The organism is Blastococcus sp. TBT05-19 (genome assembly GCF_003319095.1).
GTDB lineage: Bacteria > Actinomycetota > Actinomycetes > Mycobacteriales > Geodermatophilaceae > Blastococcus.
This window is the reverse complement of the sequence record NZ_QOHI01000007.1, coordinates 56,572-111,847: the sequence shown is the minus strand read 5'-3', so window position 1 is coordinate 111,847 and position 55,276 is coordinate 56,572. Positions and strand designations below refer to the sequence as shown.

At 74.1% G+C, this 55,276-nt stretch carries 65 protein-coding genes (2 of these 65 running past the window's edge); 49 read left to right on the top strand and 16 right to left on the bottom strand.

Annotated elements, in window-relative coordinates; all coding sequences use genetic code 11:
• Positions 1–96: the beginning of an RNA degradosome polyphosphate kinase gene (locus tag DQ244_RS17565; RefSeq protein WP_113812802.1), read on the bottom strand. The gene continues 1,977 nt to the left of window position 1, outside the view; 96 of the gene's 2,073 nt are visible here — the first part of the coding sequence; the start codon lies at positions 94–96; the stop codon falls past the left edge of the window.
• 4 nt (positions 97–100) lie between these two features.
• Positions 101–748 carry a 2-phospho-L-lactate guanylyltransferase gene (gene cofC, locus DQ244_RS17560; protein ID WP_113812941.1) on the bottom strand — a complete coding sequence of 216 codons (648 nt, stop codon included), beginning with the start codon at positions 746–748 and terminating at the stop codon, positions 101–103.
• A gap of 114 nt (positions 749–862) precedes the next feature.
• Between cofC and DQ244_RS17555 the strand changes: the two genes are divergently transcribed.
• From DQ244_RS17555 to DQ244_RS17545, 3 genes are read left to right on the top strand one after another with little or no spacing between them, the layout of a single operon-like run.
• Complete coding sequence (locus tag DQ244_RS17555) at positions 863–1,630, top strand: 1-acyl-sn-glycerol-3-phosphate acyltransferase (protein WP_233491697.1); 768 nt, start codon at positions 863–865, stop codon at positions 1,628–1,630.
• The gene (locus tag DQ244_RS17550; RefSeq protein WP_113812801.1) at positions 1,627–2,622 is read left to right on the top strand and encodes an NAD(P)H-dependent glycerol-3-phosphate dehydrogenase; all 996 of its coding nucleotides are present in this window, start codon (positions 1,627–1,629) and stop codon (positions 2,620–2,622) included. Before DQ244_RS17555 ends, DQ244_RS17550 begins: the two co-directional genes overlap by 4 nt.
• On the top strand, positions 2,619–3,761 hold the full coding sequence (locus tag DQ244_RS17545) for a cystathionine gamma-lyase (RefSeq protein WP_113812800.1): 1,143 nt from the start codon (positions 2,619–2,621) through the stop codon (positions 3,759–3,761). Before DQ244_RS17550 ends, DQ244_RS17545 begins: the two co-directional genes overlap by 4 nt.
• On the opposite strand, the gene DQ244_RS17540 is transcribed toward DQ244_RS17545, so the two are convergent.
• The gene (locus DQ244_RS17540) at positions 3,732–4,493 is read right to left on the bottom strand and encodes a phosphatidylcholine/phosphatidylserine synthase (RefSeq protein WP_113812799.1); all 762 of its coding nucleotides are present in this window, start codon (positions 4,491–4,493) and stop codon (positions 3,732–3,734) included. The genes DQ244_RS17545 and DQ244_RS17540 overlap by 30 nt on opposite strands.
• A 96-nt stretch (positions 4,494–4,589) precedes the next feature.
• Between DQ244_RS17540 and DQ244_RS17535 the strand changes: the two genes are divergently transcribed.
• Positions 4,590–5,726 carry a D-alanine--D-alanine ligase family protein gene (locus DQ244_RS17535; RefSeq protein ID WP_113812798.1) on the top strand — a complete coding sequence of 379 codons (1,137 nt, stop codon included), beginning with the start codon at positions 4,590–4,592 and terminating at the stop codon, positions 5,724–5,726.
• The gene (locus DQ244_RS17530; protein ID WP_233491696.1) at positions 5,723–6,373 is read left to right on the top strand and encodes a hypothetical protein; all 651 of its coding nucleotides are present in this window, start codon (positions 5,723–5,725) and stop codon (positions 6,371–6,373) included. The genes DQ244_RS17535 and DQ244_RS17530 overlap by 4 nt, the downstream gene beginning before the upstream one ends.
• Before the next feature lie 8 nt (positions 6,374–6,381).
• Here the strand turns inward: DQ244_RS17530 and DQ244_RS17525 are convergent, their stop codons facing one another.
• Together DQ244_RS17525 and DQ244_RS17520 are read right to left on the bottom strand one after the other, a co-directional pair.
• Positions 6,382–6,903 (bottom strand): DUF3515 domain-containing protein, encoded by a 522-nt coding sequence (locus DQ244_RS17525; RefSeq protein WP_233491695.1) that lies wholly within the window; start codon positions 6,901–6,903, stop codon positions 6,382–6,384.
• Between the two features lie 65 nt (positions 6,904–6,968).
• Positions 6,969–7,202 carry an Lrp/AsnC ligand binding domain-containing protein gene (locus tag DQ244_RS17520; protein ID WP_104523119.1) on the bottom strand — a complete coding sequence of 78 codons (234 nt, stop codon included), beginning with the start codon at positions 7,200–7,202 and terminating at the stop codon, positions 6,969–6,971.
• A 92-nt stretch (positions 7,203–7,294) separates the two neighbouring features.
• Between DQ244_RS17520 and DQ244_RS17515 the strand changes: the two genes are divergently transcribed.
• From DQ244_RS17515 to DQ244_RS17505, 3 genes are read left to right on the top strand one after another with little or no spacing between them, the layout of a single operon-like run.
• The gene (locus tag DQ244_RS17515; RefSeq protein ID WP_113812796.1) at positions 7,295–8,335 is read left to right on the top strand and encodes a thiamine-phosphate kinase; all 1,041 of its coding nucleotides are present in this window, start codon (positions 7,295–7,297) and stop codon (positions 8,333–8,335) included.
• A complete protein-coding gene (locus DQ244_RS17510) occupies positions 8,319–8,846 on the top strand; it encodes a GNAT family N-acetyltransferase (RefSeq protein ID WP_113812795.1) in 528 nt (175 codons plus the stop codon). Before DQ244_RS17515 ends, DQ244_RS17510 begins: the two co-directional genes overlap by 17 nt.
• Positions 8,834–9,460: an AAA family ATPase gene (locus tag DQ244_RS17505; RefSeq protein ID WP_113812794.1), complete on the top strand. Its 627-nt coding sequence runs from the start codon at positions 8,834–8,836 to the stop codon at positions 9,458–9,460. Before DQ244_RS17510 ends, DQ244_RS17505 begins: the two co-directional genes overlap by 13 nt.
• Before the next feature lie 112 nt (positions 9,461–9,572).
• Here the strand turns inward: DQ244_RS17505 and rpmB are convergent, their stop codons facing one another.
• Entirely contained in the window at positions 9,573–9,764 is a 192-nt protein-coding gene (gene rpmB, locus DQ244_RS17500) for a 50S ribosomal protein L28 (protein WP_104523111.1), read from the bottom strand.
• 184 nt (positions 9,765–9,948) lie between these two features.
• Between rpmB and DQ244_RS17495 the strand changes: the two genes are divergently transcribed.
• The 11 genes from DQ244_RS17495 (at position 9,949) to smc (ending at position 22,077) form a co-directional block, all read left to right on the top strand.
• Complete coding sequence (locus DQ244_RS17495; RefSeq protein ID WP_113812793.1) at positions 9,949–11,544, top strand: DAK2 domain-containing protein; 1,596 nt, start codon at positions 9,949–9,951, stop codon at positions 11,542–11,544.
• A 3-nt stretch (positions 11,545–11,547) separates the two neighbouring features.
• Positions 11,548–13,734 (top strand): ATP-dependent DNA helicase RecG, encoded by a 2,187-nt coding sequence (gene recG / locus DQ244_RS17490; protein WP_113812792.1) that lies wholly within the window; start codon positions 11,548–11,550, stop codon positions 13,732–13,734.
• Positions 13,731–14,285: a 16S rRNA (guanine(966)-N(2))-methyltransferase RsmD gene (gene rsmD, locus DQ244_RS17485; RefSeq protein ID WP_113812791.1), complete on the top strand. Its 555-nt coding sequence runs from the start codon at positions 13,731–13,733 to the stop codon at positions 14,283–14,285. The genes recG and rsmD overlap by 4 nt, the downstream gene beginning before the upstream one ends.
• Positions 14,282–14,767, top strand: a complete 486-nt coding sequence (gene coaD / locus DQ244_RS17480; protein ID WP_113812790.1) for a pantetheine-phosphate adenylyltransferase — start codon at positions 14,282–14,284, stop codon at positions 14,765–14,767. Before rsmD ends, coaD begins: the two co-directional genes overlap by 4 nt.
• Positions 14,764–15,447: a hypothetical protein gene (locus tag DQ244_RS17475; protein WP_113812789.1), complete on the top strand. Its 684-nt coding sequence runs from the start codon at positions 14,764–14,766 to the stop codon at positions 15,445–15,447. Before coaD ends, DQ244_RS17475 begins: the two co-directional genes overlap by 4 nt.
• A gap of 117 nt (positions 15,448–15,564) precedes the next feature.
• Positions 15,565–16,200: a DUF177 domain-containing protein gene (locus DQ244_RS17470; protein WP_113812788.1), complete on the top strand. Its 636-nt coding sequence runs from the start codon at positions 15,565–15,567 to the stop codon at positions 16,198–16,200.
• 1 nt (position 16,201) lies between these two features.
• On the top strand, positions 16,202–16,381 hold the full coding sequence (gene rpmF, locus DQ244_RS17465) for a 50S ribosomal protein L32 (RefSeq protein WP_113812787.1): 180 nt from the start codon (positions 16,202–16,204) through the stop codon (positions 16,379–16,381).
• Positions 16,382–16,400: 19 nt separating this feature from the next.
• Positions 16,401–17,165, top strand: coding sequence for a ribonuclease III (gene rnc / locus DQ244_RS17460; protein WP_113812786.1), 765 nt, complete (start codon positions 16,401–16,403; stop codon positions 17,163–17,165).
• A 34-nt stretch (positions 17,166–17,199) separates the two neighbouring features.
• Positions 17,200–18,078 (top strand): bifunctional DNA-formamidopyrimidine glycosylase/DNA-(apurinic or apyrimidinic site) lyase, encoded by an 879-nt coding sequence (gene mutM / locus DQ244_RS17455; RefSeq protein ID WP_113812785.1) that lies wholly within the window; start codon positions 17,200–17,202, stop codon positions 18,076–18,078.
• A gap of 166 nt (positions 18,079–18,244) precedes the next feature.
• A complete protein-coding gene (locus tag DQ244_RS17450) occupies positions 18,245–18,439 on the top strand; it encodes a hypothetical protein (RefSeq protein ID WP_113812784.1) in 195 nt (64 codons plus the stop codon).
• Positions 18,440–18,510: 71 nt separating this feature from the next.
• On the top strand, positions 18,511–22,077 hold the full coding sequence (gene smc, locus DQ244_RS17445; protein ID WP_113812783.1) for a chromosome segregation protein SMC: 3,567 nt from the start codon (positions 18,511–18,513) through the stop codon (positions 22,075–22,077).
• On the opposite strand, the gene DQ244_RS17440 is transcribed toward smc, so the two are convergent.
• From DQ244_RS17440 to DQ244_RS17430, 3 genes are read right to left on the bottom strand one after another with little or no spacing between them, the layout of a single operon-like run.
• A complete protein-coding gene (locus tag DQ244_RS17440; RefSeq protein ID WP_113812782.1) occupies positions 22,043–22,540 on the bottom strand; it encodes a hypothetical protein in 498 nt (165 codons plus the stop codon). The genes smc and DQ244_RS17440 overlap by 35 nt on opposite strands.
• Before the next feature lie 16 nt (positions 22,541–22,556).
• The gene (locus DQ244_RS17435; protein ID WP_113812781.1) at positions 22,557–23,372 is read right to left on the bottom strand and encodes an endonuclease/exonuclease/phosphatase family protein; all 816 of its coding nucleotides are present in this window, start codon (positions 23,370–23,372) and stop codon (positions 22,557–22,559) included.
• A 12-nt stretch (positions 23,373–23,384) separates the two neighbouring features.
• Entirely contained in the window at positions 23,385–25,058 is a 1,674-nt protein-coding gene (locus DQ244_RS17430; RefSeq protein ID WP_113812780.1) for an alkaline phosphatase D family protein, read from the bottom strand.
• A 75-nt stretch (positions 25,059–25,133) separates the two neighbouring features.
• Here DQ244_RS17430 and ftsY point away from each other — a divergent pair, with 75 nt between their 5' ends.
• Positions 25,134–26,324: a signal recognition particle-docking protein FtsY gene (ftsY, locus tag DQ244_RS17425; RefSeq protein ID WP_113812779.1), complete on the top strand. Its 1,191-nt coding sequence runs from the start codon at positions 25,134–25,136 to the stop codon at positions 26,322–26,324.
• 4 nt (positions 26,325–26,328) lie between these two features.
• On the opposite strand, the gene DQ244_RS17420 is transcribed toward ftsY, so the two are convergent.
• From DQ244_RS17420 to DQ244_RS17410, 4 genes are read right to left on the bottom strand one after another with little or no spacing between them, the layout of a single operon-like run.
• Positions 26,329–27,090 (bottom strand): energy-coupling factor ABC transporter ATP-binding protein, encoded by a 762-nt coding sequence (locus tag DQ244_RS17420; protein ID WP_113812778.1) that lies wholly within the window; start codon positions 27,088–27,090, stop codon positions 26,329–26,331.
• Positions 27,087–27,869 (bottom strand): cobalt ECF transporter T component CbiQ, encoded by a 783-nt coding sequence (cbiQ, locus tag DQ244_RS17415; protein WP_113812777.1) that lies wholly within the window; start codon positions 27,867–27,869, stop codon positions 27,087–27,089. Before cbiQ ends, DQ244_RS17420 begins: the two co-directional genes overlap by 4 nt.
• Position 27,870: 1 nt before the next feature.
• Positions 27,871–28,182: a PDGLE domain-containing protein gene (locus DQ244_RS19735; RefSeq protein ID WP_199580458.1), complete on the bottom strand. Its 312-nt coding sequence runs from the start codon at positions 28,180–28,182 to the stop codon at positions 27,871–27,873.
• The gene (locus tag DQ244_RS17410) at positions 28,179–28,880 is read right to left on the bottom strand and encodes an energy-coupling factor ABC transporter permease (protein ID WP_199580457.1); all 702 of its coding nucleotides are present in this window, start codon (positions 28,878–28,880) and stop codon (positions 28,179–28,181) included. Before DQ244_RS17410 ends, DQ244_RS19735 begins: the two co-directional genes overlap by 4 nt.
• 214 nt (positions 28,881–29,094) lie before the next feature.
• Between DQ244_RS17410 and DQ244_RS17405 the strand changes: the two genes are divergently transcribed.
• The 29 genes from DQ244_RS17405 (at position 29,095) to DQ244_RS17270 (ending at position 52,215) form a co-directional block, all read left to right on the top strand.
• A complete protein-coding gene (locus DQ244_RS17405) occupies positions 29,095–30,426 on the top strand; it encodes an ammonium transporter (protein WP_113812776.1) in 1,332 nt (443 codons plus the stop codon).
• Positions 30,423–30,761: a P-II family nitrogen regulator gene (locus tag DQ244_RS17400; RefSeq protein WP_104530520.1), complete on the top strand. Its 339-nt coding sequence runs from the start codon at positions 30,423–30,425 to the stop codon at positions 30,759–30,761. The genes DQ244_RS17405 and DQ244_RS17400 overlap by 4 nt, the downstream gene beginning before the upstream one ends.
• Before the next feature lie 85 nt (positions 30,762–30,846).
• A complete protein-coding gene (locus DQ244_RS17395; RefSeq protein WP_113812775.1) occupies positions 30,847–33,210 on the top strand; it encodes a [protein-PII] uridylyltransferase in 2,364 nt (787 codons plus the stop codon).
• Between the two features lie 90 nt (positions 33,211–33,300).
• Positions 33,301–33,492, top strand: coding sequence for a hypothetical protein (locus DQ244_RS17390; RefSeq protein WP_113812774.1), 192 nt, complete (start codon positions 33,301–33,303; stop codon positions 33,490–33,492).
• A gap of 77 nt (positions 33,493–33,569) precedes the next feature.
• Positions 33,570–35,150, top strand: coding sequence for a signal recognition particle protein (gene ffh, locus DQ244_RS17385; RefSeq protein ID WP_113812773.1), 1,581 nt, complete (start codon positions 33,570–33,572; stop codon positions 35,148–35,150).
• Complete coding sequence (locus tag DQ244_RS17380; RefSeq protein WP_113812772.1) at positions 35,147–36,232, top strand: amidohydrolase family protein; 1,086 nt, start codon at positions 35,147–35,149, stop codon at positions 36,230–36,232. Before ffh ends, DQ244_RS17380 begins: the two co-directional genes overlap by 4 nt.
• A gap of 73 nt (positions 36,233–36,305) precedes the next feature.
• Positions 36,306–36,464: a hypothetical protein gene (locus DQ244_RS19730; RefSeq protein ID WP_199580477.1), complete on the top strand. Its 159-nt coding sequence runs from the start codon at positions 36,306–36,308 to the stop codon at positions 36,462–36,464.
• Between the two features lie 85 nt (positions 36,465–36,549).
• Complete coding sequence (locus tag DQ244_RS17375) at positions 36,550–36,939, top strand: hypothetical protein (RefSeq protein ID WP_147251558.1); 390 nt, start codon at positions 36,550–36,552, stop codon at positions 36,937–36,939.
• 42 nt (positions 36,940–36,981) lie between these two features.
• Positions 36,982–38,718, top strand: a complete 1,737-nt coding sequence (locus DQ244_RS17370) for a proline--tRNA ligase (protein ID WP_233491694.1) — start codon at positions 36,982–36,984, stop codon at positions 38,716–38,718.
• A gap of 116 nt (positions 38,719–38,834) precedes the next feature.
• Positions 38,835–39,194: a ribonuclease E inhibitor RraB gene (locus DQ244_RS17365; RefSeq protein ID WP_113812769.1), complete on the top strand. Its 360-nt coding sequence runs from the start codon at positions 38,835–38,837 to the stop codon at positions 39,192–39,194.
• 164 nt (positions 39,195–39,358) lie between these two features.
• Positions 39,359–39,838 carry a 30S ribosomal protein S16 gene (rpsP, locus tag DQ244_RS17360; RefSeq protein ID WP_113812768.1) on the top strand — a complete coding sequence of 160 codons (480 nt, stop codon included), beginning with the start codon at positions 39,359–39,361 and terminating at the stop codon, positions 39,836–39,838.
• 3 nt (positions 39,839–39,841) lie between these two features.
• On the top strand, positions 39,842–40,078 hold the full coding sequence (locus DQ244_RS17355) for an RNA-binding protein (RefSeq protein WP_104524997.1): 237 nt from the start codon (positions 39,842–39,844) through the stop codon (positions 40,076–40,078).
• 11 nt (positions 40,079–40,089) lie between these two features.
• On the top strand, positions 40,090–40,635 hold the full coding sequence (gene rimM, locus DQ244_RS17350; RefSeq protein WP_113812767.1) for a ribosome maturation factor RimM: 546 nt from the start codon (positions 40,090–40,092) through the stop codon (positions 40,633–40,635).
• Complete coding sequence (gene trmD / locus DQ244_RS17345) at positions 40,632–41,369, top strand: tRNA (guanosine(37)-N1)-methyltransferase TrmD (RefSeq protein ID WP_113812766.1); 738 nt, start codon at positions 40,632–40,634, stop codon at positions 41,367–41,369. Before rimM ends, trmD begins: the two co-directional genes overlap by 4 nt.
• Entirely contained in the window at positions 41,362–41,862 is a 501-nt protein-coding gene (locus DQ244_RS17340; RefSeq protein ID WP_113812765.1) for an NUDIX hydrolase, read from the top strand. Before trmD ends, DQ244_RS17340 begins: the two co-directional genes overlap by 8 nt.
• A gap of 145 nt (positions 41,863–42,007) precedes the next feature.
• Positions 42,008–42,364, top strand: a complete 357-nt coding sequence (rplS, locus tag DQ244_RS17335) for a 50S ribosomal protein L19 (protein WP_113812764.1) — start codon at positions 42,008–42,010, stop codon at positions 42,362–42,364.
• Between the two features lie 76 nt (positions 42,365–42,440).
• Complete coding sequence (gene lepB, locus DQ244_RS17330) at positions 42,441–43,349, top strand: signal peptidase I (RefSeq protein WP_113812763.1); 909 nt, start codon at positions 42,441–42,443, stop codon at positions 43,347–43,349.
• 180 nt (positions 43,350–43,529) lie between these two features.
• Entirely contained in the window at positions 43,530–44,240 is a 711-nt protein-coding gene (locus tag DQ244_RS17325; protein ID WP_113812762.1) for a response regulator transcription factor, read from the top strand.
• Between the two features lie 172 nt (positions 44,241–44,412).
• Entirely contained in the window at positions 44,413–45,102 is a 690-nt protein-coding gene (locus tag DQ244_RS17320; RefSeq protein ID WP_233491693.1) for a ribonuclease HII, read from the top strand.
• Positions 45,099–45,419, top strand: coding sequence for a DUF2469 domain-containing protein (locus DQ244_RS17315; protein WP_089336022.1), 321 nt, complete (start codon positions 45,099–45,101; stop codon positions 45,417–45,419). The genes DQ244_RS17320 and DQ244_RS17315 overlap by 4 nt, the downstream gene beginning before the upstream one ends.
• Before the next feature lie 4 nt (positions 45,420–45,423).
• Positions 45,424–46,572 carry a hypothetical protein gene (locus tag DQ244_RS17310; protein ID WP_113812760.1) on the top strand — a complete coding sequence of 383 codons (1,149 nt, stop codon included), beginning with the start codon at positions 45,424–45,426 and terminating at the stop codon, positions 46,570–46,572.
• Between the two features lie 104 nt (positions 46,573–46,676).
• On the top strand, positions 46,677–46,979 hold the full coding sequence (locus DQ244_RS17305; protein WP_113812759.1) for a hypothetical protein: 303 nt from the start codon (positions 46,677–46,679) through the stop codon (positions 46,977–46,979).
• Entirely contained in the window at positions 46,976–48,220 is a 1,245-nt protein-coding gene (locus tag DQ244_RS17300; RefSeq protein WP_147251557.1) for a hypothetical protein, read from the top strand. Before DQ244_RS17305 ends, DQ244_RS17300 begins: the two co-directional genes overlap by 4 nt.
• Positions 48,217–48,828, top strand: coding sequence for a hypothetical protein (locus tag DQ244_RS17295; protein WP_113812757.1), 612 nt, complete (start codon positions 48,217–48,219; stop codon positions 48,826–48,828). Before DQ244_RS17300 ends, DQ244_RS17295 begins: the two co-directional genes overlap by 4 nt.
• Complete coding sequence (locus DQ244_RS17290; RefSeq protein WP_113812756.1) at positions 48,813–49,400, top strand: hypothetical protein; 588 nt, start codon at positions 48,813–48,815, stop codon at positions 49,398–49,400. Before DQ244_RS17295 ends, DQ244_RS17290 begins: the two co-directional genes overlap by 16 nt.
• 94 nt (positions 49,401–49,494) lie before the next feature.
• Positions 49,495–49,854 carry a YraN family protein gene (locus tag DQ244_RS17285; protein WP_113812755.1) on the top strand — a complete coding sequence of 120 codons (360 nt, stop codon included), beginning with the start codon at positions 49,495–49,497 and terminating at the stop codon, positions 49,852–49,854.
• Positions 49,851–51,293, top strand: coding sequence for a YifB family Mg chelatase-like AAA ATPase (locus DQ244_RS17280; protein ID WP_113812754.1), 1,443 nt, complete (start codon positions 49,851–49,853; stop codon positions 51,291–51,293). The genes DQ244_RS17285 and DQ244_RS17280 overlap by 4 nt, the downstream gene beginning before the upstream one ends.
• 231 nt (positions 51,294–51,524) lie before the next feature.
• Positions 51,525–51,710, top strand: coding sequence for a hypothetical protein (locus tag DQ244_RS17275; RefSeq protein WP_113812753.1), 186 nt, complete (start codon positions 51,525–51,527; stop codon positions 51,708–51,710).
• Between the two features lie 271 nt (positions 51,711–51,981).
• The gene (locus DQ244_RS17270) at positions 51,982–52,215 is read left to right on the top strand and encodes a hypothetical protein (protein ID WP_113812752.1); all 234 of its coding nucleotides are present in this window, start codon (positions 51,982–51,984) and stop codon (positions 52,213–52,215) included.
• A gap of 408 nt (positions 52,216–52,623) precedes the next feature.
• Here DQ244_RS17270 and DQ244_RS17260 read toward each other — a convergent pair whose 3' ends face one another.
• The 3 genes from DQ244_RS17260 to DQ244_RS17250 all read right to left on the bottom strand — a co-directional run.
• A complete protein-coding gene (locus DQ244_RS17260; RefSeq protein ID WP_113812750.1) occupies positions 52,624–53,598 on the bottom strand; it encodes a hypothetical protein in 975 nt (324 codons plus the stop codon).
• Complete coding sequence (locus tag DQ244_RS17255) at positions 53,595–54,140, bottom strand: DUF6932 family protein (RefSeq protein ID WP_407060697.1); 546 nt, start codon at positions 54,138–54,140, stop codon at positions 53,595–53,597. The genes DQ244_RS17260 and DQ244_RS17255 overlap by 4 nt, the downstream gene beginning before the upstream one ends.
• Before the next feature lie 67 nt (positions 54,141–54,207).
• On the bottom strand, positions 54,208–55,276 hold the 3' portion of the coding sequence (locus DQ244_RS17250; protein ID WP_158544606.1) for a tape measure protein. The gene runs 2,096 nt beyond the window's last position; only the last 1,069 of its 3,165 coding nucleotides appear in the window; its start codon lies off the right edge, out of view — the gene reads right to left on this strand; it ends in the stop codon at positions 54,208–54,210.

The window sequence follows — 55,276 nt, the reverse complement described above, 5'->3', positions numbered from 1 at the left end:
CACCCGGGCGTTGAAGTCCAGCCAGGACAGCTCGCGGTTCAGGTAGTGGTCGGTGGTCGACTGGGGGCCCGTGCGGTTCGCGGTCTCGGAGGGCACGGGGTCATCGTGCCGCACCGAGGTGAACGGCGAGAGTCGGCGACCCGCGCAGCAGCCCGGTCGTGCGCGGACCGGCCCCGAGCGCGACCGCGGCCCGGAGGTCGTCGGGGGTGTCGACGTCGCGCAGCAGGCCGGGCCAGTCGCCGGTGAGCGGCACCGCGCCGTCGTCCCGGTGCGCGACGGCCGAGTTCCGCCCGAACCGGGGGCGCAGCGGCGCCCCGACCGCGGTGAGCAGCGTCGTCCCGGTGCCCTGGGCGTCGGCGACGAAGCCGCGCACCGCCCCGGCTGCGGCCGCGAGGGCGGCGTCCAGCTCGGCGGGGCGGAGGGCGGGCAGGTCCGAGGAGAGCGCGGCGACGGCGTCGCCGCCTGCCTGCGCCGCCCCGTGCTCCAGGGCCGGGTTCAGGCCCCGGTCCGGCACGTCGGGCACGGTGCGCGCGCCGAGACCCCGCACCAGGTCCGCGGCCCGTGGCTCGTCGGTGACGACGACGACCGAGCCCACGCGGGCGCAGGCCAGCGCCGCGGACACGGTGTCGGCCAGGAGGGCCAGCACGAGGGCGGCGTGGTCCCCGCCGGGCAGGCCGGTGAGCGGCTGCAGCCGGGTCTTGGCCACGGCGAGCCGCTTCGCCGGGACCACGACCGACCAGCTGGGCACGGCCACAATGTGAGCACACCGCGGTGCCCGCCCGTGCCCGGCGGGACCCCGGTGGACCGGGGACCGCGGCACGGGTCGATCATGAGCAGGCTCACAGGGAAGGGAGGCGGGTCGGTGTCGGAATCCAGGTGGCGCTCCCACGGGCGCATCCCGGTCGCCCTGTGGCTGTGCATCGTCGTGATCTACCCGGTGGCGTCGCTGCTGTTCCGCCTGCGCTACCGGGGCGCCGAGCGCATCCCGCCCACCGGGCCGGTGCTGGTGGTGGCCAACCACGTGTCGGTCCTGGACCCGCTGGCCTGCGCCCGCCTGGTGTTCGACGCCGGGCGGATCCCGCACTTCCTCGCCAAGGAGGCGGTCTTCCGCGGGCTGGCCGGCACGATCCTGCGGGCCGCCGGGCAGATCCCCGTCGCCCGGTACTCCACCGCCGCCCGCGGTGCGCTGGCCGCCGCCGAGGCGGACCTGCACGCGGGCAACGTGGTCGTCGTCTACCCGGAGGGCTCGGTCACCCGGGACCCCGCCTGGTGGCCGATGCAGGCCCGCACGGGTGCGGCGCACCTGGCGCTCACCACCGACGCCCTCGTCCTGCCGGTCGCCCAGTGGGGGCCCCAGCGGGTGCACGACTACCACGCCAAGAAGTTCCACCCGCGGTTCCGCACGCCCGCCGACTACCTCGTCGGCGAGCCGATCGACCTCTCCGCGCTGCGGGCCGAGGTCCGTGCGGGCCGCGCCATCGATGCCGAGCTGCTGCGGGAGACGACCGAGTTGATGATGCACCGCGTCCGCCACCAGCTGGCCGAGCTGCGCGGGGAACCCGCGCCCGCGGCGGTCCACCCCGGCCCCCGGCGCGAGCGCCGCGGCGACCTCCCCGGGACCGCGGCGTGACGCGCGCGGCGGTGCTCGGCGCCGGCTCCTGGGGGACGACGTTCGGCAAGGTGCTCGCCGACGCCGGCTGCGACGTGACCCTGCACGCGCGGCGCCCCGAGCTGGCCAAGGCGATCACCGACGACAGCGAGAACGCCGACTACCTGCCCGGCGTGCGGCTGCCCGACCGGTTGCGGGCCACGTCCGACCCGGCGGAGGCGCTGCTGGACGCGGAGATCGTGGTGCTGGCCGTCCCCTCGCAGTCGCTGCGGGACAACCTCACCGAGTGGCGGGACCTGCTGCCGCAGGACGCGACCCTGCTGTCGCTGATGAAGGGCATCGAGCTCGGCACCACCAAGCGCATGAGCGAGGTGATCCGCGAGATCACCGGCGCCGGGCCCGAGCGGGTCGCCGCCCTGTCGGGCCCCAACCTCGCCCGGGAGATCGCCGAGGAGCAGCCGGCGGCGACGGTGATCGCCTGCTCCGACGCCGACCGCGCCGCCCAGCTGCAGGCCGCGTGCCACACCAGGTACTTCCGGCCGTACACCAACCCCGACCTGGTCGGCTGCGAGCTCGGCGGGGCGCTGAAGAACGTCATCGCGCTGGCGTGCGGCATCGCCGAGGGGCTGGGGTTCGGTGACAACACCCGCGCCTCGCTGATCACCCGAGGGCTGGCCGAGACCGCGCGCCTCGGGCTCGTGCTGGGCGCGGAGCTCACCACCTTCGCCGGGCTCGCGGGCCTGGGTGACCTCGTGGCCACCTGCAGCTCGCCGCTGTCCCGCAACCGCACGTTCGGGGAGAAGCTCGGCCGCGGCATGACCGTCGAGGAGGTGCAGCAGAGCACCCGGCAGACCGCCGAGGGCGTGAAGAGCTGCCGCTCGGTGCTGGATCTCGCGCGGGCGCACGACGTGGACGTGCCGATCGCCGAGGCCGTCGTGCGGGTGTGCCACGAGGGCGAGGCGCCGGCGCAGATGGTGCGGGAGATCATGTCGCGGGAGGCGAAGAGCGAGTGAGTGGGGACCTGAGCGGCTACGGGGACGGCACCCGGTCGGTGCGGGCGGGGGAGGACCCCGCCGTCCCCGGGGCCCCGCTGCGTCCCTCACCGGTGTTCGCCGCGCCCTTCCACCTCGGGGACGCACCGCCGCGGGCGAACGGCGCCGACGCCTACGCGCGCACCGAGCACCCGACCCTGCGGGTGTTCGAGGACGCCGTGGGCGAGCTCGACGGCGGCCGCTGCCTGTCCTTCGCGACCGGGATGGCGGCGCTCACCGCGGCCGTCCTGGCCTGCACCCGCAGCGGCGACCGGGTCGTGCTGCCCTCGGACGGCTACTACACGACCCGGCTGCTGGCGGCCGAGGAGCTGACCCGGTTCGGCGTCGAGGTGCAGTACGTGCCCACCCCCGAGATCGGGCGGGTCGCCGAAGAGGGCGGGCTGGCCGGCGCCTCGATGGTGCTGCTCGAGACGCCGAGCAACCCGCTGCTGGACGTCTGCGACATCGCCGCCGTGGCGGAGGCCGCCCATGCGGCCGGCGCGCTGGTCGCCGTCGACAACACCACGGCGACGCCGCTGGGCCAGCGGCCGCTCGCCCTCGGCGCGGACATGACCGTGGGCAGCGACACCAAGGCGCTGACCGGGCACAGCGACGTCCTGCTGGGGCACGTCACCGTGACCGACGCCGACCTGTTCGCCCGGGTCAAGGGCTTCCGCGACCGCACCGGCGGCACGCCGGGGCCCTTCGAGGCCTGGCTGGGGCACCGGTCGATGAGCACCCTGGACCTGCGGCTGGCCCGGCAGGCGGCCAACGCGGCCGCCGTCGTCGAGCTGCTGGCCGGGCACCCGGCGGTCACGAACCTGCGGTGGCCGTGGCGGCCGGAGGACCCGTCCTTCGCGCTGGCCTCCCGCCAGATGCTGCGCCCCAACGGCGTGGTGTCGCTGGAGCTGGCCGACGAGGCCGCCGTCTCCCGGCTGCTCGGCGCGAGCCGGCTGTGGGCCGCCGCGACCAGCTTCGGCGGGGTGCACAGCACGATCGACCGCCGGGCCCAGTGGGGCGGCGACGACGTCCCCGCCGGGTTCGTCCGGCTGTCCTGCGGCATCGAGGACACCGCGGACCTGGTCGCCGACCTAGGCCGCGCGCTCGACGGCCTGGGCTGACCGGCGGTTGCCGGCGACGGTCAGCCAGATGCTCACGCCGAAGTAGTAGACGAGGTAGGCCAGGCTCAGCACCACGACCACCGGGTGCGGGTCGGGGTACTGGAGCAGCAGCACCGCGGAGCTGATCAGCCAGACGGCGGACAGCCCCAGGTTCAGGCTGCGCAGCAGCTTGGTGCGCGAGGGGTAGACGTACTTGACCGGCACGAACACCAGCACGGTCAGGATCGCGAGGGTGATCCCGACGCCGGTGGGGCCGACGTCCAGCACGATCGCGTAGAAGGCCACCACGTTCCAGTAGCTGGGGAACCCGAGGAAGTAGTGGTCGTCGGTCTTCGCGTCGACCCGGCAGAACTGGTAGCAGGAGGCGAGCAGCGGGAGGGCCGCCAGCACCCAGCCCCAGGCGCCCCCGGGCAACCGGTCGGCCGTCCACAGCAGGACGACGGCGGCGAAGACGTAGGTCAGGTAGTCGACGATGTCGTCCATGCGGGCGCCGTCGAACCAGGGGATCGTCTCCTTGACCCGGAACCGGCGGGCGAGCATGCCGTCGGTGCCGTCGACGAAGAGCGTCGCCAGCACCAGCCACAGGGCGGTGACGACCTCACCTTCGATCGCCGCGAGCACGATCAGGAGCCCCAGCACCGACCCGCTCGCGGTGTAGAGGTGCACCGCGGCACCGGCGAGCCGGAAGCCGCGGGAGAACGTCCCCGCCGGGGGAGCTGCCTGATCCTGCACGCGACGAGGCTGCCACACCGCGGCGCGGGGGGCGGGACGACGGGGGCCCGACGTCGCGCCGAGGTGGCCGGAGGGCTCTCGGTTAGGGTCGCCGGGATGAGCGGACAGGCTGGCAAGGTGCGGGTGGCGGTCGTGTTCGGCGGGCGCAGCGAGGAGCACGCGATCTCCTGCGTCTCCGGCGGCGCCGTGATGGCCGCGCTGGACCCCGAGCGCTACGAGGTGGTGCCGGTCGGCATCGCCCGCGACGGGCGCTGGGTGCTGCCCGAGCCGGGCCAGCGGCTGACGATCACCGACGGCGCGCTGCCCGAGATCACCGGCGGCACCGCGGTCTCCCTCGTCGGCGACCCGGAGGGCCGCGGCCTGGCGGTGCTCGAGCCCGGCGCGGCCGTGGGCCAGGTGCTCACCGAGGTCGACGTCGTCTTCCCGGTGCTGCACGGCACCTACGGCGAGGACGGCACGGTCCAGGGCCTGCTGGAGATGACCGGGCTGCCCTACGTGGGCTCCGGGGTGTTCGCCAGCGCCGCCTCCATGGACAAGGAGTTCACCAAGAAGCTGCTGGCCGCGGCCGGCCTGCCGCAGGGCGACCACGTCGTGCTGCGCGACGCGTCCGGCGCCGTCTGCGCCGACCCCGCGGTGCTGGACGAGGCGGCCCGCGAGCGGCTCGGCCTGCCGGTCTTCGTCAAGCCCGCGCGGGCCGGTTCCAGCATCGGCATCACGCGGGTCACCGACTGGGCGCAGTTCCCGGCCGCGGTGGCCGAGGCCGCCGCGGTCGACCCGAAGGTCATCGTCGAGGCCGCCATCCCCGGGCGGGAGATCGAGTGCGGCGTCCTCGCCGCGCGCGGGTCGGGGCTGCCCGAGGCCAGTCTCCCCGCGGAGATCCGGCTGCGTCCCGGCGTCGACTGGTACGACTTCGCCGCCAAGTACCTGGACGACGCGGCGGACTTCGACATCCCCGCCGACCTGACCCCCGAGCAGACGGCGGCCGTCCAGGAGGCGGCCCGCCGCGCGTACCTGGCCATGGACTGCCGGGGCCTCGCGCGGGTGGACTTCTTCCTCGCCCCGGGCCCCGACGGCGCGGACGAGCTGGTGATCAACGAGGTGAACACGATGCCGGGCTTCACCCCGATCTCGATGTTCGCCCGCATGTGGGCCGCCAGCGGCGTCGAGTTCGCCGAGATCGTCGACCGGCTGGTCACCGGCGCCCTCGCCGGCGCCCCCCGGCCGGCGCGGTGACCAGGGGGCGGTCCGCCGCCCTCCTGCCCGTCGCGCTGGTCGTCGGGCTGGCCCTCCCCGGCTGCGGCCGGGTGGTCGAGGGCTCACCGACGGCGGTCCCGCCGTCGGCCCGGCCGGCCTCGCCCCAGGAGCTCGAGGCGCTGCTGGTCACCGAGGTCCCCTCGGGCCTGCCCCGGCTGCCCGACGACGAGGTGCAGCCGCCGGCCGGCGCCAAGCGGCTGGAGGACGTCGCCGGGTACTCGACGGATCCCGCCCGGGAGCGCGCCGTCCTCGAGGAGTACGGCTACCTGCACGGCTGGGAGCGGTTCTGGGGGCGCGACTCCGGGCCGATGACCGGGATCTTCGTCGACCAGTTCGAGCGCCGGGCCGGCGCCGACGCGTACGCCGAGGACCTCGCGGTGAACAAGGCCGAGCTCTACGGGGTCGACCTCGGCGAGGACCCGCCCGACCTGCCCGCCAGCTGCCGGGACCTGACCGTGGTCGAGCCCGTGCCCGAGGCCGGGCTGACCTCGCCCGCGGCCTTCGCCTGGTGCTGGCACGGCGTCTTCAGCGTGGCGGTCACCGCCGTCGGGCCGACGGTGGACGAGGCCCTCGCCGAGGTGGTCGCCGTGATGGGCCGGCAGCTCGCGCTGCTGCCACCGGCATGACCGCGGGCTCAGGGCCCGGGGGTGGGCTCCTGGTAGGGCAGCGCCTCGGCCAGCGGCACGGTGAGGGCGGTGACGGGGGCGCTGTCCACGTCGGCGGGCAGCCGCACCTCGACGTAGACCGGGCGGTCGACGACGGTCCACACCGTCGTCTCGGGGTCGGCGGTGTCGACGTACCACTGCACGCCGTTGATCTGGATCGCCGAAGCGCCCACCGTCCACCCGACCGGCCGCTCGACCCCGCACCTCAGGACCACCGGCGGCTCGCCCCAGGCGTAGACGTGCAGCGTGTCGGACTGCACCTTGCGCGACGGCTCACCGGCGAGCTCGAAGGGCAGGTTCTCCATCAGTGCCGGGCAGGACGCCTCGGCCGCGGGCGTCATCGGCGGCGCGTCGAGGGGCAGCACCGGCAGGTCCTCGCGGGCACCGGGATCGGCGCCCTCGATCTCGGCGGGAGCGCGGTCGCCACCGCGGGCGGTGCCCGGGCCGCCGTCGGAACCGAGCACGTTGACCAGCACGACGAGCGCGATCACCACGGGCACCGTGATCGCGGTGACCAGGAGGGCGACCCGGCGCAGCGGGTCGGCCGGCTGACCGGTCAGATGTTCACGACCGGGCAGGTGAGCGTGCGGGTGATGCCGTCGACGGACTGCACCCGGGCGACGACCAGGCGGCCGAGGTCGTCGACGGTGTCGGCCTCGGCGCGCACGATCACGTCGTACGGGCCGGTCACGTCCTCGGCCTTGGTCACCCCGTCGATCTCGCTGATCGTCGTGGCGACCTGGGCGGCCTTGCCGACTTCGGTCTGGATGAGGATGTAGGCGTGGACCACGGGAGATCCTTCCTCCGGCAACAGTGCCGAGACGTCGTCCCCGCCGGGTGGCGGACTCGTCGGCAACCTACCGCAGCAGCAGGAGTGCACCGATGAGTCGGCCCCGTCCGCTCGTACCGCGCAGTGATCCGGCCGACAGCGTCCGCGTCGTCGGCGAGTTCGGGGTGATCGCCCGCGTGCTCGCCCGCGCGGGCACCGCCGCGGCCGCCGAGGTCGGCCCGGGCGACGACGCCGCGGTGGTCCGCGCCGCCGACGGGCGGGTCGTCGTCACCACCGACGTGCTGGTCGAGGGCCGGCACTTCCGGCGGGACTGGTCGAGCGCCGAGGACGTCGGGCACAAGGCGGCCGCGGCCAACCTCGCCGACGTCGCCGCCATGGGGGCCACGACGACGGCGCTCGTGGTCGGCCTCGCGTGCCCGCCGGACACCCCCACGAGCTGGCTGGAGGGCGTGGCCGCGGGCCTGGCCGCCGAGTGCGCGCCGCTGGGCGCGGCCGTCGTCGGCGGCGACACGGTGGCCTCGGCCCCCGACAGCACCGGGGTGGTGCTCTCGGTGACCGCGCTGGGCGACCTCGGCGGGCGGACCCCGGTGCGGCGGTCGGGCGCCCGGCCGGGCCAGGTCGTCGCGCTGGCCGGGAAGCTGGGCTGGTCGGCGGCGGGCCTGGCCGTGCTCCGCCGGGGCTTCACCAGCCCGCACTCCGTCGTGGCCGCGCACCGCCGGCCCACCCCGCCGTACGCCGCCGGGCCGGCTGCGGCCGACGCGCGGGCCAGCTCGATGTGCGACGTCAGCGACGGTCTGGTGGCCGACGCCGGCCACCTGGCCCGCGACAGCGGCGTGGTCATCGACCTCGACCCCGCCGCCCTCGCACAGGCCTGCCTGGAGCCGGTGGGCCCGCTGCAGCAGGTGGGCTCGGCGCTGGGTGTGGACCCGATGGCCTGGGTGCTCAGCGGGGGAGAGGACCACGCGCTGCTGGCGACGTTCCCGCCCAACGCCGTGCTGCCCTACGGCTGGTCGGTGATCGGCTCGGTCCGGGCGCCGGGTCGCGAGCCCGGGGTGCGGGTCGGCGGACGGGCGGCCGCGGACGCGCTGCAGGCCGTCGGAGCGGAGAAGGCGGGGCATGTCCACTTCGGCTGAGCAGGTGCTCCGGGACGGCTCGGTGGCCCGGCTGCGGCCGCTGCCCTACGACTCCCCGCCGGCCCAGCGGCTGGTCGAGGAGGTCCAGCAGGAGTACGTGGCGCGGTACGGCGGGCGCGACGCCGCTCCCGTCGACCCGGCGCAGTTCCTGCCGCCGGAGGGCCTGTTCCTGGTCGCGGAGGTGGACGGCGAGCCCGCCGGGTGCGGCGCGTGGCGGGTCTACCCACCCGGCGGCGTGGAGATCAAGCGGGTGTACGTGGCCCCGGCGTTCCGCCGGCTCGGGCTGGCGCAGGCGGTGATGGCCGAGCTGGAGGCGACGGCGGCCCGGGCCGGGCACCGGAAGGTCGTGCTCAACACCGGGCGCAGGCAGCCGGAGGCGGTGCGGCTCTACGGCGAGCTCGGCTACGTCCCCGTTCCGGGTTACGGCGTGTACGCCTGCTCGCCGGAGGCGGTCTTCCTGGGCAAGGATCTGCGCGTGCCGGCCGAGGAGGAGCAGTCATGGGTGTCGTGACCGTCTCGGCCCCGTACGGGGCCGCGGGGGCCGAGATCGCGCCGGCCGTCGCCCAGCGGCTGGGGCTGGTCTTCCACGACCGGGCGATCCCGGGGCGCGTGGCCGGGCGGCTGGGCGTGCCGGTGTCGGAGGCGGAGGCCAACGACGAGACCGTCGTGCGGGGGCTGTGGCGGCTCGTGGCGTCGCTGGGCACCATGCCCGACCCCGTCGGCGGCGTCGTCCCCGGCACCGTGCTGCCGGACGCCCGCGCCTACCGGGAGCAGACCGAGCGGGTGCTGACCGAGATCGCCGAGGGCGACGGCGGCGTCGTGCTGGGCCGAGCCGCCGCGCTGGTCCTGCGGGACCGCCCCGACGCACTGCACGTGCGGCTCGACGGGCCGCGCGACCGGCGGCTCACCGCGGCGGTCGAACGCTCGGGCCTGCCCCGCCAGGAGGTGGAGCGGGAGATGGCGGCGGCCGATCGCGGACGCGAGGCCTACGTGCGGCACTTCTACCGGCGCGACCCGGCCGACGCCCGGCTCTACCACCTGGTGCTGGACACCACCGCGCTCCCCGTGGAGACGGCGGTCGAGCTCGTCGTGATCGCCGCGCGGGCGCGGGGGATCGGGCGCTGAACGCGAAGAACCCCGGAGGTCGGTGACCTCCGGGGTTCTCCAACGCGATGGAACGGCCGCCCTTCAGGGGCCCGCGCCGAGTGTGCGAGGCGTGGGGGGAAGGGTGGTCCTTCTAGGCGCGGACGACCTTGCCGGCGCGGATGCACGAGGTGCACGCGTTGATCCGGCGACGGTTTCCGGGGGCGATCAGCGCCCGCACGGACTGGATGTTCGGGTTCCAACGGCGCGGCGTGCGGCGGTGCGAGTGCGACACCGACATACCGAAACCGGGGCCCTTGCCACACACATCGCAGTTGGCAGCCACGGTTGATCACTCCCAGAAGAATCGTTCACAGACGGCGGGGCAAGGCAGCACCCGCAACAAGACCGTCCAGCAGTCTAACCGCTCCCGCGGGACGATGTCGCAGCCCCCTCCGGAACGCCTCGATCGGGCGGCTCCACCCCTCGTGATGCCCGGTCCTGTCCGCCCGGGTGGGTAGCCTTCCCCCGTGCTGCAGGCGCTGGACGACGCCGCGGTCGGCCGGTGGTGCCGGGCCGCGGTCGAGGCGCTGTCCGGCTCCAGGAGCCGGCTCGACGAGCTGAACGTCTTCCCCGTGCCCGACGGCGACACCGGGACCAACCTGCTGCACACGGCCGAGGGTGCGCTGGCCGCCCTCGAGCAGGCCGCGCCGGGGGAGTCGACCTGGGCGGTGACGGCCCGCGGGGCCGTCCTCGCCGCCCGGGGGAACTCCGGCACGATCCTCGCCCAGCTGATGCGCGGCCTCGCCGACCAGCTGGCCGCCCAGCCGCCGGCCGAGGGCCCCGCCTTCGCCGCCGCCCTGCAGAAGGCCGCCGACGGTGCCTACGCCGCCGTCGCCGATCCCGAGGAGGGCACCTTCCTCACCGTGGCCCGCGCGAGCGGCGAGGCCGCCGTCGCCGCCGCCGAGGAGGGGCGCGCCGACCTGGCCGACGTGGTCACGGCCGCCGCCGACGGTGCCCGCGCCGCCCTCGAGCGCACCCCGGGCCAGCTCGCGGTCCTGCGCGAGGCCGGCGTCGTCGACGCCGGTGGCGCGGGTCTCTGCCTGGTCCTCGACGCGCTCGTCCGCACCGTCACCGGCGTCGAGCCGGTGCGCCCGGCGCTGGCGCTGCCCACGCACTCCCACCGGCACGAGCACGCCCCGCACCAGCCGCCGCCCGGGCCCGGCAGCGAGGTCCAGTACCTGCTCGCCGACACCGACGAGGCCGCCGTGGAGCGGCTCCAGCGGAGGCTCGCCGAGCTCGGCGACAGCCTCGTCGTGGTGGGCGTCGACACGCCGACCGGCCGCGAGTGGAACGTGCACGTGCACGTCTCGGACATCGGTGCCGCCATCGAGGCCGGGGTAGAGGCGGGCCGGCCGCACCGCATCTCGGTGACCCCGCTGGCGCCGGTTCGGCCCGCGCAGCCGGTGCCGGGCCTGCGCGCCGTCGTCGCCGTCGTGCACAGCGACGGCGTCGGAGCGCTGTTCGCCGCGGAGGGCGTCCGCGTCGTCGTGTGCGACCAGGACGGCGTCACCGAGGACGACATCCACGACGCGATCGCCGACTCGGGCGCGGAGGAGATCGCGGTGCTCCCCAACGACGCGGGTCTCCTGCCGGTCGCCTCGCGGGCGGCGACGCGGGCCCGGGAGGAGGGCCGCGAGGTCGGCGTCGTCCCCACCCGCTCGCCGGTCCAGGGGCTGGCCGCCGTGGCGGTCGCCGATCCCGAGCGCCGTTTCGGCGACGACGTCATCGCCATGGCCGAGGCAGCGGCCGCCACCCGCTGGGCCGAGGTCACCGTCGCCGACCAGGAGGCGCTCACCTCGGCCGGCACCTGCCAGCCGGGTGACGCGCTGGGTGTCGCGGAGGGCGACGTCGTCGTCATCGGCCCCGACCTCGCGACGGTCGCCTGCGACCTGCTCGACCGGCTGCTGTCGGCCGGCGGCGAGATGGCGACCCTGCTCGTGGGCACCGACGAGGAGCTCGGGGAGACCGTCTGCGCGCACCTGTCCTCGGTGCACCCGACGGTCGAGGTGGTCCGCTACGGCGGCGGGCCGAGCTCGCTGCCCCTGCAGATCGGGGTGGAGTGAGGCGTGGCGGTCACCCTCGAGACCCCGCTGGCCAAGGTCCTCGGACCCAAGACCGCCACCGGCATGGCCGGCTCGCTCGGGCTGCACACGGTGCGCCACCTGCTCCGGCACTACCCGCGCCGCTACGCCAAGCGCGGTGAGATGGCCCGGCTGGACGACCTGCAGGCCGGCGACCGGGTCACCGTCCTGGCCCAGGTGAAGACGGTGAGCAGCCGGCCGATGCGGCAGCGCCGCGGGATGATCACCGAGGTCACCGTCGGCGACGGCGCCAGCACGATGAAGCTGGTCTTCTTCAGCTACCGGAACGCGCGCCTGGCGCCCGGCGTGTGGGGCATGTTCGCCGGCACGGTCGGCAGCTACCAGGGGAAGCTGCAGTTCACCCACCCCGACATGCACCTGCTCAGCGGCGACGACGATGACGACGACTGGGCGCGCGAGCTGGTGCCGATCTACCCCGCGAGCAAGGACGTCTCCAGCTGGGTGATCCAGAAGTCGGTGAAGCTGCTGCTCGGCGGTTCGGGCAACCTCGGCGACCTGGTCACCGACCCGCTCCCGGAGGAGATCCGCACCCGGCACGGCCTGCTCTCGCTCCCGGCCGCGCTGCTCGACATCCACCGGCCGACCACGCCCGAGGACGTCGCCCGCGCCCAGCGCCGGCTCAAGTGGGACGAGGCGCTCACCCTCCAGTTGACCCTCGCCGCGCGCCGGCGGGCGGCCGCCCTCGAGCCCGGCACCGCCCGGCCGCGGAAGCCCGGCGGCCTGCTCGACGCCGTCGACGCGGCGCTGCCCTTCGCGCTGACCGAGGGGCAGCAGGAGGTGGGGGAGGAGCTGGCCGCCGAGCTCGACCGCGACCAGCCCATGCACCGGCTGCTGCAGGGCGAGGTGGGCTCCGGCAAGACCGTCGTGGCGCTGCGCGCGATGGCGCAGGTCGTCGACGCCGGCGGCCAGGCCGCGCTGCTGGCGCCCACCGAGGTCCTCGCCGCCCAGCACGTCCGGGGCATCCGCGCCCTGCTCGGGCCGCTGGGGCGGTCCGGTGAGCTCGACGGCGACCCCGCCGGCACCCGCGTCACGCTGCTCACCGGCTCGCTCAAGGCCGCCGCCAGGCGGGAGGCGCGCGCGGAGGTGGCCGAGGGCCGGGCCGGCATCGTCGTCGGCACCCACGCGCTGCTGCAGGAGGGCGTCGACTTCGCCGACCTCGGCCTGGTCGTCGTCGACGAGCAGCACCGCTTCGGCGTCGAGCAGCGCGACGCCCTGCGGGCGAAGGGCAACCGGCCCCCGCACGTGCTCGTCATGACCGCCACGCCCATCCCGCGGACCGTGGCCATGACCGTGTACGGCGACCTCGAGGTGTCCACGCTGCGGCAGCTGCCGAGCGGACGCGGCGGCGTCTCCAGCTCGGTCGTCCCCGTGACGGAGAAGCCGGGCTGGCTCGACCGCGCCTGGGAGCGGCTCCGCGAGGAGGTCGCCGCGGGCCGGCAGGCATACGTGGTCTGCCCGCGGATCGGCGACGTGCCCGGCGACGAGCCCGAGGACGCCGACGGCGCCCCGCCGGACGAGGACGGGCGCAGCGACCGCCGTCCACCGCTGGCCGTGCTCGACGTCGCCGAGGCGCTCCGCTCCGGTCCGCTGGCCGGCCTGCGGCTCGACGTCCTGCACGGGCGCATGACCCCCGAGGAGAAGGACGGCGTCATGCGGGCCTTCGCGGCGGGGGAGACCCAGGTGCTGGTCGCCACCACCGTCGTCGAGGTCGGCGTCGACGTCCCCAACGCGACGGTCATGGTGGTCATGGACGCCGACCGGTTCGGTGTGAGCCAGCTGCACCAGCTGCGCGGCCGGGTGGCCCGGGGCGCGCACGCGGGCCTGTGCCTGCTGGTCACCGAGGCGCCGTCGGCCTCGCCCACCGGCGAGCGGCTGGCGTCGGTCGCGGGCACCTCCGACGGCTTCGAGCTCGCCCGGCTGGACCTGGAGACCCGGCGCGAGGGCGACGTCCTCGGGGCCGCGCAGTCCGGCAAGCGCTCGGGGATCCGGATGCTGTCCCTGCTGGAGGACGAGGACCTCATCGCCGAGGCCCGCACCGAGGCGGCCGCCCTGCTCGCCGGTGATCGCGGGCTCGCCGACCACCCCGGCCTGGCCGCCGAGGTCGCCGCCCTCGCGAGCGACGACCGCGCCGAGTGGCTGGAGAAGGCGTGACCCGGCTGATCGCGGGCCTGGCGGGAGGACGGCGGATCAAGGTCCCGCCGGCCGGGGTGCGGCCGACCGGCGACAAGGCCCGGGGCGCGCTGTTCAACTCGCTCGGCTCGCTGGTCGACCTCGAGGGCGCCGCGGTGCTCGACCTCTACGCCGGCTCGGGTGCGCTGGGGCTCGAGGCGCTCTCCCGCGGCGCGTCGTCCGCCGTCTTCGTGGAGTCCTCGTCCGGCGTGCTCCCGGTGCTGCGGTCGAACCTGGCCGCCGTCGGGTTGCCCGGCGGCCGGGTGGTGGCCGGCTCCGTCCCGGCCGTGGTCGCCGGTCCGGCGCCCGCGGAGTTCGACGTGGTGCTGGCCGACCCGCCCTACGACGTGCCCGTCGACGACGTGCTGGGCGTCCTGCGCGCCCTCGTCAGCGGCGGCTGGCTGGCGCCCGGCGGCGTCGTGGTGGTCGAGCGGTCCAGCCGCGAGCAGCCCTGGGAGTGGCCGACACCCCTGGAAGGCCTGCGCGACCGGCGCTACGGCGAGGCCGTGCTCCGGTACGGTCGGCGACCGTGAGACGCGCCGTCTGCCCAGGTTCCTTCGACCCGGTGACCAACGGGCACGTCGACGTCATCACCCGGGCCGCCACGCTCTACGACGAGCTGGTGGTGGCCGTGCTGGTCAACCCGGGCAAGGCGGGGCTGTTCCCGGTCGAGGAGCGCATGGAGCTCCTCCGCGAGGCCGTCGCCGACCTGCCCAACGTGACCGTCGACAGCTTCCAGGGGCTGCTGGTCGACTACTGCCGCGCCCAGGACATCCCGGTGATCGTCAAGGGGCTTCGGGCGGTCAGCGACTTCGAGTACGAGCTGCAGATGGCGCAGATGAACCGCGAGCTGGCCGCGATCGAGACGCTGTTCGTGCCCACGGCGCCGCAGGTCGGCCACCTCTCCTCCAGCCTCGTGAAGCAGATCGCCACGTTCGGCGGCGACGTCTCCAAGCTGGTCCCCAAGGCCGTCCACGACCGGCTCGCCGAGCACGCCCGGCGGTCCTCCCGATGACCCGGCCCACGCGCGGCAAGAACAACACCGAGGTCGTCTACCGGCTCTACGAGACCGTCGACGAGCTGACCCAGGTCATCGAGAACGCCCGCGGGGTGCCGATGTCGGCGTCCTGCATGGTGCCTCGCGACCTCGTGCTCGACCTGCTCGACGACCTGCGGGAGTCGCTGCCGGAGGACGTGCAGGCGGCCGGCGCGATCGTCGAGCAGCGCACCGAGATCCTGCAGCAGGCCCAGGCCGAGGCGGAGCGGCTCACCGGCCGCACGCGCACGGAGAGCGAGCAGCTGCTCGTCCAGGCCCGCCACCAGCGGGACGAGATCCTGGGCACCGCCCGTCGCCAGCGCGACGACCTGCTGACCCGCACGCAGGAGGAGGCCGAGCAGATCGTCCTCGAGGCGGAGGCCGAGGCGGAGGCGCTGCTGGCCGACGGGCGGCAGCTGCGCGCGCAGATGCTGGCCGAGGCGCAGGCCGAGCACGAGCGGCTCATCACCGAGACCGAGGTCTACCGGAGCGCGGTGGACCGCGCCGACGAGCTCGGCGCCCAGTCGCACACCGACGCCGCCCGGATGCGGGCGGAGGTCGACGAGTACGTCGACACCCGGCTGGCCGAGTTCGGCACGACGCTGGAGCGCATGCTGCGCTCGGTCGAGAAGGCCCGCACCACCCTCCGCGAACCCTGAGACGTTCCGCACGATGGGCGGGCCGAGGGGATCGGGTAGTCTTGATCCCTGGTCCGACCGCCGTGGGTCTTCGCCCCGGCCGGCCTCCCCTTCCCGCTCCCGACCGCGAGTACTGACATGCCTGCCGCTCAGCCGCACCGCACCGGCGCCCCGTCCTCCCCGGACCGGCGTCCTGCTGCCAACCCCTGGAAGCTCGACCTCCGGGAGCTCGGCCGGCGGGCGGGGTCCATGCAGGAGCTGGACCGCACGGCGCCGGCGCCGGCCGAGTGGCGGGTCGAGCTCATCGGCGTGCCCGAGAAGGCCGACGTGCGCCTGCAGCTCCGGCTGGAGTCGGTCATGGAGGGCGTGCTGGTCACCGGGGAGCTGCACGTCCCGGTCGTCGGCTCCTGCGCCCGCTGCCTGGAGCCGATCGAGGACACCCTGCGCCTCGACATCCAGGAGCTGTACGCCTACGAGGGCAGCACCACCGAGGCGACGAGCGAGGAGGACGAGGTGCGCCGGATCGAGGGCGACTTCCTCGACCTGGAGCCGCTCGCCCGTGACACCGTCGTCCTGAACCTGCCGCTGGCGCCGGTCTGCACCGAGGACTGCGCCGGCCTGTGCGTCGACTGCGGCGAGCGCCTCGACGACCTGCCCGCCGACCACTCGCACGAGATCGTCGACGCCCGCTGGGCCGCGCTCGCCGCGAAGTTCGGCACCCCTGCTTCCTCGTCGGGCACCCCCGGCGAATCCACCACCCCAGAGGAGAACTGACGTGGCCGTTCCGAAGCGGAAGATGTCGCGGGCCAACACCCGCATGCGCCGGTCGCAGTGGAAGGCCGTCGCGCCGACCCTGTCCCCGTGCCCCAACCGCGCCTGCGGCGAGCTCAAGCCCCCGCACATCGCGTGCCCGACCTGCGGCCAGTACGCCGGCCGCCAGGTCCTCTCCGTCTGATCCGCCCGAGCTGACCGCCGTGGGGACGACGGCCGCCGCGCACCCTCCCGAGGGTGCCGTCGACGGACGTCCCCCGGGCGGGCTCGAGCACGCCCAGCGGGCCGCCGCCTGGCTGTCCGACGTCCTCGACGTCGACCTGCCCGGCGGCCTGCTGTCGTTGGCGCTGACCCACCGGTCGTTCGCCTACGAGAACGGCGGCCTGCCCACCAACGAGCGCCTGGAGTTCCTCGGCGACTCGGTGCTGGGCCTCGTCGTCACCGACGAGCTGTACCGCAGCCAGCCGGAGCTCCCCGAGGGCCAGCTGGCCAAGCTGCGCGCCTCGGTCGTGAACATGACCTCGCTGGCGCGGGTCGCGAGGCGGCTCGGTGACGGCGGCCTGGGTGCGCACCTGCTCCTGGGGCGCGGCGAGGAGACCACGGGCGGCCGGGAGAAGGACTCGATCCTCGCCGACGCGCTCGAGGCGCTGATCGGGGCGATCCACCTCGGCTGCGGGCTGGAGACCGCCTCGGCGATCGTGCACCGGCTCTTCGACCCGCTGCTGGTCGAGGCCGCCACCCGCGGTGCGGGCCTGGACTGGAAGACCAGCCTCCAGGAGCTGGGTGCCGCCGCCGGCCTGGGGGCGCCGGTCTACCAGGTCGCCGACGAGGGCCCCGACCACGCCAAGACGTTCACCGCCGAGGTGCTGCTGGCCGACGTCGTCCGGGGCCGGGGCACCGGGCGCACCAAGAAGGCCGCCGAGCAGGAGGCCGCCGAGGCCGCCTGGCGGACCCTCTCCGACGCCTGATCCCACCGACGCCTGACCAGGGAGGCCGATCCCGATGCCGGAACTTCCCGAGGTCGAGGTGGTCCGCCGCGGCCTGGAGCAGTGGGTCGCCGGGCGCACCGTCGCGACCGTCGAGGTGCACCACCCGCGCGCCGTGCGCCGGCACCTCGAGGGCACCGACCACTTCGTGCAGACGATCACCGGCCGCACCTTCACCGCCGCCCACCGGCGGGGCAAGTACCTGTGGATGCCGCTGGCCGAGGCCGACGGCGCCCCCTCGGGCCGGGCGCTGGTCGGGCACCTGGGCATGAGCGGCCAGCTGCTGGTGGAGAAGCCGTCGGCGCCCGACGAGACCCACCTGCGCGCGCGGTTCACCTTCACCGACGGCGGCCGCGAGCTGCGCTTCGTCGACCAGCGCACCTTCGGCGGGCTCGCGGTCGAGGAGAGCACGGGGGAGGGCATCCCGCCGCGGCTGGCGCACATCGCGATCGACCCGCTGGACCCCTCCTTCGACACCGCGGCCTTCGCCGCGGCCCTGCGCCGGCGGCGCACCGAGGTGAAGCGCGCGCTGCTGGACCAGACGCTGATCGGCGGGGTCGGCAACATCTACGCCGACGAGTCGCTGTGGCGGGCCCGCCTGCACGGCGCCCGGCCCACCGACAAGCTCACCAACGCCCAGGTGCACGACCTGCTCGACGGCATCCGCGACGTGCTGGGGGAGGCCCTGGCCCAAGGCGGGACCTCGTTCGACTCCCTCTACGTCGACGTCAACGGGCAGAGCGGGTACTTCTCCCGCTTCCTCGCCGTCTACGGGCAGGGTGACCGGCCCTGCCCCCGCTGCGGGACGCCGATCCGCCGCGAGCCGTTCATGAACCGGTCGAGCTACAGCTGCCCCACGTGCCAGCCCCGCCCGCGGGCCCGTCGCACGACCTGACCCCGTTGCCGGGACGTGACGAACGTGACACCACCCGGTTCCGGGAGGGCCGTTGCGCCGCCGTTGACCTGCGTGTCCGGTGGTGTCACCCTGAGAAGACCAGACCGCGCCGACCGTTTCCCGGGGCGCCGGTCACCCCTCCCGCAGTCGAAAGGCCGTTCCCGCCATGGCCAAGGCCCTCTTCGGTCACGTCGTCACCTCCGCGGAACTCCGAGTGGTCGAGGAGAACGCGATCCTGCGGGCGAAGGTCCGCCGGCTGGAGCAGGAGCTCGCGGAGCTCCGCGCCCAGCGCGACGCCGCCATCGCCCACGAGCTGCTCTCGATGACCGGCGACGCCGCCGAGCCCGCGCTCGCCCGGTAGTCCGTCCCACCTGCACCACGGGCCTCGCGCCCCACCTGGAACCGTCGTACCGGGGATAGAGTCTCCTTCCCGTGCACCTCTCCAGCCTGACGCTCAAGGGCTTCAAGTCCTTCGCGTCCGCGACGACGCTCCGGCTGGAGCCGGGCATCACCGCCGTCGTCGGCCCCAACGGCTCGGGCAAGTCCAACGTCGTCGACGCCATCGCCTGGGTCCTCGGCGAGCAGGGCGCGAAGAGCCTGCGCGGCGGGAAGATGGAGGACGTCATCTTCGCCGGCACCGCCGGCCGCCCCGCGCTCGGCCGGGCCGAGGTGACGCTGACCATCGACAACACCGACGGCGCGCTGCCGATCGACTACACCGAGGTCTCGATCACCCGCCGGATGTACCGCTCCGGCGAGAGCGAGTACGAGATCAACGGCGACAAGGTGCGTCTGCTCGACGTCCAGGAGCTGCTCAGCGACTCCGGTATCGGCCGGGAGATGCACGTCATCGTCGGCCAGGGGCAGCTCGACGCCGTCCTCTCCGGCCGACCCGAGGACCGCCGCGCCTTCATCGAGGAGGCCGCCGGCGTACTGAAGCACCGCAAGCGCAAGGAGAAGGCGCTCCGCAAGCTCGACGGGATGCAGGCCAACCTCGACCGGCTGGCCGACCTCACCGCCGAGCTCCGCCGCCAGCTCAAGCCGCTGGGCCGTCAGGCCGAGGTGGCCCGCCGCGCCGCCGGGGTGCAGGCCGACCTGCGCGACGCCCGGCTGCGGCTGCTCGCCGACGACCTGGTGCAGCTGCGCGACGCCCTGGACCGCGACGTCGCCGACGAGACGGCGGCCCGCGAGCGCCGCACCCTGGTCGAGCGCGACCTCTCCGTCGTCTCCCGCCGCGAGTCGGAGCTGGAGCGCGAGCTGGCCGCCGGCGCACCGCGGCTGCAGACGGCGTCGGACACCTGGTACCGGCTCTCCGCCCTGGGCGAGCGCTTCCGCAGCGTCGGCCAGCTGGCCGCCGAGCGGCACCGGCACCTCTCCGCGAGCGCCCCGGCCGGCGCGAGCGGGCGCGACCCCGACCAGCTCGACGCCGAGGCCGACCGGGTGGCCGCCACCGAGGCGGAGCTCGCCGCCGGGCTCGCTTCCGAGCGGGAGCGCCTGGCGGCCGTCGTCGCCGGGCGGGCGGAGCTGGAGACCGCGCTCGCCGCCGCGGAGAAGGCCTGGGTCGCCGCGGCGCGGGCGCTCGCCGACCGGCGCGAGGGCCTGGCCCGGCTCTCCGGCCAGGTGGCCGCCGCCCGCTCCCGGGTCGGTGCCGGGCAGGCCGAGATCGACCGGCTGACCCTCGCCGCGGCCGAGGCAGCGGACCGCGCGGAGGTGGCCGCCGACCGGTTGGCCGACCGGCGCGGGCAGGTGGCCGAGCTGGAGGACACCGATGTCGCGCTCGTGGCCGCCCACGAGGACGCCCTCGCCGCGCACGCCGCGGTCGCCCGCCGGGTCACCGAGCTGACCGAGGCCGAGCGCGCCGCCGAGCGCGACCGCGCCTCCTGGCAGGCCCGCCGCGACGCCCTCGCCCTCGGGCTGACCCCTGCCGACGGGGCGGCCGCCGTGCTCGACGCCGGGCTGGCCGGCGTCGTCGGGCCGGTCACCGAGCAGCTCGCCGTCGCCCCGGGGGACGAGGTGGCCGTCGCCGCCGCGCTGGGCGGCATGGCCGACGCCGTCGTCGTCGCCGGGGTGGCCGAGGCCGCCGCCGCGCTGGACCACCTCAACCGGACCGAGGGCGGCCGGGCCGGCCTGCTGGTGACCGGCGGCCTGCCGCCGGTCCCGCGCGACGGCTGGCCGGAGCTCCCGGCGGGTGCCCGCTGGGCGCTCGACGCCGTGACGGCCCCGGAGCCGCTGCGCCCCGCACTGGCCCGTGCCCTCGAGCGGGTGGCACTCGTGGCCGACCTCGACGCGGCGGTGGCGCTGGTCCGCACCCACCCGCGGGTGCGCGCGGTCACGGCCACCGGCGCGCTGCTCGGTGCCGACTGGGCCCTGGGTGGGCAGGTCGACGCGCCCTCGAACCTGGAGCTGCGCGCCCGGGTCGAGGAGGCCGGCACCGAGCTGACCGCCGCGGTCGCCCGCGCGGCCGAGCTCGCCGAGCAGCTCACGAGCGCGCGGCAGGAGGCGCAGGCGCGCTCGGCCGACGTCGACGAGGCGCTCGCCGCCCGGCAGGCCGCCGACCGCACTCGCTCGGCGGAGGCGGCCGCGCTGGCCGAGCTGGGTGCGGCGGCGCGGTCGGCCGCGTCGGAGGCCGAGCGCTCGCTGGCCGCGCGGGTGCGCGCGGAGCAGGCGCTCGAGCAGGCGCAGGAGTCCCTGGACCGGCTGGAGGCGCAGCTGGCCGACGCCGAGGCGGCACCGGTCGAGGAGGAGCCGCCCACCGAGGAGCGCGACCGGCTGCGGGCCGAGGTCGCGGCGGCCCGGCAGGCGGAGACCGAGGCGCGGCTGGCGGTCCGCACCGCGGAGGAGCGCGCCCGGGCCCTGCACGGCCGGGCCGAGTCGCTGCGTCGGCAGGCCCGGCAGGAGCGGGCCGCCCGCGAGCGGGCGGCGGCGGCGCTGGTGGCCCGGCAGCGGGGAGCCGCAGTCGCGGCCCGCGTGCGGCAGGACGCCGAGGCGGCGCTCACCGCGCTGCAGGGCTCCCTGGCCCGCGCCGCCGCCGAGCGGGACGCCCTGGCCGCGGCGCGCAGCGGGTTCGAGGCCGAGCTGCTCGACGTCCGCAGCCGGGTCCGGGCCGCGACCGCCGAGCTGGACCGGCTGACCGACGAGGTGCACCGCGACGAGGTGGCGCGCACCGAGCAGCGGCTGCGCATCGAATCGCTGGAGGGCCGGGCGGCCGAGGAGTTCGGCGTCGACCTGCCCACCCTGATCGGCGAGTACGGGCCCGCCGCCCCGGTGCCGCCGACCCCGCAGCAGGAGGCGGCGGCCGAGGCCGCGGGGGAGCCCGCACCGGAGCCGGTGCCCTACGAGCGCGCCGAGCAGGAGCGACGGGTCGCCCGTGCCGAGCGGGACCTCGCCACCCTCGGCAAGGTCAACCCGCTGGCGCTGGAGGAGTTCGCGGCGCTGGAGGAGCGGCACACCTTCTTGGCCACCCAGCTCGAGGACCTCAAGAACACCCGCCGGGACCTGCTCACCGTCGTCCGCGAGGTCGACGACCGCATCCACGACGTCTTCGCCGCGGCCTTCGCCGACGTGGCGCGCGAGTTCGAGCAGGTCTTCGCCACCCTGTTCCCGGGCGGCTCCGGCCGGCTGGTGCTCACCGAGCCCGACAGCATGCTGACCACCGGCGTCGAGGTCGAGGCCCGGCCGCCGGGCAAGAAGGTCAAGCGGCTCTCGCTGCTGTCCGGCGGCGAGCGCTCCCTGACCGCCGTGGCGATGCTGGTGGCGATCTTCCGCGCCCGCCCCTCGCCGTTCTACGTGCTCGACGAGGTCGAGGCGGCGCTGGACGACGTCAACCTGGGCCGGCTGCTCGTGCTGGTGGAGCAGCTGCGCTCCACCTCGCAGCTGATCATCATCACGCACCAGAAGCGCACGATGGAGATCGCCGACGCCCTCTACGGCGTCAGCATGCGGGGCGACGGGATCACCGGGGTGATCAGCCAGCGTCTCCGTGAGCTCGAGACGGTCTGACCCGGGAACTCCTCCTCGGGTTTCGCGCAGCGGCGTGGCGGCCGTAGGTCAGGTCGCTGCGGGGTGGCAGGCCGGCCCACCAGGTCGCGAGCGCGATCACCGCTCCTGCCGCCAGCCACCACAGCTCGTCCTCGTTGTGGTCGGGGTCGAACACCGAGCTCGCGGTCCGGCGCAGGGCGAGCTCGCTGCCCGCCGGATGCCGTCGCGCGGTCTGCAGCTCCACCGCCCCGTCCGCGGTCGCGACCTCGCACGTCGTGACCGCACCCGGCAGGCGGTCGGCGGGTCGTTCGGTGCGGCAGCCGATCACCTCGCCGCCGTCCGGCCGGCTCCGCAGCTGGTCGACCAGCGCCGCACCACCGAGAGCCACGCAGACGAGGGCCACCGTCAGCAGGGCGAACCACTGCCAGCGGTCCCACCACCGGCTCGACCGCCGTGCGCCCGACCTCCGTCGCAGGACGTCCACGAGCCCTCCCCGTCGATCAGACGCCGCTGCGGACCTCGAGGTCGACGACGACCGGCAGGTGGTCCGAGGCGCCCTCGGCGTCGAGCACGTAGGCGCCGGCGACGGCGACCCCGGAGGACACCCACACCTGGTCGATCCGGCGGTGCGGGGAGCGCGCCGGGTGGGTGTTGCCGGCGTCGGCCTGCCAGAACTTCCAGCCGGCCTGGTCGTCACGGGCGCGCGCCAGCTTCCAGGCGTCGGTGAACCGCTGCCGCAGGACGTCGAGCTCGGGGGCGTCGGGCTCGGTGTTGAAGTCGCCGACGAGCACGCCGGTGTCCATCGGCTCGGTGTGCAGCTCGGCCAGCGCCGCCACCTGGTCGGCGCGCTCCTGCGCGGAGCGGGTGGTCAGGTGCGTGGCGGTGATCCACAGCGCGCCGCCGTCGAGCTCGACCATGGTCCGCAGCGCGCTGCGCGGCTCCCCGCCGCCGGGCAGCCGGTGCACGTCGCTGATCAGGATCGGCAGCCGGGACAGCAGCGCGTTGCCGTACTGCCGGTGCGCCCCCTCGTCCGGGCGCCTGCTCTCGTCCCCGCCCCGGTCGATCGCCGGACCCCACGCCAGCTGCATGTCCAGGGCCCGCGAGAGCAGCAGTGCCTGGTCGACGTCCTCGCTGCGGGCGCCGAACCGCCGGTCGACCTCCTGCAGGCAGATGACGTCGGCATCGACCGAGGCCAGCAGCTTGGCCAGCCGGGGGAGGTCGTGCCGGTCGTCCTCGCCCACGCCGTGGTGGGTGTTGAAGGTGACCAGGCGCACCGGGATCGGCGGCTGGTCGGGACCGGGGGCCGGCTTCGTCACCTCCCCACCCTCTCAGGCGTCGGACAGCGGCTCGTCGAGAACCTCCCGGAGCTGCTCGTCGCCCAGCTCCGACACCGACAGCAGGAAGCGGGCCTCCCGGCCGCTCAGCACCAGCTCGCCGATCTGGTTGCCGAAGAAGGGGCCGGCCCGCTTCTCCCACTCGAGGGCGGTGGGTTCGGCCTTCACGAGCCGGGCCAGGCGCTCGGTCCACCGGCGCGCCGCCCGGCTCCAGCCGATCCGGAAGCCGACGCGGATGGGGTGCGGTGCCTGGTTGTGCAGCGGCGAGACGGTGAGCTGGTGCACCCGGGCCTCGAGCGCCCCGGGGCGCACCAGCTCGGCGGCGTAGGCGTGGTGGACGTCGCCCGAGAGCACCAGCGCGGTGGCCGGTGCGCGGCCGTGCTCGCCGCGGGCCACCGAGGTCAGCGCCGCGCCCAGCCGCTCGAAGGAGTGCCCGAACGCCGCCCAGTGCTCCAGGTCGGCGCCCTGCCGGACCTTCTCGGCCAGGCGCCCGCGGAGCCGGCCGTGGTGGCGGACGTTGAGCGTCTCGTTCCACCGCTCCAGGTTGTGGATCGCGTGCGGCAGCAGCCAGGGCAGCGAGGTGCCGACGATCAGGTGCTCCACGCCTTCGTCCACGGCGCGGCGCATCGCTGTCTCGACCCAGGCGAACTCGTCCTCGTCCAGCATCCGGCGGTGCTGCTCCTCCAGCACCCGGCCGGCCCGGCTGTCGACCATGATCAGCCGCGCGTCGCCCCAGTGCCGCACGTAGCTCCACCGGATCGTCGCGGGTTCGGCGTCGGCCAGTTCGGCCATGGCGCGCAGCAACGGCTCGGCGTCGCGGATGGGGTCGTCGTCGCCCAGCCCCTGGATCGCCTGCCAGGTCGCGTCCTCCGACAGCTCGCGCGGGCTGAGGTTTCCCAGGTGCTGGTAGACCCAGTAGCTGACCAGGCCCCCGGTGATCCGCCCCTGCCACCAGGGCTCCCGGGAGACCTCGGACCGCCACGCCGCCGAGGTGTTCCAGTCGTCGATCATCTCGTGGTCGTCGAAGATCATCGAGGACGGGATCGTCGACAGCAGCCAGCGCACCTGCGGATCGGTCCACGACTCGTAGTAGAGGCGGGTGTACTCCTCGAAGTCCGCCACCTGGTCGTCCAGGGCCCGGCGCTCGGTCCGCGCGTCGCGCCGGCGGTGCAGCAGCGACCGGGTGCGCTCGGTGAGCTCGTCGGCGTACACCTGGTCGCCGAGGAGGACGAGGGCGTCGGGCCAGCGCTCCTGCGGCTGCGCGGCGATCCGTGCGGCGTAGAGGTCCAGCGCGTCCGGCGGGATGCCCTCGGAGTCCTCGACGGTGGCCGGGCTGGCGTAGCGGCACGACCCGAAGGCCAGCCGGAAGGGCCCGGGGCCGCCGGGCGTGCGGATCCGGCTCGGCGGGAACGCGGGCTCCTCCGGCGGCCAGACCCGCGTGCCGTCGAGGTGCACCTCGTACGGCGTGACGCTGCCCGGCTCCAGGTCCTCCACCACGACCAGCGCGTAGTGGTGACCGGCCACCGAGAAGGTGCGGGCCCGGCGGTCGAGCACGGTCACCTCGCAGGGCCGGTCGACCTCCACCCAGAGCGTCGCGGAGACCGGGTCGACGTGCCGCAGCAGCGGTCCGAGGAGGAGGGCCGGGGCTGACCGGTCGGCAGGGGGCATGGGCACAGCCTGGCCCATGGGGCCGACGGCCGGGCCTCGCGACCCCGCGGTCGCCGGGCTGGGAGACTCGCGGCCATGGAATTCGTGCTGATCGCGATCGCGATCCTGGTCGTCGCGCTGATCGCCGGCGTCAGCCTCCTCGTCGGCCGCGGACGGCGGACGGTGCGCCTGGACGACGACGACGCGGCCGGCACCACGCTGACCCGCCCGGCGGGGCCCCCGGCGCCGCCCGCCCCGCCCGTGCCGTCCGGGTCGACCGCCTCCGGTCTCGGCCTGCCGCCGGAGACCGTCGAGCTGCCCCCGGCGGAGCCCGAGCCCGGCCTGGTCTTCGACACCCCGCTGCCCTCGGCCGGCCGGCTGGTGCGGCTGCGCTCGCGGCTGGCCCGCTCGCAGTCCTCGCTCGGCCGCGGCCTGCTCACCGTGCTCGCCCGCGAGAAGCTCACCGAGGACGACTGGGAGGAGGTCGAGGAGACCCTCCTCGCCGCCGACGTAGGCATCGCCGCCACCACGCAGATCGTCGAGCGGCTGCGCACCCAGTCGATGGTGCTGGCGACCGCGTCCGGCGCCGACCTGCGCGAGCTGCTGGTCCGGGAGCTGACCGGCGTCCTCGGGCCCGACCTGGACCGGACGCTGGGCACCACCCGGCACGAGGGGCGCCCGGGCGTGGTGCTCGTCGTCGGCGTGAACGGCGCCGGCAAGACGACGACGGTCGGCAAGCTCGCCCGCGTGCTCGTCGGCGACGGGAAGAGCGTGATCCTCGGCGCGGCCGACACCTTCCGCGCCGCCGCCGCCGACCAGCTCGAGACGTGGGGCGAGCGCGTCGGCGTGCTCACCGTGCGCGGCCGCGAGGGCGGCGACCCGGCGGCGGTGGCCTTCGAGGCGGTGCGCACCGGCGTCGAGGCCGAGGTGGACACCGTCGTCGTCGACACCGCCGGCCGGCTGCACACCAAGTCGGGGCTGATGGACGAGCTCGGCAAGGTCAAGCGGGTCGTGGAGAAGCAGTCGCCGGTCACCGAGGTGCTGCTCGTGCTCGACGCGACGACCGGCCAGAACGGCGTCGTGCAGGCCCGGGTGTTCACCGAGGCGGTCACGGTCACCGGCGTCGTCCTCACCAAGCTCGACGGCACCGCGAAGGGCGGCATCGTCGTGCGCGTGCAGCAGGAGCTGGGCATCCCGGTGAAGCTCATCGGGCTCGGCGAGGGCCCTGACGACCTGGCGCCCTTCGAGCCCCGCGCGTTCGCCGAGGGGCTCGTCGGAGAGGCCTGACCTCTCAGGCGGGGGGAGGTGCGGCCGGCCGGGGGCTGAAGCCGTAGGGCAGCTCCAGCCGGTGCGCGGCCAGCAGCGCGGCGTCGGCGAGCACCTCGTGCGTCGGGCCGTCGGCGACGACCACCCCGCCGTCGAGGACGACCGAGCGCGGGCACAGCTGCGCGGCGTAGGGCAGGTCGTGGGTGACCATCAGCAGCGTCACGGGGAGCTCGTCGAGGACCTCGGCGAGCTCCCGCCGTCCGGCCGGGTCGAGGTTCGACGACGGCTCGTCCAGCACGATGATCTCCGGCTGCATCGCGAGCACGGTGGCCACGGCCACCCGCCGGCGCTGGCCGAACGAGAGGTGGTGCGGCGGCCGGTCGGCGGCGTCGGCCATGCGCACCTGCGCGAGGGCTTCGGCGACCCGGGCGGCGACCTCGGCCTCGGCGAGGCCGAGGTTGCGCGGCCCGAAGGCGACGTCCTCGCCGACGGTCGGCATGAAGAGCTGGTCGTCGGGGTCCTGGAAGACCACGCCCACCCGCCGGCGGATCTCGGGCAGCGACCGCTTGTCCGCCTCCAGGCCGGCGACGTTCACCCGGCCCCGACCGCCGCGCAGGATGCCGTTGAGGTGCAGCACCAGCGTCGTCTTGCCGGCGCCGTTGGGCCCGAGCAGCGCGACCCGCTCACCCCGTTCGATGCGCAGGTCCACGCCGAACAGGGCCTGGTGCCCGTCGGGGTAGGCGAACGCGAGGTCCTCCACCAGCAGGGACGGCGGGGGAGTGCTCACCCCAGCAGCATCCCGGCCGCGAGCACGGTGGCGGCGGCCAGGGGCAGGCCGAGGGCCACCGCCCACGACCGCGCGTCGACGACGGCCGCCGGGCCGGTGGGCAGGCTCCCGGTGTAGCCGCGGCTGAGCATCGCCAGGTGCACGCGCTCGCCGCGCTCGTAGGACCGCACGAACAGGGCGCCGGCGGTTGCCGCCAGGACCCGCAGCCCGCGCAGGCCGCCGCCGGTGAAGCCGCGGGACTCCCGGGCCACCCGCATCCGGTGCAGCTCGGAGCCGACGACGTCGGCGTACCGGACCATGAACATGAGGATCTGGACGAGCAGCTGGGGCAGGCGCAGTCGCTGCAGCCCGCGCAGCAGCGCCCGGGGCTCGGTGGTCGCGGCGAGCACCGTCGCGGCGAGGATCGACAGGGTGGCCTTGGCCAGCAGCCCGCCGCCGGCCGCGAGGCCGCTCTCGGAGAGGGAGAGCCCGAGCACCTCGACCCGCGGCCCGCGGGCCACGAACGGCATGAGGACGGCGAAAGCGACGAACGGCACCTCGACGACCAGGCCCCGCGCCAGCCGGCCGGGGCCGACGCCGGCGACCGCGGCGGTGCCCAGGACAGCGAGCAGGTAGCCGGCGTAGGCGGCCGCGGCCCACGGCGCGTGCACGGGCGTGGCCACGACGACGACGGCGAACGCCAGCACCGCCACGAGCTTGGCGTGCGGCTCGAGGCGGTGGACGACGCTGGTGCCCGGCAGGTAGCGCGCGGTCAGCGCGCCTCCGTGGCCCGCTCCCAACTCAGTCCTCGCCGGCCGGGACGCCGCGGCGGCGCACCAGCCAGGTGACGCCCCCGGCGAGGCCGAGGGTCATCAGCACGCCCACGACGCCGGCCGCTCCGGAGGAGAGCCGGTTCTCCTCGCCGTTCCACAGGTAGTCGGCGAACGGCGAGCCGGCGGCGGCGCCGTCCTCGGCCGTGTGCGCGAACCCGGCCCGCTCGGCGGCCCACTCCAGCCCGTCGGGGGAGCCGCTGGCGTACCAGCTGACGAACCCGGCGACGACGAGGGCGAGGAGGACGCCGACGATCCAGAGGGTGCGGCCCCGGCGCTTCATCGGGCCTGCTCCGCGGCGACGGGACGACGGTCCTCGAGCGGGGCGGCGGACAGCAACCCGCGCGCGCCGTGCACGAGATCGGGCCGGACGGCGAGCACGGCCCCGACCACGGCGACGGTGATCGCGGCCTCGCCCAGGCCGATGAGCAGGTGCACGCCGGTCATCGCGGAGGCGACCGTGCCGATCGGCAGGTCCACCTGGCCGCCCAGGGCGAACAGGCCGACGAACGTGAGGGCCGCGGCGGGCACCGAGAGGAACGCGGCTCCGCCGGAGGCGGCCAGCACGCCGGTGCGGGTCCGCGGCAGGACGGCGGTCAGCCCCCGGAAGACGCCGTAGCCCACGACCACGGCGACCAGCCCGAGCAGCGTGACGTTGGTGCCCAGGGCGGTGAGCCCTCCGTCGGCGAAGACCACCGCCTGCACGAGGAGCACCGCGGTCATGCAGAGCAGGGCGGTCCACGGGCCCACCAGGACGGCGGTGAGGACCGCGCCGATGAGGTGCCCGCTGGTGCCGGCGGCGACCGGGAAGTTGATCGTCTGGCCGGCGAAGACGAACGCGGCGGTGAGCCCGGCCAGGGGGGCGGTGCGGTCGTCGAGCTCGGTGCGGGCCTTGCGGAGCGCCAGCGCGACGGTGCCGGCGGCGAGCGCGCCGGTGGCGAGGGAGGTGGGGGCGTCGAGGAAGCCGTCGGGGACGTGCACGGCGTCGACCTTATTGCACATCGTTCGCAACTGGCCCGCTCGGGCGGCCCGGGAGGACCTGCGCAACACCCCCGCAACGAACGCGCCGGACACGCGCTGCGGAGTTCACCGCACCGAAACGCGACTCCGCCGTCGTCGGAAACACGGCACCGGCACCGTGAACGCCACTCGACGACGGGTCGGCTGCGGCCCCGACACACTGGAGGAGGTTGCCGTGGTCAACACCGGCGACACCGCCTGGATCCTCATCAGCGCCGCCCTCGTGCTGCTGATGACCCCGGGCCTCGCGCTCTTCTACGGCGGCATGGTCCGCGCGAAGAGCGTGCTGAACATGATGATGATGAGCTTCGGGGCGCTGGCGCTGATCAGCGTCCTGTGGGTCCTGTACGGGTACTCGATCGCCTTCGGCGACGATGTCGGCGCCGGCCTGCTGGGTGATCCGACCCAGTACTTCGGCCTCGCGGGCCTGATGGAGGACGTCACCGGCGAGGAGGGCGGGCTGCCCGCCATGGCGTTCGTCGGCTTCCAGGCCGTCTTCGCCATCATCACCGTGGCGCTGATCTCCGGCGCCATCGCCGACCGCGCCAAGTTCGGCGCGTGGATGGTCTTCGCCGGCGTCTGGGCGACCGTCGTCTACTTCCCGGTCGCGCACTGGGTCTTCGACTTCAGCCTCGAGGAGCACGTCGGCGGCTGGATCGCCAACGACCTGGCGGCGATCGACTTCGCCGGCGGCACCGCGGTGCACATCAACGCCGGTGCCGCGGGCCTGGCGCTCGCGCTGGTCCTGGGCAAGCGCCGCGGCTTCGGCCGCGAGGCGATGCGCCCGCACAACCTGCCGCTGGTGATGATCGGCGCGGGCCTGCTGTGGTTCGGCTGGTTCGGCTTCAACGCCGGCTCCGCGCTCGCCGCCAACAACACCGCCGCGGTGGCCTGGGTGAACACCCTCGTCGCGACCGCCGCCGCCACCCTCGGCTGGCTGCTCGTGGAGAAGCTGCGCGACGGTCACTCGACGTCGCTGGGCGCGGCCTCCGGTGTGGTCGCCGGCCTGGTCGCCATCACCCCGGCGTGCTCGGCGGTCTCGCCGGTCGGCGCGATCATCCTCGGCGCCATCGCCGGTGCGCTCTGCGCCCTGGCCGTGGGCCTGAAGTACAAGCTCGGCTACGACGACTCGCTCGACGTCGTCGGTGTGCACCTCGTCGGTGGCCTCTGGGGCACCGTCGCCGTCGGCTTCCTGGCCGACCCGGACGCGCCGGCCGGCGTGGAGAGCCTGTTCTTCGGCGGCAGCGTCGACCAGCTGTGGCGGCAGGTCGTCGGGGCGGTGGCGGTGCTGGTCTTCTCCTTCGTCCTTACGCTGGTCATCGGCTGGGTGATCCAGAAGACGATGGGCTTCCGGATCACCGAGGAGGACGAGATCACCGGTATCGACAACGTCGTGCACGCGGAGTCCGGCTACGACTTCGCCTCGCTCGGCAGCAGCGGGTCCACCGCACCACTGTCCGGCCAGGCTCGCGCCGAGGCCCGCAACACCGAGAGGACGCTGGCATGAAGCTGGTCACCGCGATCGTCAAGCCGTTCAAGCTCGACGACGTCAAGAACGCCCTCGAGCTGATCGGCATCGCCGGGCTCACCGTGAGCGAGGTCCAGGGCTTCGGCCGCCAGCGCGGCCACACCGAGGTCTACCGCGGCGCGGAGTACCAGGTGGACTTCGTCCCCAAGGTCCGCATCGAGGTGGTCGTCAGCGAGCTGGACGCCGCCCGCGTGGTCGACGCCGTCGTCGAGGCGGCCTCCACCGGTCAGATCGGCGACGGGAAGGTGTGGGTGACGACGATCGACGAGATCGTGCGGGTCCGCACCGGGGAGCGCGGCGACGACGCCGTCTGACGGGAACCGATCGGCGCCGGCCGGGGAGCGGAGCACCCGTTCCCCGGCCGGCGCCCCCGTTGCAGCAGACCACCGAGGGGGAGCCGTGCTGGACACCGAGGCGCTGCCGCGGATGGGCCGGGCCGAGCGGGTCGCGGCCCTGGACGCCTGGCTGGCCGGGCTGCTCGCCGAGGCCGTCGGCGGGACGCCGCCGCCGAAGGCCCGCCGGGGCGCTCCGCCGCCCCGCACCGGGACCGACGGCGTCGCGCTGGTCGCGGTCGGCAGCCTCGGCCGCCGCGAGCTGCCGCCGCACGGCGACCTCGACCTCGTGCTGGTCCACGAGGGCCGCCCGGAGATCGCGGCCATCGCCGACGCGCTCTGGTACCCCGTCTGGGACGCCGGGTTGCGCCTGGACCACTCCGTCCGGTCGGTCGCCGAGGCGGTGACGGTCGCCTCGACCGACGCCAAGGCCGGCCTCGGCCTGCTCGACGCCCGGCTCGTGGCCGGGGACGCCGAGCTCGCCGGGCGGCTGCGCAGCGCCACGCTGGCCAGCTGGCGCCAGCACGCCTCGCGGCTGCTGCCGCAGCTCCGCGACCTGCGGCGCGAGCGCGCCTCCCGCCTCGGGGAGCTCGCGTTCCTGCTGGAGCCCGACCTCAAGGAGGCCTACGGCGGGCTGCGCGAGGGGCAGGTGCTGCGCGCCGCCGCCGCGGCCCAGGTCGCCGACGAGCCCAGCGTCGAGGCCGAGCAGGCCTACGAGTTCCTGCTCGACGTCCGCGACGAGCTGCGGGCCCGCAGCGCCCGGTCCGGCGACGTCCTGGTCCGGCAGGAGCAGCGCGCCGTCGCAGAGGCGCTGGGGCTGGCCGACGAGGACGTCCTCCTCCGCGAGGTGAGCCTCGCCGGACGGCGGCTGGCCTTCGTCGCCGACGAGACCTGGCGCCGGGTGGAGGCCGCCCTCGTCCGGCGTCCCCGGGGCCGCTACCGCCGGGTCCGCCGGGAGCCGCTGGCCGACGGCGTCGTCCGCCAGGGCGACGAGGTGGTGCTCGCCCGCGACGCGCGGCCGACCGCCGACCCGGGTCTGGTCCTGCGCGCCGCCGCGGCCGCGGCCCGTGCCGAACTGCTGCTCTCGCCCTACACGCTCAAAGTCCTGGCGGTGCACAGCCCGCCGCTGCCCGAGCCGTGGCCGTCGGAGGCACGCTGGTCGTTACTGCGGGTGCTGGCCAGCGGCCGGTCCGCGGTCCGGGTGCTGGAGCAGCTGGACCAGGAGGGGCTGCTCTCCCGGTTGCTGCCGGAGTGGGACCGGGTGCGCTCGCTGCCGCAGCGCCACCCCTGGCACCGGTTCACCGTCGACCGGCACCTCGTCGAGGCCGCGGCCGCGGCCAGCGAGCTCACCCGCGACGTCGACCGCCCCGACCTGCTGCTGATCGGTGCGCTGCTGCACGACATCGGCAAGGGCTATCCCGGCGACCACAGCGTGGTCGGGGAGCCGGTGGCCGCCGAGATCGCGACGCGGATGGGTTTCGGACCGGCCGACGTCGCCGTGCTCGCCACCCTCGTGCGCCACCACCTGCTGCTGCCGGCCACGGCGACGCGGCGCGACATCGACGACCCGGCGACGATCGAGCGGGTCGCCGACACGATCGGCCGGGACGCCTCGGTGCTGCAGCTGCTGCACGCGGTGGCGCAGGCCGACGGCGCCGCCACGAGCGCGTCGGCCTGGTCGCCGTGGAAGGCGCACCTGGTGGCGGCGCTGGTCGCGCGCGTGCAGGGGGAGATCGGCGGGACCGTCGTCGAGGAGCCCGAGCCGGTGCTCAACCCGACCGAGCCGCAGGTCACCGCCCAGGTGGCCGGGGCCTCCGGCGCGGTCACCGTCGGCATCGAGGACGTCGCCGACGGCCAGCAGGTGACCATCGGCGCCCCCGACCGGCCGGGGCTGCTCAGCATGTGCGCCGGGGTGCTGGCGCTGAACCAGCTCGACGTCCGCGCCGCGAAGACGACCGTGACCGACGGATGGTGCACCGGGGTGTTCGCCGTGCGGCCCCGCTTCGGTCGGGCGCCGGTGCCCGAGATCCTCGCCGACGGCGTGCGGGCGGCCCTGGACGGCACCCTCCCGCTGGCCGAGCGGCTGCGGCAGCGCGAGGCCGACTACCGGGAGGACGGCCGGGCCGCGCCGCCGCGGATCTCCTGGCACAACGCGGAGGTCAGCGGGCTTGCGACCGGGATCGTCGAGGTGCGGGCCGGCGACCGGGCCGGGCTGCTCTACCGGCTGACGGCGGCGATCGCGGGGGAGGGGCTGGACGTGACCGGCGCCCGCATCGAGACCCTCGGGGGCGACGCGGTGGACTGCTTCTACGTGGCCAACCCCTCGGGCTCGCCGGTGGACCAGGTGCAGCGCGAGCGGGTGGACTCCGCGCTGGTCGCGGCGACGCGGGGCGGTGGCGCGGTGCCCGTAGGGGCCGACACGCCCTCCTGAGCTCCGCCGTTCTGTCAGAGGTGCGTGCGAGCGTCGGAGGCGATCGGGACGGGCCCCTGCTGTGGGGGCCACAGCTGAGAGGAGCGCCTCGTGGACAGCCGCCAGTGGCCCTGCCCCACCTGCGGGGAGGACGCGGAGTTCGTGCAGCCGCCGTGCGCCGACGGTCACACCGAGGACGGCGCGGAGTGCCCGGAGTGGGCCTGCGCCGACTGCGGCACCGCGATCACGACCGGCGACGCGGCCGTGCTGCCGGTCGTCGTGGCCTCCGCCCGCGCGGCCTGAACGGTCCCGCGGCTCCCTGGATACGCTGGGAGCAGGTGGCGCGGCGAGCCCGCGCCCGTGACTGCTGAGGACGTGCTGTGTTCGAGACCCTCTCCGACCGCCTCGACAAGGTCTTCACCGGCCTGCGGGGCAAGGGTCGGCTCTCCGACGCCGACATCGACGCGACCGCGCGCGAGATCCGGATCGCGCTGCTGGAGGCCGATGTCGCGCTGCCGGTGGTGCGGGCCTTCATCGACGCGATCAAGCAGCGCGCCCGCGGCGCCGACGTCTCGCAGGCGCTGAACCCGGCGCAGCAGGTCATCAAGATCGTCAACGAGGAGCTCATCCAGATCCTCGGTGGCGAGACCCGCCGCATCCGGCTGGCCAAGCAGTCGCCGACGGTGATCATGCTGGCCGGTCTGCAGGGTGCCGGTAAGACGACGCTGGCCGGGAAGCTCGGCCGCTGGCTCAAGGAGCAGGGCCACACCCCGCTGCTGGTCGCCGCCGACCTCCAGCGCCCCAACGCGGTCAACCAGCTGTCCATCGTGGCCGGCCAGGCCGGCGTCGACGTGTTCGCGCCGGAGCCCGGCAACGGCATCGGCAACCCGGTGCAGGTGGCCCGCGACTCGATCGACCACGCGCGCCGCACCATGCACGACGTCGTCGTCGTCGACACCGCCGGCCGGTTGGGCATCGACGCCGAGCTGATGCAGCAGGCGGCCGACATCCGCGACGCCGTGCAGCCCGACGAGACGCTGTTCGTCGTCGACGCGATGATCGGTCAGGACGCCGTCAACACCGCGCAGGCCTTCGCCGACGGCGTCGGGTTCTCCGGCGTGGTGCTCACCAAGCTCGACGGCGACGCCCGCGGTGGTGCGGCGCTCTCGGTGCGGTACGTGACCGGCCAGCCGATCATGTTCGCCTCCACCGGCGAGAAGCTCACCGACTTCGACGTCTTCCACCCCGAGCGGATGGCCTCGCGCATCCTCGGCATGGGCGACGTGCTCACCCTCATCGAGCAGGCCGAGAAGACCTTCGACGCCGAGCAGGCCGAGCGCATGGCCGGCAAGCTCGCCTCCCGCGAGGGCTTCACGCTCGAGGACTTCCTCGAGCAGATGATCGCCATCCGCAAGATGGGCCCGATCGCGAACCTGCTCGGCATGCTGCCGGGTGCGGGGCAGATGAAGGAGCAGCTCAAGCAGCTCGACGACCGGGAGCTCGACCGGATCACCGCGATCATCCGGTCGATGACGCCCGAGGAGCGGGTCAACTCCAAGCTCATCAACGCCTCGCGCCGGGTCCGCATCGCCAACGGCTCGGGACGCACCGTCACCGACGTCAACCAGCTGCTTGAGCGCTTCGCGCAGGCCCAGAAGATGATGAGCCAGATGGCCGGCAGCCTGGGCATGCCCGGCATGGGGCCGATGTCGAAGAAGCAGCGCGGCCGCCAGCAGCAGGCGCAGGCCGCCCGCGGCAAGGGCAAGAAGGGCAAGGGGAAGGCCAAGGGCGGTCCCGCCCGGCGCCCCGTGGGCGCCCCGGGTCTGCCGCCGGGCGCCGGTTTCCCGGGCGGTGGCAACCCGTTCGGGGGCGGCGGGATGCCCGGGCTGCCGCCGGGCCAGGGTCTGCCGGATCTGAGCAAGCTGAACTTCGACCAGTTCAAGGACCAGCAGGGCAAGTGAGCGACCCTGCGCTCCACCTCGCCGGCGTGGTGCTCCCCGAGGGGGAGCACCGCGACGTGTGGGTGCGCGAGGGCCGGTTCACCTTCGAGCCGGTGCCGGGGGCGGAGACGGTCAGCCGCGGGGGCTGGCTGATCCCGGGCCTGGTCGACGCGCACTGCCACGTCGGGATCCTGCGCGGCGGCGGGCACGCCGAGGACCTCGCCGAGGCCCGCGCGCAGGCGCTCACCGAGCGGGACGCCGGGGTGCTCGCGCTGCGCGACTGCGGGTCGCCGGTGGACACCCGGGCCTTGGACGACGAGCCCGACCTGCCGACGATCATCCGGGCCGGGCGGCACATCGCCCGCACCCGCCGCTACATCCCGGGGCTCGGCATCGAGATCGAGCCCGACGACCTGGTGGAGCAGACCCGCATCCAGGCCCGTCGCGGTGACGGCTGGGTGAAGCTCGTGGGCGACTGGATCGACCGCTCGGTCGGGGATCTGGCGCCCGAGTGGCCGGCCGACGTCGTCGCGGCGGCGATCGCGGCCGCGCACGAGGAGGGGGCGCGGGTCACCGCGCACACCTTCGGCACCGACGCGCTGCCCGCGCTCATCGAGGCGGGCATCGACTGCATCGAGCACGGCACCGGGCTCACCGAGGAGCTCATCGGCGAGATGGCCCGCCGGGGCACCGCCGTCGTGCCGACCCTGGTGAACGTGGAGAACTTCCCGGGCTTCGCGGCGGCGGGGGAGAAGAAGTTCCCGACGTACGCGAGCACGATGCGCCGGCTCTACGCGCACTCCGGGGCGGTCGTGCGGGCGGCGTACGAGGCGGGCGTGCCGGTGTTCGCCGGGACCGACGCCGGTGGTGGCATCGACCACGGCGTGATCGCGGACGAGATCCTGGCGCTGTGCGAGGCCGGCATCCCGGCGGAGGACGCGCTGGCCGCCGGCTCCTGGAAGGCGCGTGAGTGGCTGGGGCTGCGCGGCATCGAGGAGGGGGCGCAGGCCGACGTCGTCGTCTACGAGACCGACCCGCGTGCGGACCTCGACTCGTTGCAGCGACCGCGACGAACGATCCTGCGCGGCCGCGTCGTCGCCTGACGGTTCGCTGCAGCGGCTGCAACGCGCTGCTCGTCGGCGCTGGGGCTGGTTGACTCGTCGCATGGTTGAGCCCATGCCAGAGCCGGAGCCGTTGATCGATCCGAGCGAGCCGGCGCCCGACGACCCGGGCGAGCTCATGCCCGACACCCCGGACACGCTGCCGCCCCCGCCGATCGAGTCCACGCCCGACGACCCCGGCGGCGACCCGGGCGGGGTTCCCGAGCCCGCGTGAGCCGACTGCCGAGCTGCTGCCGCCACGGCCGTGGAGGACGACGACCCGGCCGGCGGTCCGGCCCGTTCCGGCTAGGTTCATCCGGGTGAGCTGGGCGGTGCATGCGCGCCGGGTGCGTGACGAGACCCTGCCGGTCGGTCGACGGGTCAGCTCGCTGCACTCACTGATCGCCGGCCATCACGCGCCGTTCGGCTTCCTCGCCACAGCAGCGCACCTGCGCGACACCGTCGGCGCGCGGCGAGGTCGGTGGACCGGCCGACAGGTCATCGAGGCCCTGGACCTGCTCGAGGAGTCACGCATCACCCACCTCGCCTATCGCGCGGAGTTCGCCGGGCGGCGGCGCAAGGAGAAGGCGCAGGGCCGCCGACGTCCAACCGCGGGCGACATCGCAGCACTCGGACGCGCGGAGTGGGGCAAGGACCCCGCAGAGGCCCGCACCCGGGTCCCGAGCCGGCGGGAGCGGGGCTCCGGATAAGGGTTTCCGCTCGCCTGGGAGACTGCTCCCGTGCTGTTGCGGATGTCGACCCTGTTCCTGCGGACCCTGCGTGACGACCCGGCCGACGCCGAGGTCCCCAGCCACCGGCTGCTCGCGCGCGGTGGCTACATCCGCCGCGCTGCTCCGGGCGGGTTCACCTGGCTGCCGCTGGGCTTCCGCGTCTTCCGCAACGTCGAGCGCATCGTCCGCGAGGAGATGGACGCGATGGGCGCGCAGGAGGTGCACTTCCCTGCGCTGCTGCCCCGCGAGCCCTACGAGGCGACCAACCGCTGGACCGAGTACGGCCCCAACCTCTTCCGCCTGCAGGACCGCCGGGGCAACGACTTCCTCCTCGGCCCCACGCACGAGGAGATGTTCACGCTCCTGGTGAAGGACCTCTACGGCTCCTACAAGGACCTGCCGGTCTCGCTCTACCAGATCCAGACCAAGTACCGGGACGAGGCGCGTCCCCGCGCCGGGCTGTTCCGCGGCCGCGAGTTCACGATGAAGGACAGCTACTCCTTCGACGTCGACGATGCCGGGCTGGACAAGAGCTACGCCGCGCACCGCGCCGCCTACATCCGGATCTTCGACCGGCTGGGCCTGGAGTACGTGATCGTCTCGGCGATGTCGGGCGCCATGGGCGGGTCGAAGAGCGAGGAGTTCCTGCACCCGACGTCGATCGGTGAGGACACCTTCGTCCGCTCGCCCGGCGGCTACGCGGCCAACGTCGAGGCGGTGTCCACCGTCGTCCCCGAGGCCATCCCGTTCGAGGGGCTGCCGGAGGCCCACGTCGAGGACACCCCCGACACCCCGACCATCGAGACGCTGGTCGCCGTCGCCCAGGAGATGTTCCCCGACGCCGGCTACACCGGTGCCTCGACGCTGAAGAACGTCGTCGTCACCCTGGTGCACCCCGACGGCAGCCGCGAGCCGCTGGTCATCGGCCTGCCCGGTGACCGCGAGGTCGACGCCAAGCGGCTCGAGGCGCAGCTGGCCCCCGCCGAGGTGGAGCCGTTCACCGACTTCGCCGGCAACCCCGCGCTGGTCAAGGGCTACATCGGCCCGCAGGTGCTCGGCAGCGAGAGCGCGTCGAAGATCCGCTACCTGGTCGACCCGCGCGTGGTGCCCGGCACCCGGTGGATCACCGGCGCCAACGAGCCCGGCAAGCACGTGTTCGACCTCGTCGCCGGCCGCGACTTCACCTGGGACGGCGTCATCGAGGCCGCCGAGGTGCTGCCCGGCGACCCCGCGCCCGACGGCTCCGGTCCGCTGGAGCTGGCTCGCGGCGTCGAGATGGGCCACATCTTCCAGCTCGGCCGCAAGTACGCCGAGGCGCTGGAGCTCAAGGTGCTCGACGAGAACGGCAAGCTCGTTACCGTCACCATGGGCTCCTACGGCATCGGCGTCTCCCGCGCCGTCGCGGCCATCGCCGAGTCCACCCACGACGAGCTGGGCCTGGTGTGGCCCCGCGAGGTCGCCCCAGCCGACGTGCACCTCGTCGCGACCGGCAAGGACGCCGCCGTGTTCGAGGCGGCCGAGGCCCTGGCCGCCGAGCTCGTCGCCGCAGGCCTCACGGTGCTCTACGACGACCGGCCCAAGGTCAGCCCCGGCGTGAAGTTCAAGGATGCCGAGCTGCTCGGCATGCCGACGATCGTCACCGTGGGCCGCGGCCTCGCCGAGGGCGTGCTGGAGCTGCGGGACCGGAAGACCGGCCAGCGCGAGGAGATCCCGGTCGACGGCGCCGCCGCCCGGGTGCTCACCGCCATCCGCGGCTGAGGTCCTTCTCCCGCGATCATGAAGTCCGGGACGCGCCACGCCGGTCGACGACGGCGCGCCGCTTCCCGGGCTTCATGGTCGCGGGGAATCGGGCGGCGTCGTGATCCACTGGCGCCGTGGCCCAGGACGTCGAGGAGCAGGTGGCGCTCAGCGCCCAGGTGGTCGAGCAGAACCTCGGGTTCGGCGACCAGGTGCACCAGCCGCGACCGATCGACCACCTCGCCGGCTTCCGCTCGCGCAAGGCGGCGGAGGCGGCGGGGGAAGAGCTGGTCGCGGCCGGATACCGCATCGACGGGCTGTACCGGCGGTTGCTCACGGTGTGGCTGGAGTTCAGCGCGATGACCGCCGTCGACCACGCGACCGCGGCCGCGTTCACCCGTGAGGTCGTCGGCATCGTGAACCGGCACGGCGGCACCTACGACGGCTGGGGCGGCTTCCTGGTCGCCGCCGACGACGAGGGTGCGCCCGGGGCCTGACGGGCCCCGGCGCCCGCCCTGCCGCGTCTGGCACAATCAACGGTCGAACACGTCGGGTGCGGCCCTCTCACCATGCCCGCGCGTGTCCATCGCTCGGCCCCGGCGTAACCCCACACGTCGCCCGGCGAGCAACCACACAGCGTTCGAGGAGAACACCACACACCGTGGCCACCAAGATCAAGCTCATGCGCCTGGGCAAGATGCGCGCGCCGTACTACCGCATCGTCGTCGCCGACGCCCGCACCAAGCGTGACGGCCGTTCGATCGAGACGATCGGCAAGTACCACCCCAAGGAGGACCCCTCGTTCATCGAGGTCGACTCCGAGCGTGCGCAGTACTGGCTGGGTGTCGGCGCGCAGCCGACCGAGGCCGTCGCCGCCATCTTCCGGGTCTCCGGTGACTGGCAGAAGTTCAAGGGCGAGCCGGCTCCCGCGCCGATGAAGGTCAAGGAGCCCAAGCCGGACAAGAAGGCCCTCTACGAGGCCGCTGTCCGCGCCGGCATGGACGAGCCCACCACCGAGGCGACCACCGCCAAGAAGAAGGCCGCCCCGAAGAAGGCCGCTGCCGAGGCCCCGGCCGACGCTCCGGCTGCCGACGCCGCTCCCGCTGCCGAGGCCGCTCCGGCCGAGACGCCGGCCGAGTAAGACGTGCTCGAAGAAGCGCTCGAGCACCTGGTCAAGGGCATCGTCGACAACCCCGACGACGTCACCGTCGACCTGCTCACCAACCGTCGCGGCAAGACCCTCGAGATCCGGGTGCACCCCGAGGACCTCGGCAAGGTCATCGGTCGTGGCGGGCGCACCGCGAAGGCGCTGCGCCAGGTGATGACCGGCGTCGGCGGACGAGGCCTGCGGGTCGACGTCGTCGACACCGACGGGCGCTGAGCACGAGCTCTTTGAGCACCCAGAACGAACCCACCGACACCGTGGTGGTCGGCCGCATCGGCCGACCCCACGGTGTCCGTGGTCTGGCCACCGTCGAGGTGCGCACCGACGACCCCGACCTGCGCTTCGCACCGGGCGCCGTCCTGCTCACCGAGCCCGCCGAGCGCGGGCCGCTGACCGTCGTCGACAAGCGCTGGCACAGCGGCACCCTGCTGCTGCAGCTGGCCGACCCGAGCGGCGCCGTCTACGACGTCCGCGAGGCGGTCGACGCGCTGCGCAACACCCTCCTGCTCGTCCCGATCGAGGACCTGCCGGAGATCGAGGAGCCCGACTCCTTCTACGACCACCAGCTGGTCGGCCTGGCCGTGCGGCTGCCCGACGAGTCGGTCATCGGCGAGATCACCGCGGTCCAGCACGAGGCCCAGGACCTGCTGGTCGTCCGCCGCAGCGAGGGCGGTGACGCGCTGATCCCGTTCGTCTCGGCGATCGTCCCCACCGTCGACGTCGCCGGCGGCTTCGTGGTGGTCGACCCGCCCGAGGGGCTGCTCGACCTGTGAGCTTCCGGATCGACGTCGTCACGATCTTCCCGGAGTACCTGGCGCCGCTGCGGCAGTCGCTGCTCGGCAAGGCGATCGAGCGCGGGCTGGTCTCCGTCGGCGTGCACGACCTGCGCCAGTGGACCGACGACGTGCACCGCACCGTCGACGACTCCCCGTACGGCGGCGGCCCCGGCATGGTCATGAAGCCCGAGCCCTGGGGCCAGGCGCTCGACGCCGTCCGCCCGCCCGGCACCCGGCTGGTCGTACCCACCCCGGCCGGGCGCCCCTTCACCCACGCCATGGCCGTCGAGTGGGCCGCCGAGCCCGGCCTGGTCTTCGCCTGCGGCCGCTACGAGGGCATCGACCAGCGGGTCGCTGACTGGGCGGCCGACGCGGGGCCGGTCTCCGAGGTCTCCATCGGCGACTACGTGCTCGCCGGCGGGGAGTCCGCGGTGCTGGTCATGACCGAGGCCGTCACCCGGCTGCTGCCCGGCGTCCTGGGCAACCGGGAGTCCGCCGAGCTCGACTCGCACGCCGACGGCCTGCTCGAAGGGCCGTCCTACACCCGCCCGGCCAACTGGCGCGGCCACGAGGTGCCCTCGGTCCTGCTCTCGGGCGACCACGCGGCCATCGACCGCTGGCGCCGCGCGGAGTCGCTGCGGCGCACCGCCACCCGCCGTCCCGACCTGCTGGCCGCGCTGCCCGAGGGCGCGCTCACCGACGCCGAGCGGGCGGCGTTCTCCGGTGAGTGACCGACCGGTGCAGCGGACGACGGCGCGCGTCGTCGTCCTGGACCCGGCCGGCCGCGTGCTGCTGCTCGGCGCCCGGCTGCCCGATCCCTCCGTCCCGCCCGCCGAGGTGCTGTTCTGGTACACCCCCGGCGGGGGAGTGGAGGACGGCGAGAGCCTGCGCGAGGCGGCCGTGCGAGAACTGGCCGAGGAGATCGGCCTCGTCGTCGAGCCCGCCACGCTCGAGGGCCCCGTCTGGCTGCGCCGGCACGTCGGCCCCTTCGGCGACCAGGTCTTCGACACCCGCGAGACGTTCTTCGTCCTGCGTGACGTCGTGCACGAGGTCGTGCCGGGCGCGCTGACCGAGCTCGAGGTGCTCGCCGACGAGCCGCACCGGTGGTGGTCGGCCGAGGAGCTGCTGAGCGCCACCGACGACCTCGTGCCCGGTGATCTGCCCGCTCTGCTGGCCGAGCTGCGGACCGGCCCGTGGACGGGGCCGCCGCGCATCGTCAGCTGAGGATGTGGCACAGTAGAGAGTCGCTGCTGACCGACGGCACCGCCGTCGGGAGCTCCTCGTGGAGCCGCAGCTCCCCGGAACGGACAGCCGGGGCGTTCCGCTGTCCGAACCGAGAATGAGCCATCTGAGACTGAGGACTGCCGAGATGAACACCCTGGACGCACTCGACGCCGACTCGTTGCGCGACGACATCCCCTCGTTCCGCCCGGGGGACACCGTCAAGGTGCACGTCCGCGTCATCGAGGGCAACCGGTCGCGCATCCAGGTCTTCCAGGGCGTCGTCATCCGCCGTCAGGGCGGTGGCGTCCGCGAGACCTTCACCGTGCGCAAGGTCAGCTTCGGCGTGGGGGTTGAGCGCACCTTCCCGGTGCACACCCCCGTCGTCGAGAAGATCGAGGTCGTCACCCGCGGTGACGTGCGTCGCGCCAAGCTGTACTACCTGCGCGAGCTGCGCGGCAAGGCCGCCAAGATCAAGGAGAAGCGCGAGCCCATCTCGCGTTGATCCCTCGCGGACACGCCTGACAGCCGGGACGACCGGCTGGAACTCGGCGGGTTCCCCGCGCCGTACGCTGCTCCTGATGAGCAGCGACCGGCCCGGGGGGCCCGCCGACGTCGTTCCCGGGGACGACGAGCCCGAGCGCACCCGCGACGAGACGGCGACGGCCGGCCGCAAGGCCAAGAAGAAGGGCTCGCTGCTGCGCGAGCTCCCGGTGCTGCTCCTGATCGCCTTCGTCCTGGCACTGGTGGTCAAGACGTTCTTCGTCCAGGCGTTCTTCATCCCGTCGGGGTCGATGGAGCAGACGCTGCACGGCTGCCCCGGGTGCACCGGGGACCGCGTGCTGGTGAACAAGGTGCCCTACTGGTTCGGCGAGCCCGAGCCCGGCGACATCGTCGTCTTCGAGGGCCCCGACACCTGGACGCCGGAGATCACCGTCGAGGAGCCCTCGAACTGGTTCACCGGCGCCCTGCTGTGGGTGGGTCGCACCCTCGGGGTCGCGCCGCCGAGCGAGGACGACTTCGTCAAGCGCGTCATCGCCACCGAGGGCCAGACGGTGCAGTGCTGCGACGTCGAGGGTCGGCTCACCGTGGATGGCGAGCCGCTCGACGAGCCCTACATCTTCGAGAACACCCCCATCGAACGGCGCCCCTTCGGCCCGGTGACCGTGCCCGAGGGCCGGCTCTGGGTGATGGGCGACCACCGCTCGGCCTCGGCGGACTCGCGGTCGCACGTGGGTGACGAGTACAGCGGCACCGTCGGTGTGGACGACGTCATCGGCAAGGCGTCGCTCATCGTGTGGCCGATCGACCGCTTCGGCACGCTCGAGTCCCCGGACATCCAGGGGCTGGGGTCCACCGTCGTCCCGGCCGGGGGATCGCAGTCGCCGGTCGGTGCCGTGGTCGCCGCGCCGTACGTCGTGGGCCTGCTCGGGGCGGTGCCGCTCACCGCCTGGCGCCGCCGTCGACGGCTCCGCCGCAGCGCCGCCTGATCCGCTCACGACGCCGGGAATGGTCGTCGTGGTGCGCGAGTGACGTGGCTCTCGCCATTACGTCGTGCGTGTACCAGTGAAAAAAATTGCTGGGAAAGCATTCAAGCAACCGTTTCACCCTTCCGATGGATGCATTGCACGGTCCCGGAGAATGAAATGGAGTCAGTTGTGTCTGCACCTATGGCGAGCACCGCCCGCGGAGTCACCCGCGTGCTCCTCCTCGCCGACGCGCCCGTCCTGCGTCGGGGGCTGGTCAGCATGATCAACGAGACGGCCGGCATGCAGTCGGTCGGCACCCCCGGCGAGCTGCGCCGCGCTCTCACGCTGGCCGAGTCCGCCCGCCCCGACGCCGTCGTCGTCGAGCTGGGCCAGGGCCGCGCCGCGACCCTCAACGCCTGCCGCGACCTCCGTCGCCGGTTCCCCCGCGTGGCGATCGTCGCGCTGGCCACCTCGGAGGACCCGGCTGTGGTCAACGAGGCCCTGGCCGCCGGCATCCGCGGCTACCTGATGATCAACACCTCGCCGACGCTGCTCGGCTGGGCCATCCTGGCCGCCCGCGCCGGTCGCACCGTCGTCGACCCGCAGATCCGCCGGGTCGAGCCCTCGGACGTGCCGGCCGCCAAGCCGTTCACCCCCGAGGTGCCGCTGACCCGCCGCGAGCAGGACGTCCTCGACGAGCTGCTTCAGGGTCAGTCCAACCGGCAGATCGGCCGCAACCTGTTCATCAGCGAGGACACGGTCAAGAGCCACGTCAAGGCCATCCTGCGCAAGCTGGGTGCCCGCGACCGGGCCCACGCCGTCTCGCTGGTCCTGTCCTCCCGCAGCCCCGGCTGCACCTGTGGGGCGCACTCCCTGCAGACCGCCGTCCCCGACGTGCCCGCCGACATCTGATCCGTCGGCACCACCCTTCTCCGGCATACGGGCCGGCCCCTTCCAGGGGCCGGCCCGAGTGCTTTCCCGGGCGTCGTACTGTCGGTCCGCGATGGCTGTCCGACCCACCCACACTCGATCGGCACCGGTCCGGCGCACTCCCGCCGCGGACCGGCCCGACGCGCTCTGGGACATGGAGCGCACCCTGCGCCGCCGCGGGTTCGAGGCGATCGCTGGAGCCGACGAGGCCGGGCGCGGGGCCTGCGCCGGCCCGCTCGTGGCGGCGGCGTGCATCCTCCCCGCGGGCAAGCGGGGTCGGGTGCCGGGGCTGGCCGACTCCAAGCTGCTGACGGCGGCCAGCCGCGAGCGGGTGTACGAGGAGATCGTGCAGCGCGCCGTCTCCTGGTCGGTCGTGGTGCTCCCGGTCGAGGACCTCGACGCCCGCGGCATGCACGTGACCAACATCGAGGCCCTGCGCCGGGCGGTCTCCCTGCTCGATCCCGGCCCCGACTACGTGCTGACCGACGGCTTCCCCGTGCCGGGGCTGGCGCGGCCGGGCCTGGCGGTGTGGAAGGGCGACCGCGTCGCCGCGTGCGTGGCCGCGGCCTCGGTGCTGGCCAAGGTGACGCGGGACCGGATGATGCTGGAGCTGCACGAGCGCTGGCCCCAGTACGACTTCGCGGTGCACAAGGGCTACATCACCGAGCTGCACACCGCCGCGCTGGAGCGCCACGGTCCGTGCCCGGAGCACCGGATGCGGTTCGTCAACGTGCGTGCCGCCCGCGACTCGTACACAGCCCGGGTGACCGGTTCGGCCGGCATGGTCGATGATGGGCCCATGCGCCCTGAGTCCCGAGCCCTGACGAGCACCGAGGACCGATGAGCACCGAGGACCTCGAGAAGTACGAGACCGAGATGGAGCTGCAGCTCTATCGCGAGTACCGGGACATCGTCCGCCAGTTCACCTACGTGGTGGAGACCGAGCGGCGGTTCTACCTGGCCAACTCGGTCGACCTGCAGGTGCGGGAGGCCGGGGGAGAGGTCTACTTCGAGCTGAAGCTCTCCGACGCCTGGGTGTGGGACATGTACCGGCCGGCTCGGTTCGTGCGCAACGTGCGGGTGCTGACGTTCAAGGACGTCAACGTCGAGGAGCTCGACAAGCCCGACCTCGAGCTGCCCGACAACCCGCGCCTCCCGTAGCGGGGTGGAGTCCTACCCGCCGGGCATCGTCGTCGAGCACGAACGGTCCTGGGCGTACTTCCCGGCGGATTGCGAGAAGCAGGGTTCGTGGCAGGAGGCCATCCGCCACCTCGACCAAGGCACTGCTCGCGGTCGCGCCAGACGCTTCACCAAGCGGTGGCTCCCCGTGCTGCGGGACACCCTCGACGACGCCTGCGTCGGCGTGTTCCTCCGCTCCTCCGCTGGGCTGTACCTCCCGCCGAGCGCAGTCGTCCGGCTCACCCGGTACGGGTACGACCCGTCCGTGCCCGCGGCGCAGGCGGTCGACGAGGTGCTGCAGGAGCTCCTCCGCCCCGAGAACCAGCGCGTCTCTCCTCCACTGATCGAGCCGGTACCGGGCTCGGCCGTCGGGGCGGTGCGCGTGCGCCACCAGGTGGCCGTCGACGGTGGGGGGTCGAGCGTGCAGGAGCACGCCCTCTGGGTCGTTCCCGTGGCCGGGGCGGTCTGGGCCCTCTCCACCTCGTTCACCGACCCCGTCGGTGGTGTGGACGGGCTGCTGTCGGAGCTCGATGCCTTGGCGAACGGGATGCGCGATCCCATGCGGAACGCCGACGTCCCCTTCGTCGTCCTCCGCCCGGAGATCCCGGAGCCGGCCGCAGCCGGGGGACTGTTGGTCGGGAACCTCCCGACCAGCTCCCTCACCATCGACCGTGAGCGAGGCGAGGTCACCTGGGTCGACGACGCCATCCGGCAGCGCCGCGTCCAGTTGCCGCTGGGAACCGGTCCCGGCGAGGTGGCAGGGCTGCTGCGCGCGATCTTTCCGCCCACGAAGATCGGACATCCACGGCTCCCCGACGTGTTCCGGGTGATGCTGGTCGACGACAGCGGGCGGGTGCTCGCCCGCAGTGCCGCGCGGCCGGCCTCGTGGCTGGACGAGATGTGGCCGGTGGAGCTGCTCGAGGCCAGCGGCCTGCCCGTGCAGACACGTCGGTTCGACAACACCCGGCTCCTCCACAAGGCGCATCCCGGAGCGGCGCCGTTGTGGGTCTTCACCGGTGGCCTGTGGCTGCTCATGCTCTGGGGGCTGCTCGGTGCGGCGTTGCTCCTCGCCGTCGGCGGGGCCCTTGCCGGCAATCCCATCTGGTCGGATTGGTCGGGCTTCTTCGGCGGCTGAGCAGGACGCCCGACCGGGTTGTCCACAGGTGCCCGTGAGCGCGCCACCTCCTCTCCGTCGGAACGGTTACGTTCCGCGGCGTCTGATGAGGAGGTGGTTCGGACGTGCCGGACATCGTGGTCGATCTCCCGCTGCTCCGCGAGACCGCAGGCGGTCTCGGGATGCTCATGCACGAGTTCCAGCGGTCGGCAGTGATCGTCGAGGACGCGGAGCCGGCCATCGGCCGGAACGCTCTCCTCGACGAGGTGCGTGAGTTCGTCGACGAGTGGTCGTGCAACCGCGAGAAGCTGCTCCAGTCGCTGCAGGCGGTCTACGAGGCGGCCACCCAGAGCCACGACGCCTACGTGCAGGTCGACAACGAGCTCGCCCAGGCGATCCAGGTCGCGACCGAGGAGTGCTCGCCGTGACCGCCACCCCGGTGGCGCCGGCATCCTTCGAGCCGCTGGACCACCGCAACGGAGTGCCGGGTGATCCCGAGGAGCTCGCCATCCTGGCCCGTCGGTACGCCGACACGGCGGCGGAGATCGAGGCGCAGGCAGCCAATCTGGCCGAGCTCACCTCGACGTCTCAGGAGGCGTGGAAGAGCGACGCGGGCGACAACTTCGTCGAGGTGGCCGGCGACCTGGCCGGCCGGATCGGCCGGGCGAGGGCGCGGTACGAGGCCGCCGCGCAGGCGCTCTCCTTCTTCGCCACCGCCCTGGAGGGCGTGCAGACCGAGGCGTACGACGCCGTCCGCCGGGCGCAGGTGGCGGAGGAGTCACAGCTCGCGCTGCGGAACTCCGCACCCGACGCGGCCGCACCCGGCGCGACACCCGAGCAGCTACTCGCCGCCGGTGCGGAGCACCAGGCGCACCAGCGGGCGCTGTTCGCCGCGGAGGACGACCTGGCCGCCGCACGCCGGGACTACTTCTTCGCCGTCGAGTCCTACGACCGGGCCGCGAGGGCCGCGGCCGAGATCCTGAGCACCGGGCGCAGCGGCGACGACCTGGCAGACGACTGGTGGGACGAGAACGCGTGGTGGATCGACGTCGTGCTCGACGCGATCGCCGTCGTCGCGCTGGTCCTGGTCATCGTTGCGATCGTGGTCGCCGTGCTCGTCACCGGAGGCCTCGCCCTGGCAGGCGCCGTGATGACGGCCAGCACGGTCCTCGGCTGCGTGTCGCTCGCCGTGCGCTCGGGCATGTGGGCGACGGGCAACGCCACGGCGGAGGACGTCTTCTGGGACTTCGTCGGGGTGATGACGTTCGGCGTGGGCAAGCTCGCCACGGCTGGGGTTCGCGGCGCGCTCGGGGTGAGCACGCGTCTCGCGGGAGCCCGCACGGGTGGCGCCGTCGTGACGGGCGCGGGCGCCGGCACCCGGCTCACCCGGGGGGTCACCTTCGTGGACGAGGACCTCGCAGCGGCCCTGTCCGCGATCCACCGGACCCGCACGGCCGGCGGCGCGGGGGCTCAGCTGACCGCGCTGACCGTGCTGGCCGACGTGATGGTGGTCGGTGCGGTGACCGCCCCGAACCTCTACCTGACCGGCAAGGCGGTGGCGGATCTCCCGGAGGCGGCCGGTGGTGCGCGGGAGCAGGCCGCCGAGGACCGCGCGAACCGGGTCGCCATCGTGGACCGCTGGTCCATGCCACTGGCAGGTGCGCGGTGACGGCACCGGCCCGCGCCGTCAGCGACTTCCGGATCCTGCTGCCGCCGGGATGGGCGCGCGTCCCCCTGGACGGGCGGGCGCCGCTGCGGATCAAGAACCTCGTCACCGAGCGGGTGCGCGACCTGCCCGCCCCGCGACGAGCGGAGCTGCGGGCATGGCTGACCCGGGAACTCACCGCGGCCATCGAGGCCGCGGCCCGGCAGGGCGGGATCGACGTCCTGCTCAGCGTCGACCCGGTCGCCGGCCGGCCGGTGCCGGCATCGGGGCTGATCACGCACGTGCGCGGACGCGGCGACGGCACGTTCGAGTCGCTGCTCCGCACGCTGGGATCCGGCGGCGAGGGCGTGCAGGTCCGCGAGCTGGGCGTGGTCGAGGTCGCGGGGGCCCGTGCCGTCCGCCGGCTCACGTCGCGGCGGGAGGAGGTGCCCGCCGAGGACGGCGGACCCGGCGGCGTGCTGACCGTGACGCAGGTCGACTTCTTCGTCCCCGTGCCGGGATCCGACGACCTGCTGCTGCTCACCTTCACCACGCCGGTCGAGCAGCTCGGGCCGCCCTTGGTGAAGCTCTTCGACGTCATGGGCGGGAGCCTGCGGTGGGTGCTGACCTGACCGGCGGGCCGCCCGACGTCGTCGTCGGCTTCTCCGCGGCGTGGTCCCACATGGGTCCGGACGACGACCTCGCGGACTGGGCCTCCGCCGCGGCCCGGCGGAGCTGGGAGCTGGCCGGGGTGGAGCCGTCCCCGCTCGACGCGGAGATCCTGGCGGCCGAGTACACGGTGCTGGGCAAGGCGGCCTTCGCGGTGCCCAGCTTCGGCGCCTTCGTGTTCTGCCCGGATCCGTCCGAGGGCGTCCGTGCCTGCGTCCGCCTGATCGGGCTGCGCTACCCGCCGGAGACCGAGGACGAGAGCATCGTCGAGGAGTTCCTGCTGCCCGCCGAGCAACAGCTGCTGCCGCCGCAGGTCGAGCAGTCGACCGGCACGGGGCTGCGACGGATCCGGATCCGGCAGCGCGCCTGGTCGGCCGACACCGGCAACGTGTCCGACCACATCGCCTACGTCTTCCCGTGCGACGAGGGCGCGTGGGCGCTGACCACGGCGCTGCCCGATCCGCGCGAGGCCGAGCTCCTCCTCGCCGACCTGGACCACCTCGCCGCAGGTCTGCAGCTTCAGCCTGCGCCCTGACCCGCCCCGCCGCTCATCCTCCACAGGCGCCGGCGCCGTCCACAGATGCCGGCGACCCCTTCGCCGGGACCGTCCGGCGCGGCACCGTCGAGGGGTGCCTCCCACCACTCAGCTCGGCGCCCGCGGCGAGCAGATCGCTGTCGCCTACCTGACCGACGTCGGACTCCGCGTACTCGACCGCAACTGGCGCTGCCGCGAGGGCGAGATCGACCTCGTCGCCCGCGACGGGAACGCCCTCGTCTTCTGCGAGGTGAAGGCCCGCCGCGGCCTCGGGTACGGACACCCGGCGGAGGCGGTCACGTTCGCCAAGCAGCGGCGGATCCGGGTGCTCGCGCAGCGCTGGCTCGCCGCCCACGACGAGCACGCCCGCGACGTGCGCTTCGACGTCGTCGGCGTGCTCGTGCGCCGCGGGCAGCCGGCAGTGGTCACCCACCTCCGCGGGGCGTTCTCGTGACCCTCGCCCGCACCTGGTCGGTCGGTCTCGCCGGCGTCCGGGGCGCGATGGTCGAGGTGGAGGTGGACATCGCCGCCGGCCTCCCGGGTGTCGCGCTCGTCGGCCTGCCCGATGCCGTGGTGCGGCAGTCGGTGGACCGCGTGCGTGCGGCGATCACCAACGCCGGAGGGGAGTTCCCGGCCCGTCGGATCACCATCGGCCTCTCCCCGGCGTCGATGCCGAAGCAGGGGAGCGGGTTCGACCTCGCCCTGGCCGCCGCGGTGCTGGCCGCCGCGGGCACGGTGCCGCGGCGGGCGGTCGACCGGATGGTGCTGCTGGGCGAGCTCGGGCTCGACGGGTCGGTGCGCGGTATCCGCGGCGTGCTGCCGGCGGTGTTGGCCGCGGCACGGGCGGGTCACGAGCAGGTCGTCGTCCCGGTGGCCAACGCCGCCGAGGCCGCGCTCGTCGACCGGATCCAGGTCCTGGCCGTCGAGACGCTCACCCAGCTCGTGGGGCACCTCAAGGGCGCGGCGCCCCTGGAGCCGCACCTGCGGGGCGAGCTGCCCCCCGAAGCACCCGTCCCTGACCTCGGCGATGTCGTCGGGCAGGCGGCGGGACGGCGGGCGGTCGAGGTGGCCGCCGCGGGTGGCCACCACCTGTACCTCGCCGGACCGCCCGGGGCGGGCAAGACGATGCTCGCCGAGCGGCTCCCGGGGCTGTTGCCCGCGCTGGACGAGCAGGCCGCGCTCGAGGTGACCGCGATCCACTCGATCGCCGGCACCCTCCCGGCGGAGGCGCCGCTGGTCACCCGGCCGACGTTCGAGGCACCGCACCACTCCGCCACGATGGCGGCCCTCGTCGGAGGTGGCTCGGGTCAGATCCGACCCGGTGCCCTCTGCCGGGCTCACCGAGGTGTCTTGTTCCTGGACGAGGCTCCCGAGTTCCCGCGGGCCGTGCTCGACACCCTGCGCCAGCCGCTGGAGCGGGGTCAGGTCACCATCCAGCGGGCGTCGGGAGCGGCCACGTTCCCGTGCCGGGCGCAGCTGGTGCTGGCCGCCAACCCCTGCCCCTGCGCGAGCGCGGCGGGCGACACCGCGTGCACCTGCAGCCCGCTGGAGCGGCGGAGGTACCAGGCGAGGCTGTCCGGGCCGCTGCTCGACCGGGTCGACCTGCGGGTCGAGCTCCCGCCCGTCACCCGAGCGGCGTGGCTGGACGGGCTGCCGGCGCCGGAGTCCACCGCCGTCGTCGCCGGTCGGGTGGCCGAGGCGCGGGCGGTGGCGGGGGAGCGGCTGGTCGGCACCGGCCTCGCGCTGAACAGCGAGGTGCCGGGGCGGATGCTGCGGGAGCGGTTCGCCGTTCCGCGGGCGTCGCTCCGGCTCGCCGAGCGGGCGCTGGAGCGGGGAGCGATCTCCGTGCGCGGTTTCGACCGCGTGCTGCGGGTGCGCAGTACCTGCAACTAGCTGAAGTAGCTCACATGCCACCCGGAGCACGGCCGTCGGCAGCATCCCGGCTGGCGGAGATCTCTGCTGCGTCACATGACGCACTAGGGTCTATGTCATGCAGACGAGTCCCAGCCCCACTGGTGCGCCAGCGGCGGAGACGCGGGGCGGATTGGGCGGCCTCGGGGACCTAGACGTCCTCGTCGGCGAGTAGTCCGCTCGCCGGGGCGTCTCCTCGCTAGGAGGTCCCTCGTGCCCATGCTTTACAAGGTTGGCGACCCCGACCCGCGTCCGAATCGGACCGACGAGACGCCGTGCTGTGACGCAGGCGATCCCGACGACTGGGGGTTCATCTGCACCATGGAGCCCCACCATGACGGCGACCACGTCGCCGGGACGGGCCTGATGGTGGTGGCCGTCTGGCCGCTGGAGCTGTAGGTGTAGGCCCCCGTCTCGCTCCCCGTGAGACGGGGGCTCCTTTATCGGCGATGCAGGCGTCCGCCCGACACGCCGCCACCGAGACTGTCTACGGCTCCTCTTCGCAGGTCGTCGGCTCCCACCGAGAGCGGCGGAAAGTTTGCGGTGACATTCCGCCCCTTGTCGCGGCTATGGTCCCGTCTCAGCCCCACGACGTGGGGCGGCCCCCAGGCCCGGTTGCAGCCGGACCCGAGGGCCTTGACTCCCCCTGACTGACCAGAGGAAGCCCACCATGATCTTGCCTGCCGTCCGCCCCGATGTTGAGCCCCTGTCCGCCGAGGACATCGAGCGCCAGGGCCAGGGCCTCCACGGCCTCCTTCTCGCCGAGGCCCGCGCCGTCGTCGCGGCGGTCCTGTCTGATGACGCCGTTACCTCCGAGGACGTGGCGGCGGTGCTCCACGGCGTCGCCGGGGATGACGTCGCGGACGAGACCTTGGCGGCCCTCGCCGACTGCCTCACCGCGTGACTGCCGGGGACTGGGCCGCCCTGGACGGCGCCCTTCTCGCGTTCCGTGTCCATGGTGTGACGGCGGTGGAGTGCCGGGGCGACCGAGGCGCCGTGGTCGCTGATGTCCACGTCCTGGACGGGCCACACAAGGGCAGCGTCGATCTAGAAGTGCCCATCGCCGCCAGACTCCTCCGGAACCAGCTCGCCGCGAGCGCTGGTAGCGCCGTCCTCGGGCGCCTGAGGAAGGCACCCGCGAAGCCAGGGCAGAGCCCGTCGTGGGTGCTTAGGGCCGTGACGCCGGAGGATCGGGCCGCCGGACTCCGGTGGAGCCGCGACCACGGCGGCGCGGTGTAGTGCAGGCCTCCGCAACGCATGAAGGCCCCCGCCCCTCCAGAGATGGAGGACGGGGGCCTTTGTGGTTCTTGGTTCACGGACTAGGCATCGGACCGTCATTGAGTCGTTCCGCCTGGTCCTCGGTGGTCATCCCGAGTGAGCTCAGAATGTGCCTCGGCCGCCCCAAGCGGCCCTCGGGACCCTGCCGAGTGGACTCGACATCCACGCTCACCCGCTGCCCAAGGTTCGCCCTGACGGCCCCAAGCAAGCGTTCGGGGATGCCGCCGCTGATCTCTTCGCCGTTGTCGAGAATGAGCCAGAACATGCGCTTGCGCGTTCGCAGCCCGTCCAGAGTCCCCTCATAGCGATGCCGCTCGGTCAGCGTGATCGGCTCATCGGCGATGGCGAGCACCAGCCGGGCGGTGCGACGGCCCAGACGAGAACGAGTCGTGACCCGCGAGGGCCGTCGCAACGTCAACGTCAGGTCGGCGTCGGTCCGCTCGATACTTCGAGCCAGCGCCGCCAGCGCCGCTCGCACCGTGCTCGTAGACGCCAGGATGGCCCCCTGGGCCGCCTCGCTGAGGAGGTCTCCGTCCTCGTCCTCATCATCGGGGAGGGTGCCAACGAGCTGCGCTAGGGCCATCTCCGCCCATGTGGTCGGCTCGTGGCCGAAAAGGTCCGGGGGCTCACTGGCCGGGACCACGGTGAGAACAACGGACCCAGGGCTGGGCGCCAAGACGTCGAGCTGGTGGCGGCCGATTCGCTGATCGGTGATGCGCTGGGGATCGGTCACGGTGGGTCGCAGGGAATCGCCGACGAGCGCCGTGGCGCGTTGTAGCGCCTCCAGCACCTCATAGAGCTGGTCCGCCGGGGCTCGATGTCCGACGACTCTCGACCCACCGAAGCGAAGCTCCAGTCGTGTGCCGGACGCATCCTCGCCGGTTACGTCTTGGAGCAGCGAGGCCTGCGACTGACGTCGGAGCCTGGCGAACGGCCCGTCGTCCACCTCCAAAGCAGCGATGTTGTCCCGGATGAGCCCCGCGAGGTCGCCCTGGTTGATGCTGCTCACCACGACACCTCCAAATAGCCCTTCGCTGCACCGGGCACGATGAGTCCAGTGTCGTCCTTGACGGCAGACCAGGTCGTGTCCCAGATGAGTTCTTCCCTGGCGTTGCCGTGCTGCGCGATGAAGGCGTCCACAAGACCTCCCATCGGCTGAGTTCCGGCAGATCGGTCGGTTAGTTGGGAGCGGACCAGGATCTCATCGGTTGGGGTCAGCCCCATCACGTCCGCATCGTGGACCATGAGTACGACATCCACGTCCTTCGGCGGTGACGTCTTGTGCGTCACGAACCCGCCATTGAGCCAGGCGGTGCCGCCCGTGGGAAGCAACGTCCGCATCGAGTTCAGCCACCCTTGCAGCGCCCGGTACAGGCTTCTGCGGTGCTCCGTGTGGGGTGCTTGGTCCACGAACAGGGTCCGCACGTCTGCCCAGGTCGCGGCGTGCCGTCCGGGAGGCAGATATCCCGATGGTCCTACTGACAGCGGGCCTGGCCCAGTCACTTCACTACCCCCGTTGGTCGTGCCTGCTCCGAGCAGTGTGGCGATCATCGCAACGGGCGGCGCCAGCCGCGACGCCACGGTCCCCTAGACGGGGGACGATGGCGTCGCGACCTAGCTAGGACCGTCCCCCTCGCTTGAGCCTCCGCAGCTCGAAGTTCAGGGCCTCCATGCCCTCCTGCCAGCCGCCGCTATGGGAGTGGAGGTGGACCTCGCCTACAAGCGGGGCGGACTGGCCGCCGCTGGCGATGAGCGCCTTGTAGTCCTGCATCTCCCGGTTGGTGAGGACGGCCTCCGGCTTCCCGGTGGCGTTCATGACCGGAGTGAGACCGGGCTCCAGGACCCCGCCCTGGTCGAAGAAGGAGACGTGGGGGTGGTCGCGGTGCTGGAGCGTGTCGCTCCGGCCGCCGCCGGGGTGCCCGTAGGGCTTCCACCCCGCGCCACCGTTGGCGATCCGGTCGCGCCAGATGACGTACTTGGTGCCGAAGACGCCGGGGTTGGTGCGGAAGTACTCGGCTATCTCGGTCCCGAGCCGGATGCCCTCGGGGCTCCGGTAGTTGGGGATCATGACGTCGATGGCCTTGCCGAGAGCGTGGTCCGACGGCGTCCCGGTCCCGGCGATGTTCCGGCGGGCGAAGCCTCCGATGTTCGTGAGGCCCCAGCGCTGCATGACGTAGGCGCGGGCAGCAGCGGCAGCGGGGCCGAGGCCGTTTACACCATTCGCCGTCTTGGCGCCCCGGTAGCCGGAGCCGCCGAGGCTCAGGCCGTCGTAGAGGGCCTTCGCCTTGTCCAGGAGCTTCGTCCCGACCGACCGGGCGAGGCCGACGAGGCCCTCCCCGAGGATGCCGCCGCCGAAGCCGCCTCCGCCGTTGATGGCGTCGATGACGTCGGTGATACCGCCCGATCCGGGAATCCAGTCCAGAGCGGTGCTCAGCCAGCCGGGGAGGTCGATGATCCCGCCGTCGGCGTGCGACTGGTCCTTAGCGAGAGCGGCAGCGACCGCACGAGCGCCGCCGGTGCGGGCGAGCTTGTTCAGCGTGTTGACGCCGTGGACGCCCATGGCCTTCGTGAACTCCGGGCGCATGACGGCCTCACCTCCGGAGAGGTGGAGTCGGCCGCCGGTCGGGGAGACGAAGTGGTGGACGTCGCGGCCCGGCGTGTAGCCGGGGAGGACACCACCGGTGGCG

Excerpts from the sequence above, each read along its gene's own strand:
- DQ244_RS17535 (WP_113812798.1), top strand. The coding sequence starts at position 4,590 with ATGAGCGGACAGGCTGGCAAGGTGCGGGTGGCGGTCGTGTTCGGCGGG.
- DQ244_RS17515 (WP_113812796.1), top strand. The coding sequence starts at position 7,295 with ATGAGTCGGCCCCGTCCGCTCGTACCGCGCAGTGATCCGGCCGACAGC.
- DQ244_RS17510 (WP_113812795.1), top strand. The coding sequence starts at position 8,319 with ATGTCCACTTCGGCTGAGCAGGTGCTCCGGGACGGCTCGGTGGCCCGG.
- DQ244_RS17505 (WP_113812794.1), top strand. The coding sequence starts at position 8,834 with ATGGGTGTCGTGACCGTCTCGGCCCCGTACGGGGCCGCGGGGGCCGAG.
- DQ244_RS17475 (WP_113812789.1), top strand. The coding sequence starts at position 14,764 with ATGACCCGGCCCACGCGCGGCAAGAACAACACCGAGGTCGTCTACCGG.
- DQ244_RS17470 (WP_113812788.1), top strand. The coding sequence starts at position 15,565 with ATGCCTGCCGCTCAGCCGCACCGCACCGGCGCCCCGTCCTCCCCGGAC.
- mutM (WP_113812785.1), top strand. The coding sequence starts at position 17,200 with ATGCCGGAACTTCCCGAGGTCGAGGTGGTCCGCCGCGGCCTGGAGCAG.
- DQ244_RS17450 (WP_113812784.1), top strand. The coding sequence starts at position 18,245 with ATGGCCAAGGCCCTCTTCGGTCACGTCGTCACCTCCGCGGAACTCCGA.
- DQ244_RS17430 (WP_113812780.1), bottom strand. The coding sequence starts at position 25,058 with ATGCCCCCTGCCGACCGGTCAGCCCCGGCCCTCCTCCTCGGACCGCTG.
- ftsY (WP_113812779.1), top strand. The coding sequence starts at position 25,134 with ATGGAATTCGTGCTGATCGCGATCGCGATCCTGGTCGTCGCGCTGATC.
- DQ244_RS19735 (WP_199580458.1), bottom strand. The coding sequence starts at position 28,182 with ATGAAGCGCCGGGGCCGCACCCTCTGGATCGTCGGCGTCCTCCTCGCC.
- DQ244_RS17400 (WP_104530520.1), top strand. The coding sequence starts at position 30,423 with ATGAAGCTGGTCACCGCGATCGTCAAGCCGTTCAAGCTCGACGACGTC.
- DQ244_RS19730 (WP_199580477.1), top strand. The coding sequence starts at position 36,306 with ATGCCAGAGCCGGAGCCGTTGATCGATCCGAGCGAGCCGGCGCCCGAC.
- DQ244_RS17370 (WP_233491694.1), top strand. The coding sequence starts at position 36,982 with ATGTCGACCCTGTTCCTGCGGACCCTGCGTGACGACCCGGCCGACGCC.
- rplS (WP_113812764.1), top strand. The coding sequence starts at position 42,008 with ATGAACACCCTGGACGCACTCGACGCCGACTCGTTGCGCGACGACATC.
- lepB (WP_113812763.1), top strand. The coding sequence starts at position 42,441 with ATGAGCAGCGACCGGCCCGGGGGGCCCGCCGACGTCGTTCCCGGGGAC.
- DQ244_RS17325 (WP_113812762.1), top strand. The coding sequence starts at position 43,530 with ATGGCGAGCACCGCCCGCGGAGTCACCCGCGTGCTCCTCCTCGCCGAC.
- DQ244_RS17320 (WP_233491693.1), top strand. The coding sequence starts at position 44,413 with ATGGAGCGCACCCTGCGCCGCCGCGGGTTCGAGGCGATCGCTGGAGCC.
- DQ244_RS17315 (WP_089336022.1), top strand. The coding sequence starts at position 45,099 with ATGAGCACCGAGGACCTCGAGAAGTACGAGACCGAGATGGAGCTGCAG.
- DQ244_RS17270 (WP_113812752.1), top strand. The coding sequence starts at position 51,982 with ATGATCTTGCCTGCCGTCCGCCCCGATGTTGAGCCCCTGTCCGCCGAG.
- DQ244_RS17255 (WP_407060697.1), bottom strand. The coding sequence starts at position 54,140 with ATGATCGCCACACTGCTCGGAGCAGGCACGACCAACGGGGGTAGTGAA.